38 protein-coding genes and 2 pseudogenes are annotated in these 42,298 nt (G+C 53.3%); 11 read left to right on the top strand and 29 right to left on the bottom strand.

Going from position 1 to position 42,298, the window contains the following annotated elements; all coding sequences use genetic code 11:
- From BLO51_RS24055 to BLO51_RS24030, 6 genes and pseudogenes are all read right to left on the bottom strand, one after another.
- Positions 1–134 (bottom strand): helix-turn-helix domain-containing protein (locus BLO51_RS24055; protein ID WP_167670310.1); only part of this gene is annotated, 134 nt, incomplete at its 3' end.
- 39 nt (positions 135–173) lie between these two features.
- A pseudogene (gene tnpA, locus BLO51_RS24050) lies at positions 174–382 on the bottom strand (IS200/IS605 family transposase); the annotation flags it as partial.
- Positions 383–522: 140 nt separating this feature from the next.
- A pseudogene (locus BLO51_RS24045) lies at positions 523–738 on the bottom strand (redoxin domain-containing protein); the annotation flags it as partial.
- Positions 739–964: 226 nt separating this feature from the next.
- On the bottom strand, positions 965–2,044 hold the full coding sequence (gene leuB / locus BLO51_RS24040; RefSeq protein ID WP_090675891.1) for a 3-isopropylmalate dehydrogenase: 1,080 nt from the start codon (positions 2,042–2,044) through the stop codon (positions 965–967).
- Positions 2,045–2,219: 175 nt separating this feature from the next.
- The gene (locus BLO51_RS24035; RefSeq protein WP_090675889.1) at positions 2,220–3,719 is read right to left on the bottom strand and encodes a PH domain-containing protein; all 1,500 of its coding nucleotides are present in this window, start codon (positions 3,717–3,719) and stop codon (positions 2,220–2,222) included.
- A complete protein-coding gene (locus BLO51_RS24030) occupies positions 3,716–4,210 on the bottom strand; it encodes a PH domain-containing protein (RefSeq protein ID WP_090675887.1) in 495 nt (164 codons plus the stop codon). The genes BLO51_RS24035 and BLO51_RS24030 overlap by 4 nt, the downstream gene beginning before the upstream one ends.
- Positions 4,211–4,542: 332 nt before the next feature.
- On the opposite strand from BLO51_RS24030, the gene BLO51_RS24025 reads away from it, so the two are divergent.
- Complete coding sequence (locus BLO51_RS24025; RefSeq protein ID WP_245719789.1) at positions 4,543–4,635, top strand: helix-turn-helix domain-containing protein; 93 nt, start codon at positions 4,543–4,545, stop codon at positions 4,633–4,635.
- A gap of 246 nt (positions 4,636–4,881) precedes the next feature.
- Here BLO51_RS24025 and BLO51_RS24020 read toward each other — a convergent pair whose 3' ends face one another.
- The 6 genes from BLO51_RS24020 to ilvB form a co-directional block, all read right to left on the bottom strand.
- Positions 4,882–5,781 (bottom strand): hypothetical protein, encoded by a 900-nt coding sequence (locus tag BLO51_RS24020; RefSeq protein WP_090675885.1) that lies wholly within the window; start codon positions 5,779–5,781, stop codon positions 4,882–4,884.
- Positions 5,782–5,911: 130 nt separating this feature from the next.
- Positions 5,912–6,736: an AraC family transcriptional regulator gene (locus tag BLO51_RS24015; RefSeq protein ID WP_090675884.1), complete on the bottom strand. Its 825-nt coding sequence runs from the start codon at positions 6,734–6,736 to the stop codon at positions 5,912–5,914.
- Positions 6,737–6,991: 255 nt separating this feature from the next.
- Entirely contained in the window at positions 6,992–8,539 is a 1,548-nt protein-coding gene (locus tag BLO51_RS24010; protein WP_090675882.1) for a 2-isopropylmalate synthase, read from the bottom strand.
- A gap of 161 nt (positions 8,540–8,700) precedes the next feature.
- Positions 8,701–9,693 (bottom strand): ketol-acid reductoisomerase, encoded by a 993-nt coding sequence (gene ilvC, locus BLO51_RS24005; protein WP_090675880.1) that lies wholly within the window; start codon positions 9,691–9,693, stop codon positions 8,701–8,703.
- Positions 9,694–9,846: 153 nt separating this feature from the next.
- Complete coding sequence (gene ilvN / locus BLO51_RS24000; RefSeq protein WP_090675879.1) at positions 9,847–10,335, bottom strand: acetolactate synthase small subunit; 489 nt, start codon at positions 10,333–10,335, stop codon at positions 9,847–9,849.
- Entirely contained in the window at positions 10,332–12,074 is a 1,743-nt protein-coding gene (gene ilvB / locus BLO51_RS23995) for a biosynthetic-type acetolactate synthase large subunit (RefSeq protein WP_090675877.1), read from the bottom strand. The genes ilvN and ilvB overlap by 4 nt, the downstream gene beginning before the upstream one ends.
- A 513-nt stretch (positions 12,075–12,587) precedes the next feature.
- On the opposite strand from ilvB, the gene BLO51_RS29910 reads away from it, so the two are divergent.
- Both BLO51_RS29910 and BLO51_RS23990 read left to right on the top strand, forming a co-directional pair.
- Complete coding sequence (locus BLO51_RS29910; RefSeq protein WP_217266779.1) at positions 12,588–12,749, top strand: hypothetical protein; 162 nt, start codon at positions 12,588–12,590, stop codon at positions 12,747–12,749.
- A gap of 281 nt (positions 12,750–13,030) precedes the next feature.
- Positions 13,031–14,209: a metallophosphoesterase family protein gene (locus tag BLO51_RS23990; protein WP_090675876.1), complete on the top strand. Its 1,179-nt coding sequence runs from the start codon at positions 13,031–13,033 to the stop codon at positions 14,207–14,209.
- A gap of 65 nt (positions 14,210–14,274) precedes the next feature.
- Here the strand turns inward: BLO51_RS23990 and BLO51_RS23985 are convergent, their stop codons facing one another.
- The 10 genes from BLO51_RS23985 to BLO51_RS29905 all read right to left on the bottom strand — a co-directional run bounded on the left by BLO51_RS23985 (position 14,275) and on the right by BLO51_RS29905 (position 23,913).
- Positions 14,275–14,664, bottom strand: coding sequence for a GtrA family protein (locus tag BLO51_RS23985; RefSeq protein WP_090675874.1), 390 nt, complete (start codon positions 14,662–14,664; stop codon positions 14,275–14,277).
- Entirely contained in the window at positions 14,661–15,647 is a 987-nt protein-coding gene (locus tag BLO51_RS23980; RefSeq protein WP_090675872.1) for a glycosyltransferase family 2 protein, read from the bottom strand. The genes BLO51_RS23985 and BLO51_RS23980 overlap by 4 nt, the downstream gene beginning before the upstream one ends.
- A complete protein-coding gene (locus BLO51_RS23975; RefSeq protein WP_090675870.1) occupies positions 15,623–17,248 on the bottom strand; it encodes an ArnT family glycosyltransferase in 1,626 nt (541 codons plus the stop codon). Before BLO51_RS23975 ends, BLO51_RS23980 begins: the two co-directional genes overlap by 25 nt.
- A 2-nt stretch (positions 17,249–17,250) precedes the next feature.
- A complete protein-coding gene (locus BLO51_RS23970) occupies positions 17,251–19,323 on the bottom strand; it encodes a cyclic di-GMP-binding domain-containing protein, MshE-related (protein WP_245719790.1) in 2,073 nt (690 codons plus the stop codon).
- Between the two features lie 38 nt (positions 19,324–19,361).
- Positions 19,362–20,666, bottom strand: a complete 1,305-nt coding sequence (locus BLO51_RS23965) for a sugar phosphate nucleotidyltransferase (RefSeq protein WP_090675867.1) — start codon at positions 20,664–20,666, stop codon at positions 19,362–19,364.
- A gap of 231 nt (positions 20,667–20,897) precedes the next feature.
- Positions 20,898–21,257: a 50S ribosomal protein L20 gene (gene rplT / locus BLO51_RS23960; RefSeq protein WP_036693795.1), complete on the bottom strand. Its 360-nt coding sequence runs from the start codon at positions 21,255–21,257 to the stop codon at positions 20,898–20,900.
- A gap of 52 nt (positions 21,258–21,309) precedes the next feature.
- Entirely contained in the window at positions 21,310–21,510 is a 201-nt protein-coding gene (rpmI, locus tag BLO51_RS23955) for a 50S ribosomal protein L35 (protein WP_090675865.1), read from the bottom strand.
- Positions 21,511–21,541: 31 nt separating this feature from the next.
- Positions 21,542–22,039 carry a translation initiation factor IF-3 gene (infC, locus tag BLO51_RS23950; protein ID WP_143006962.1) on the bottom strand — a complete coding sequence of 166 codons (498 nt, stop codon included), beginning with the start codon at positions 22,037–22,039 and terminating at the stop codon, positions 21,542–21,544.
- 264 nt (positions 22,040–22,303) lie between these two features.
- Complete coding sequence (locus tag BLO51_RS23945) at positions 22,304–23,539, bottom strand: glycosyltransferase family 2 protein (protein ID WP_090675862.1); 1,236 nt, start codon at positions 23,537–23,539, stop codon at positions 22,304–22,306.
- A 227-nt stretch (positions 23,540–23,766) separates the two neighbouring features.
- Positions 23,767–23,913 (bottom strand): hypothetical protein, encoded by a 147-nt coding sequence (locus BLO51_RS29905; protein WP_217266778.1) that lies wholly within the window; start codon positions 23,911–23,913, stop codon positions 23,767–23,769.
- 318 nt (positions 23,914–24,231) lie between these two features.
- Here BLO51_RS29905 and BLO51_RS23935 point away from each other — a divergent pair, with 318 nt between their 5' ends.
- Both BLO51_RS23935 and BLO51_RS23930 read left to right on the top strand, forming a co-directional pair.
- Positions 24,232–24,759, top strand: coding sequence for a phosphatase PAP2 family protein (locus tag BLO51_RS23935; RefSeq protein ID WP_090675858.1), 528 nt, complete (start codon positions 24,232–24,234; stop codon positions 24,757–24,759).
- 58 nt (positions 24,760–24,817) lie between these two features.
- Positions 24,818–25,936, top strand: coding sequence for an MGDG synthase family glycosyltransferase (locus BLO51_RS23930; RefSeq protein WP_090675856.1), 1,119 nt, complete (start codon positions 24,818–24,820; stop codon positions 25,934–25,936).
- A gap of 53 nt (positions 25,937–25,989) precedes the next feature.
- On the opposite strand, the gene trmB is transcribed toward BLO51_RS23930, so the two are convergent.
- Both trmB and BLO51_RS23920 read right to left on the bottom strand, forming a co-directional pair.
- Positions 25,990–26,730, bottom strand: coding sequence for a tRNA (guanosine(46)-N7)-methyltransferase TrmB (gene trmB / locus BLO51_RS23925; protein ID WP_090675854.1), 741 nt, complete (start codon positions 26,728–26,730; stop codon positions 25,990–25,992).
- Positions 26,731–26,885: 155 nt separating this feature from the next.
- The gene (locus BLO51_RS23920; RefSeq protein ID WP_090675852.1) at positions 26,886–27,377 is read right to left on the bottom strand and encodes a WGxxGxxG-CTERM domain-containing protein; all 492 of its coding nucleotides are present in this window, start codon (positions 27,375–27,377) and stop codon (positions 26,886–26,888) included.
- A gap of 230 nt (positions 27,378–27,607) precedes the next feature.
- Here BLO51_RS23920 and mnmL point away from each other — a divergent pair, with 230 nt between their 5' ends.
- The 4 genes from mnmL (at position 27,608) to BLO51_RS23900 (ending at position 31,275) form a co-directional block, all read left to right on the top strand.
- Positions 27,608–28,585, top strand: a complete 978-nt coding sequence (mnmL, locus tag BLO51_RS23915; RefSeq protein WP_090675850.1) for a tRNA modification radical SAM protein MnmL/YtqA — start codon at positions 27,608–27,610, stop codon at positions 28,583–28,585.
- Positions 28,586–28,658: 73 nt separating this feature from the next.
- Positions 28,659–29,294, top strand: coding sequence for a hypothetical protein (locus BLO51_RS23910; RefSeq protein WP_143006961.1), 636 nt, complete (start codon positions 28,659–28,661; stop codon positions 29,292–29,294).
- A 287-nt stretch (positions 29,295–29,581) separates the two neighbouring features.
- Positions 29,582–30,154, top strand: a complete 573-nt coding sequence (mnmM, locus tag BLO51_RS23905; protein ID WP_090675847.1) for a tRNA 5-(aminomethyl)-2-thiouridylate-methyltransferase MnmM — start codon at positions 29,582–29,584, stop codon at positions 30,152–30,154.
- Positions 30,155–30,309: 155 nt separating this feature from the next.
- Positions 30,310–31,275: a type I phosphomannose isomerase catalytic subunit gene (locus BLO51_RS23900; protein WP_090675846.1), complete on the top strand. Its 966-nt coding sequence runs from the start codon at positions 30,310–30,312 to the stop codon at positions 31,273–31,275.
- A gap of 78 nt (positions 31,276–31,353) precedes the next feature.
- Here BLO51_RS23900 and BLO51_RS23895 read toward each other — a convergent pair whose 3' ends face one another.
- From BLO51_RS23895 to BLO51_RS23880, 4 genes are all read right to left on the bottom strand, one after another.
- Positions 31,354–33,123, bottom strand: coding sequence for a B12-binding domain-containing radical SAM protein (locus BLO51_RS23895; protein WP_090675844.1), 1,770 nt, complete (start codon positions 33,121–33,123; stop codon positions 31,354–31,356).
- Positions 33,124–33,241: 118 nt separating this feature from the next.
- On the bottom strand, positions 33,242–33,469 hold the full coding sequence (locus tag BLO51_RS23890) for a hypothetical protein (protein WP_090675843.1): 228 nt from the start codon (positions 33,467–33,469) through the stop codon (positions 33,242–33,244).
- A gap of 231 nt (positions 33,470–33,700) precedes the next feature.
- A complete protein-coding gene (locus tag BLO51_RS23885) occupies positions 33,701–34,798 on the bottom strand; it encodes an ABC transporter permease (protein WP_090675841.1) in 1,098 nt (365 codons plus the stop codon).
- Positions 34,795–35,745 (bottom strand): ABC transporter ATP-binding protein, encoded by a 951-nt coding sequence (locus tag BLO51_RS23880; protein ID WP_090675893.1) that lies wholly within the window; start codon positions 35,743–35,745, stop codon positions 34,795–34,797. Before BLO51_RS23880 ends, BLO51_RS23885 begins: the two co-directional genes overlap by 4 nt.
- A 258-nt stretch (positions 35,746–36,003) precedes the next feature.
- On the opposite strand from BLO51_RS23880, the gene rlmD reads away from it, so the two are divergent.
- Together rlmD and BLO51_RS23870 are read left to right on the top strand one after the other, a co-directional pair.
- Complete coding sequence (gene rlmD / locus BLO51_RS23875) at positions 36,004–37,401, top strand: 23S rRNA (uracil(1939)-C(5))-methyltransferase RlmD (protein ID WP_425415832.1); 1,398 nt, start codon at positions 36,004–36,006, stop codon at positions 37,399–37,401.
- A 347-nt stretch (positions 37,402–37,748) separates the two neighbouring features.
- Complete coding sequence (locus BLO51_RS23870) at positions 37,749–41,909, top strand: NACHT domain-containing protein (RefSeq protein ID WP_090675838.1); 4,161 nt, start codon at positions 37,749–37,751, stop codon at positions 41,907–41,909.
- A gap of 70 nt (positions 41,910–41,979) precedes the next feature.
- Here BLO51_RS23870 and BLO51_RS23865 read toward each other — a convergent pair.
- A partial coding sequence (locus BLO51_RS23865) for an IS1595 family transposase (protein ID WP_143006960.1) occupies positions 41,980–42,298 on the bottom strand: 319 nt, incomplete at its 5' end.

Below are 42,298 nucleotides of genomic sequence, written 5' to 3'. Positions count from 1 at the left end.
AATTGCTCGTAGGTTTCCTTTCGTTCAGCCAACATTTTGTTGTAAACAAAACGAACGCAACCGAAGGTTTTTGCTAGCAGTTGTTCTTGTTGAGCCGTTGGGTACAAACGGAACTTATAGGCCTTGTTTGCTATGCCCTGTCACCTCACTTCTTCCCCTGATTTTCGGAGCTTGTTCGGGTGTGCTTTGAACAAAATATGCACATGGTCCATATCATGATTCCATTCGACTAAGGATATATTATAGTTTTCACCTCATCGAACAACATTTCTTTCACATAGTCAGATAGGGTATCATCCATCACTTTTCTACGATATTTCACAACCAAAACAAAATGATAATACAGCGATAACACCGAATGATTATTATTGTCTAATATAATTGATATAGCAGCCTTTCTTTTAATCTAAGACTGATTATATCTTATCATAGAAAATGTGGCAAGACAAAAAAGACTTTAGGCTTCGCCTACCGAAATTCATCTCCCACTTTCATCAAGCTTCGCAAGATTTAGAAGTGGGAGACTTCTTTCAGAAGGAAGTTAAATTGCGAAGCGGCCTCGCTTATTGCCGAAATTTCCGTCGGGCATACGAAAGTGAAGTCCAGCGGATAGAAGAACAATACGAGCCACTTGCCTTTATAGTCGGACAAAGAGACTTTGCCGAACTCTTGTCCGTTCCCAAGGACGGTATCCATTGTAAAATTGGGTGCTTGTTTGCCTACCAAGCGTTCTGCCATGTTCCAAAAATCCTCCCTTAAATTTGGTAATTGGTCACGGTTTTCACGATATGAATCGTATCATTTGGGGTCCACCCAAGTTAAGATTAAACTAATTATTTTTTTAGAATAATTCTAATCTACGAAAATCCATACACAAAACTGTAGAAAACAGAAAAAACTCTTAAGAAATCGGAATTTCTCAAGAGTTTTTTCTGCTATCCGGTCTTGCTATTCGGTTCGATCCTTATTTGCGGATGGCGCCAACGATCAGCTCGCCCATCGCGGTCGTGCCGAGCGCCTTGCTCTTGTCGACGGCAATGTCTCCGGTGCGGTGACCCGCGTCCAGCACTTCCTTCACGGCGCGCTCGATCGCTTCGGCGGCGTCATGGTAACCGAACGTCAGGCGGTACATCAGCGCTACGGACAAGATCGTTGCGATCGGATTCGCAATACCTTGGCCCGCAATATCCGGCGCGGAGCCGTGCACCGGCTCGTACAGGCCGAACGCCCCTTCGCCCAGGGAGGCGGAGGACAGCATGCCGATCGACCCCGTCAGCATCGCCGCTTCGTCGCTCAGAATGTCGCCGAACATGTTCTCCGTCACGATGACGTCGAAGCTGGACGGACGGCGCAGAAGCTGCATCGCGCAGTTGTCCACGAGCACGTGCTCCAGCTCGACGTCCGGATAATCCGGCGCGATCCGGTTGACCGTTTCTCTCCACAGGCGGGACGTTTCCAGCACGTTCGCTTTATCGACGGACGCCAGCTTCTTGCGGCGGGTACGGGCGATCTCGAACGCTTGGCGCACGATGCGCTCCACTTCCGTGACGTTGTATACGCACGTATCGACCGCCTCTTCTCCGTTCGCACCCTCGCGGCGGAATTTCTCTCCAAAATAAATCCCCCCGGTCAGCTCGCGGACGACGATCAGATCCGTGCCTTCAAGCACTTCCGGCTTCAGCGTGGAAGCTTCCTTCAAGCAATCGAATACGTTAGCCGGACGAATGTTGGAGAACAAACCGAGCGCCTTGCGGATGCCAAGCAGCCCCGTTTCCGGACGCAGCTCCTTCGGATTGTTGTCCCATTTCGGGCCGCCAACGGCTCCGAGCAGCACGGCGTCGGCTTTCTTACAAATTGCCAGCGTATCCTCCGGCAGCGGGGTTCCTTTTTCGTCAATCGCGATTCCGCCAAACAAGCCGTGCTCGAACTCAAAACGGTACCCGAACACGTCCTCGGTTTTTTTCATAACTTTAATCGCTTCCGCCACAACCTCGGGACCGATGCCGTCCCCGGCGATGACGGCAATTTTCTTCACGTCTGCCATTGGTTTCACTCCTAAATAAGTTCATTATCTCTTTTGTAGCACATTTTGCTGTCTTTACGCCAAGACATAAATCGAATAGATTTGATAGACAAAACCTATAACCAACGCCATATCACCAATCGCCCTTCCGGAGTGTACCCAAAGCCGGAAAACGGAACAAGCGCCAACTGCGCTTCTATTCCACTTTGATCTCCTTGCGGCGTCCCATATACCACTTGACAAACGACTCGGCCAGCTCGACCGGCGCATCGTCGATCCCGGCGTGACGTACCGGCTTGGCCCGGTTCATTGTCCCGATGGATGCAAGCCCCAGCCATTTTTGAACTACGCTGCGGGTGACTTTCACTTCAAGGATCTTCTCCCGCTTCGAAACGAATAGAGCCGTTGTCAGACTTCCCGTTTTGAATTGAATAAAGTTATCCTTCAAGACGTACCGCGTATTGGTGTAATCAAGCCATCTGGATACGAAGATCCAAATCAGCAAAACAACGGATAAAACCCACCAGGTCTGTTCGAATCCCAGCAACCGCGGCTTGAAATAAAATAGAGCAGCCGTCGATAAGATCCAAAGCCAGCTTGGCCTGAGCATGCGGACCCATAACGATTTCGCGGGAAGCCGCTTCATCTCGCGGGTCACTTCATAAGCCGGCAGTATTTCCGAGATCATCTCATAGGCGCGCTGAACAGGCAAAAAAGGATACAGCGTGCTGATTTCCAGCTCGTCTTCCCCGTCGCCAAGGCCTCCTGCGCTGATCAGCTTCACTTCGGCGAGTCCGAGCAAGCGTTTCAGCACGGACTGCGTAATTTCAACCGCCTGTACCCTTTGCTTGAGAATGGAAAATACCGTTTCGTCGATCAGCCCTTTTGTAATGTAGATGCGGTCGGAATCGGAAGAAATTTCGTATTTTCCATACTTCACAAAGGTTCTGGCGATTCCGAAAGCGACGGAGACCACAATGAGCACAACGAGCAGAATCGCGGCAATCCACCAGGACTCCTTAAGGATGGAGAACAAACCTTTCGCCTCTTGCTTCATAGGAAAGATTTCGTCGATTTTGGAATAAAAAGAGGCCAGCAAAGGAATCAGGACCAGAAAGCTTAAGGATGTAAAGGAAGCACGCACAACATCTTTTTTTGTCGGCTTAAAATGAACGATCCGCCGCGGATTCACCGCTTCTGCATACGACTCCGCGGCAGCTTCGCCGTCATGTGCCGTCGCTGGCTCATCCGGCACCGGGCTTGTCGCATGCTTTTCCATATTGTCGGCTTCCACTAAAGAAATGACCTCGAATTCGACGGCGGCCTCTTCACCGGTGAGCCCTGTTTCAAATCGGATGGAAGTCACGTTAAACAGCCGATGGAATAAGGTCCTGTGACGGTTGACGTTTTGAATTTTGGCGAAAGGAATCGTTCGTCCGGACTTGGTGAACACCCCTTCATAGAGATGAAACGAAGCATCGTCGAGCTTGTATTTATGCGTCATCCACTTTAATAGAATGACAAGAACGGAGACCCCGATCAATACAAAAAAAGCGATCCTCCCATAAATAAGGAAAGTCGAATCCGAACCGAATTTGATCACGAATAAGTACATGGCGATGACAAACGAGACCTTGACCAGCTTCCATAATTTCAAAACTATCGTCAGCGGATGATACCGTTTCGCTTCGGTCATGACTCCACTTCCTTTATTTTGGCGAAATGGGCGATCTGATCCCTTAACTCGATCGCGATCTCTTTAGGCAGAGCAGGTATGACATGCGTCGATCCCATCGTTTTGATCGAGACCGAGCAGAGGCCGTACTTTCGCAGAAGCGGTCCTTGCTTTGTAGCGACCGACTGGATTTTGGTCATCGGGACGAGTTGGTGCTCTTCGTTTAACGCGCCCGATTTCAGCTGCAAAAACTCTTCATTCATGTCGTAGCGCCAGTTTTTATAGAGCAATAACGGCCTGATGAAAGACCAGACCGCGAACGGCACGGAAATGACGACAATGCCGATAAGAATCCAGCCGATCCACTCTTTCCACGCGTAGCGATGGTCCAAATAGAGCAAAACCCCAAGCAGGACAAAGCCGATCACATTCGAAATCGTTTCACTGATCACCCATACTTTAACCGCATCCTTGGACAATCGTCTTTGAGGCGCGCCAATTGGAGAAAACATAGATTCACCCCTATAGCTCCAAGCTGCCATGTTCATGTTACTGATTTTAACCTTAACAGCTTTCATCGTCTTAATCAATTTCCACGGCGTGCATGCTTTTGTTCACGCTCTTGTTCCTATGGTTATGCGCAAGCTTCTGAACAATATTTATGAAGACAGTCTTTTCTCGTATGAGAACGTGTCGTTTCCAATGCGCAGATTTCGCTTTCCAACCTGTCCTATGTCGATACGATGATCGGTGGGATCGTGCCTGATCTCTTGGGCTTTAAAAATAGCGGTACATGCAGTGGAGGAAAATCATAAAACAATTTAACTGCGAAGTAGGCGATAAGATGATAAGAATCAAATTGGATGTTGTGATGGCGGAGCGCAAAATGTCGTTGAACCGGCTCTCCGAACTGGTCGGCATCACCCCGGCGATTTAATGGAATATATCGACGAGCCCGAAAATGGCCAAATGAGACGCCCACTTTCTCAACAAACTCTAGGAACCCCTTAAACGGGTTCCTTTTGTTTTAATAATAATCAATACCTAGTCTTAGACGGCATGATTCGTTCCAAAGACTGCAAAGCTACGGGGTCCGCCACCCGCCGTGCGGCGCCGCAACCGCAACGAGGCGTACCGGAAAGAGGCGGGTGGTGACTGTGTTACTTCCGCCGGGTATCCGACTTTATCGCAAATCCCGCAGCAGCCGCAAGTTCCCCAGCGTCAGCACGCCTTTCCACGCTTCTTTGGCAATCGGCCAAACGTCCTCGTACTGCCCCCAAGCCCACGCAGGCTCCCACGCTCCCTCCTCCGTCTGCCCCTGGACGATGAACTCCAGATTGGCCGGTATGCTATCCTTATACCGCTCGTAGTACGGGGACTGCCGTGTTGTCGCCACTTGAACCGGATGAAGCCCGTACCCGCTCCACTGTGACGGATCGACCGTGACACAGCGGCCGATCATTGTATCGAGCCGGTCGGCGATCCGCGCCCGCTGCTCGTCGGTGAGCCGCTCGGACAGACGCAAGTAGCACAACAGCTCATGGAATTCGTCCAGCGACGATTCCGAGTACAGCTTACCGATGGCAAGCTCCGTCAGCTTGTCCGCCCAGCCTTCCGCCTCCGGCCATTCCCGGAACTGAATAAAGTAGCCCGCGACTTCCGCGTTCGGGTTGCCCCAGTACGGATTCGCCTTTTCGAAATTCCACCACGGGGCCCGAGGGGACGACTCGACCTCCGGCGGCACCTTGTCCCAGCCTGCAATCGCAGGGTCGTACGTCTGCGTAAAGTAACGCAGCGCTTTTCTCGTCATCTCCCCGCCTGCCTCCCGGGGAAGCAGGGACAACGTTTGCAGCGCTACAGTCGTGGCGATTGCCGAGGACGCCTCGCAGCGAATATCCGGCTCCAGTCCATGCCCGAAGCCGCCGTCTTCGTTCTGGTAGGGCTCCAGTGCCCTGACCACGTCCTCCGCGTGTCCCCCCTCGAACTCATACTCATACATCGCCTTCTCCAGCGGCCGCGCTTTCGTTTTCAGGTAATGCTTGGCCCGATCTTCCGCCGCCGCAGCGGCTCTATTGACTTCCATCGCCCACACGCCTCCTTGATGCTTGATTTCCGTATACCAGTATAACCCGCCTTAGGCGGCTTGTATTGAACAAATCGGACATGCTAGCTCCGAACGGAACCCCTTGCATACATGGCGGCTGGACCACCTGCTAGGACATCATCAACGAAGAAGGAAGCTCGCCGTAAAAGCGCTTGAAGTCGCGAATAAAATGCGCCTGATCGCAGTATCCGTAAGCCCCGGCGATTTCCTGCCAGGAAAGCTTGGGATGCCTTTCCGCATCGCGCAATATATTTTGAAACCGGACAATACCGCAAAACGTTTTCGGTCCCAGCCCGATCCGGCCGTCGAACAGCCGCTGCAGCTGCCTTGCGCTAATATTCTCCGACCGGGCCAACTGCTGGACGCTAACCGCTCCCCTCGCTGCAAAAATACGCACCATCGCCTCATGCAATACCGCCGGCGCTTCCACTCTGCCGCTCTCCGCAGCCGCCAGTAGGCGTAGCAGCGCTGTTTCCACAAGGACGAGCCGTTCCGCGGTTCCTGCGGCAAGCCGCAGCTGTTCCCCGAGCTCCGCCGCCGCTTTCCCCCATACGTCCGTCCCCCGAAACAACGCATTTTTAAACTCGCCAAGCGGCACTCCAATAAAGGGGTAGGCTCCTCCCGGAAAAAACCGCACCGCAAACGTTTCCGACGCGTCCTTGCGCTTCGACTCCGGGCTAAAGGGCAGCTCAAACGTTCCGCAGAAGCGGATCGAAACGTCTCCCCCACCTGCAGCTGCCCATTCGAAAATCAGATCCGTACAGCCGTCTGGAACGACGGTAACCGCAGGTTCATTCCGCAATCCCGTTCCATCCGTCCGGGAGCTCCAATAGCACGATACATACGCCTTAAGCGCGGGGCAAGGCTTGAATTCCGCATAATGACCCGGGGTGCGCGTCCCCTGCGTCGGTTCGAACATCAGGTAAGATTCCACATCGTCCGGCCCCTTCCAACCCTGTGCTGATACGAATAGTTTACCACACCGGTCATCCGGACGCCTTGGCAGCAGTGAACGGCTGCTGGCAACGTGGTTTATGTTGAATTTTGGTGATAGTTATCATATCCCCCGGATAGAACTGCGGCGCGTTGAGCAAACGAAGGTAAATTCCGTTAAATAAATATAGGCGATAGCTTCCCCGGTACTCCGGGCTGCTATCGCCTATTTCACTTCCTAACCTTGTAGCAAGCGCTAAATCAACGTCACATTATCGCGGCTGCGGGCCGGGCTTTTGCGCTTCTCGATCAAGCGGTTGATCGCGTCCACGTACGCGCGGGCGCTCGCTTCGAGGATATCCGTGCTAAGCCCGCGGCCGAGCACGGAGTAATCGCCCTGCTTCAGCACCACATGCACTTCGCCAAGCGCATCCTTGCCGTGCGTCACCGATTGGATCGAATAGTCGTCGAGCTCGACTTCTTCCTTGGTCGCCTTGTCGATCGCATTGTAGATCGCATCGACGGAGCCGTTGCCGACCGCCGCTTCGTCCAGGTGCCCGCCGTCCAGCAGCTTGATCCGCACAGTTGCGGTCGGGGTCGATTGATTGCCGTACGATACTTGAATCGTCTCAAGCGAGAACACTTCGGGCGTCTCGATCAGCTTCTCTTCAAGCAGCGCGACGATGTCTTCATCCGTAACGTTCTTCTTCTTGTCGGCCAAGTCTTTGAACTTGGCGAACGCGGCATTCATCTGCTCGTCGTCAAGGTTGTAGCCGAGGTCGACCAGCTTCTCGCGGAACGCATGGCGTCCGGAGTGCTTGCCGAGCACCAGCTTGCTTTCCTTGAGCCCGATCGTCTCCGGCGACATAATCTCGTACGTCGTCTTTTCCTTCAGCATGCCGTCTTGATGGATGCCGGATTCGTGCGCGAACGCATTGGCTCCGACAATGGCCTTGTTGCCCGGCACGACCATACCGGTCAGTTTGCTGACCAAGCGGCTTGTACGGGCAATCTCGGACAGCGTGAGCGTCGTCTTCGCTTGGAAAAACTCCTGACGCGTCTCAAGCGCCATCGCCACTTCCTCGATCGACGTATTGCCGGCGCGTTCGCCGATGCCGTTGATCGTCCCTTCGATCTGGTCCGCTCCGTTCAGAATCGCCGCCAGCGCATTCGCCGTCGCCATCCCCAAGTCGTCGTGACAGTGCGCGCTGAGCTGAATTTTCTCGATGCCCGTCACGTTCTCTTTCAACGTCTTGAAAATGCTGCCGTATTCATAAGGCGTCAAGTATCCGACCGTATCCGGGATGTTCACGACCGTCGCCCCGGCGCGGATCGCCATCTCCGTCACTTCACACAGAAAATCAAGCTCGGTGCGGCCGGCATCCTCCGGCGAAAACTCGATTTTGCTGAAATATTTCTTCGCGTAACGGATCGCCGCTTCCGCCGTTTCGAGCACCTGATGCTTTTCCATCCGCAGCTTGTGCTGGCGGTGAATCGGTGAGGTAGCGAGGAACAAATGCAGACACGGGTCCTGCGCATCCTTCAGCGCTTCGCGAGCCGCCTCGATATCCTGCTCGCGGGAACGCGACAGGGCGATAACCGAAGCATTCTTTACGGCGCGGGCCACGGCGCTGACGCCCGCCAAGTCTCCGGGAGAGGCCGCCGGGAAGCCGGCTTCCATCCGGTCGACGCCGAGCTTCTCAAGCTGCAGCGCAATCTCGACTTTTTCCTGCATGTTCAGGTTGACGCCCGGCGACTGCTCGCCGTCACGAAGCGTCGTATCGAAAATATAAATTTTTCTCATGGGTCTTGGCTGCGCCTCCTTTGGAATGGACTTGCATTAAAGCAGAAAAAGGTGCGACCCGAAACGGGCAGGGATCGGATCTCTTGTTGTCCATTTCCCTGCGCCGCTTTCAAGCCGACCTTATGCCGCTTCTCCGTTATGCGTTGAGATCGTCTGCCGAATTACTTCTTGATCCAGTGCATCAATTCGCGCAGCTGGGAACCGACTTGCTCGAGCGGATGCTCGGCTTCCAAACGGCGGGTAGCTGTCAGGAATGCACGGCCCGATTGGTTCTCCAAAATAAAGTCGCGGGCGAATTTGCCTTGTTGGATGTCGGACAGGACGCGTTTCATTTCTTTCTTCGTTTCTTCCGTAATGATGCGAGGACCTGTAACATAGTCGCCATACTCCGCCGTGTTGGAGATGGAATGTCTCATCGACGCGAGACCGCCTTCGTACATCAGGTCAACGATCAGCTTCAGTTCGTGCAAGCACTCGAAGTAAGCCATTTCCGGCGCGTATCCTGCTTCCACCAACGTTTCGAAGCCTGCTTTGACAAGCTCGGAAGCGCCGCCGCACAGAACGGCTTGCTCGCCGAACAGGTCGGTTTCGGTTTCTTCGCGGAACGATGTTTCGATAACGCCCGCGCGGGTGCAGCCGATCCCTTTGGCATACGCCAAGCCGATGGCTTTCGCTTGACCGCTTGCATCTTGCTCAACCGCAATCAGGCCGGGAACCCCGAAGCCTTCGACGTAAACGCGGCGAACCATGTGGCCCGGCGATTTCGGAGCGACGAGGAACACGTCTTTATCCGCAGACGGTTGAATTTGGCCGAAGTGAACGTTGAAGCCGTGGGAGAACATGATCGCTGCGCCATGCTTCAGGTTCGGTTCGATTTCGCTTTTGTATACGCTCGCTTGGGTTTCGTCCGGCATCAGAAGCTGTACCACGTCGGCAAGCTTGGTCGCTTCCGCTACGGAGTAAACTTCGAAACCGTCGTTTTTCGCTTGCTCGAAGGAACGGCCTTGACGAAGTCCGATGATGACTTTCAAGCCGCTATCGCGCAGGTTTTGCGCTTGGGCATGGCCTTGGCTGCCATAGCCGATGATAGCGATCGTTTTCCCTTTCAATACGTTCAAATCAGCGTCTTTTTCATAGTACATCGTAACTGCCATGGATAATAGCTCCTCCTTTGAATTAAAACCCTGTGAACGGGTGCTCGAACGGACGACGGGGATAGGAAGCTCGGACCGGCGGCTTGGCCTGTCATCCGCATGAGCCCCCGCTCACAGGATCATCATGGTTTTAGTCGTAAAACGAAAAATGAATTATTTGTTCATACCGCGGATCATGGCCGTTACGCCGGTACGGGACAGCTCCTTGATGCCGTAAGGCTTGAGCAGCTCGGTCATGGCTTCGATTTTCTCGGAATCCCCGACCACCTGCACGATCAGCGAGCTTGGACCGATATCGACGATGGCTGCGCGGAACGTCTCAACGACGCCGAGAATTTCCGGCCGCATGCTTGGTTCGGCGTTGACTTTGATCAGCGCCAGCTCGCGCGCCACCATCGGATGGGCGCTCAGGTCGACGACCTTGATCACGTCGATCAGCTTATAGAGCTGCTTGGAAATCTGCTCCAGCGTCTTATCGTCTCCCGTCGTGACGATAACCATGCGGGAGAGCCCTTTTTCCTCGGACTCGCCCACCGTAATGCTCTCGATATTGAAGCCCCGGCGGCCGAACAGGCCGGATACGCGCTGCAGCACACCGGGCTGGTTGTTCACTAGAACGGATATGGTGTGTTTGCGTGTCATTCCGAATCCCCCATTAACATTTGGTCTATCGTCGAGCCCTGCGTTACCATCGGGAACACGTTCTCATGCTTCCGGACGACGAATTCGACGAGCACGGGACCCGGGGTATCGAGCGCTTCCTGCCAAGCGCTGCGGGCTTCGTCTTTATTCGTCGCGCGCAGCCCCTTCACGCCGTAAGCTTCCGCCAGCTTTACGAAATCCGGACTGCCGGCCAGATCGATATGACTATACCGGTTATCGTAAATGATCTCCTGCCACTGACGCACCATGCCGAGCACCCGGTTGTTGATGACGACGATTTTGACCGGAATTTGGTGAATCGCGCAAACCGCTAGCTCCTGGGAACACATCTGCATGCCGCCGTCGCCGTTGATCGAGACGACCAGCCGGTCCGGGTGCGCCTTCTGCGCGCCGATCGCCGACGGGAATCCGAAGCCCATCGTGCCCAAGCCGCCCGAGGTGATCCAGGAACGCGGATGATTGAATTTGTAATACTGCGCCGCCCACATCTGATGCTGGCCGACGTCCGTCGTTACGATCGCTTCGCCCTTGGTCGTCTCGTGGATCATCTCGATGACATACTGCGGCTTCAGCTCCGTATCGGAATCTTTGTAGCGCAGCGGGAAATTCCGTTTCGTCTCCTGCGCCCATTCGATCCATTTCTCGGATCGGGACGGCTTCGCCTTCAGGTTGGCAAGCTGCAGCACGGCCTTCACATCGCCGACGACCGGGATGGCCGTTTCGACGATTTTGCCGATTTCCGCAGGGTCCACGTCGATGTGGACGATTTTTTTCGCCTGCGGCGCAAAGCCGTCCACCTTCATCGTGACGCGGTCGTCGAACCGGGCGCCGATGCCGATCAGCAGATCGCAGTTTTGCAGCGCGTGGTTGGCGGTGTACGTTCCGTGCATCCCCGGCATGCCGAGCCACAGCTCGTGCGCGCTCGGGAACCCGCCCAAGCCGAGCAGCGTCGTGGTGACCGGAATCCGCGTTTTGTTGACGAACTCAAGCAACTGCTCCGCCGCGTCGGCGTAGACAACGCCGCCACCTGCGATGATCATCGGACGCTCGCTCTCGGCGATCGCCTCCAGCATCTTGTCGACTTGGAGCTTGTTCGGCTGCACCGTCGGATTGTAGCCGCGGATGTCCACCTTCTCCGGATAGTAGAACGGCGCCGTATCGTTCGAGACGTCCTTCGGAATATCGATCAGAACCGGGCCTCTGCGGCCGGTCGAAGCGATATGGAACGCTTCTTTGATAATGCGCGGCAAGTCTTGCACGTCGCGCACCAAATAGCTGTGCTTCGTAATCGGCATCGTGATGCCCGTAATGTCCGCCTCTTGGAAAGCGTCCGTACCGATCACCGATGTCGCAACGTTGCCCGTGATGACCACGAGCGGCACCGAGTCCATGTAAGCCGTCGCAATTCCGGTAACGAGGTTCGTTGCTCCCGGACCCGAGGTGGCGATACAGACGCCTACCTTGCCGGTCGAACGGGCGTACCCGTCGGCTGCGTGAATCGCGCCTTGTTCATGCCTCGTCAGCAAATGGTTGAAATCCGGATTGCCGTGCATGGCATCGTAAATATATAAGACCGCTCCGCCGGGATAACCGAAGACGCAATCCACGTCCTCCAGCAGCAGGCTGCGAAGCAGCATTTCCGAACCGGTAATGACGTCTGGCTTCAGCAGCTCTTCGCGAAGCTGCTCCTTTGACTTTTGTGTGGTTTGGACGATCATGAATATTGGCCTCCTCTCAGATAATCCGACAAACGACTAAAAAACCCCTCTCATCCCCAAACGCAGCATGTGCGTCTGACGGGACGAAAGGGGTTAATCTTCCGTGGTACCACCCAGAATTTGTTAGATGCCTCGCGGCAAATAACCTTAGCAGGTAATGCGCGCCGCAGCAATCCTCATCGGCTAGCACGATGACGACCCGTGAATTCGCGACTCTTACCTTCGGCACGGTAACGTGTGCCGATCCGATTTTCCCTAGTAACATTATCGCTTTCAAGCGGTAAAGCCTGATGATATGCGATAAAGCTTTCAGGAAAACAGCTCCGAGGTGAGCTCGTACATAAGGGGTTAAGGCATTGGTTTCAGCATCTCCACTGCTCTCTGAACATAAGAGCCCTTATAACTTCGTCCTCTTCATAGCCGATATATCTGATGTGTTTTTTTGTATTATATGCTGAATTGATTCTTTAGTCAAGCATCATTCCAGCCGAAAAAACGGACGCGAAAACACCCTTGATCCGGGACCCCCCGCTCAAGTCGGAAACGGCGCTTACGGTTTCTTTACACGAAGTCGGACCGGAGACTCTTTCGGAAAGCCCGCTCGCAAGCGCTCCTTCCCCGCAGCTGCCGATTGCCGTCGCATCGAATGAAGATATTGTGAATACCCCTCGTTAGTTTCACAAATCATTTTTGCCCGCTTGACGGCCCGCTAACAATCTTTGGTTATGTTAAAAGGAGCCCCGCGACAAAGGAACGGAGCACGGCCGACCGAAAATTGGATACACTGCAACTTTTACCAGCGGGAACTCGTCTTCAATCTTGCGACTTTGGGCCAATAATAGCCATGATGGAGAAAAGTTTACCGTATTGGGTCAAAATGGAGAAGCCGTACGCCGAAGTATATTAAGACCAAAAAAAAGTAAAAAAGCACGCAACGAAGAAAAAGGAGTGATTTCATGCGAGACACGCTGCAATCCGCCGTCCTGTCCATCACCTTGATCTCCGGCGCCCTTGCAACCGCCGCAGCCGCTCCTTTTGCCATGGGTTCCGAGCTGATGGCAACCGGCATGGGACAATCCATAAGCCAAGCTTCCACCGCATCCGGCCCGCTCCTGAGCGGCGAAGTCGTGTTGCCGGCCCAGCCGACGGTCCTCTCTGGCTCCGCTCCGCAAACGAAGCCACCGCTAGACGGGGGCGCCGGAAGCGTTCTGCCCCAAACCGAAGGGAGTCCGGTGCTGACCTTTCCCGTCATCAGCGATATCCACGTTCAATCGTGGGAGAATACGTCGCATGAGAAGCTCGTTCGCGTATTGAACGACCTGAACGAAATCAATCCGTCGGCCGACACGCTCGTGATCAACGGGGATTTAACCGAAGGCAGGCCCGAGGACTACGCCAAGCTCAAGGAGCTCATGCAAAGCGCGCCGCATCCGGAAAGCGTCTTGTACAATATCGGCAACCACGAGTTTTACAAAGCCTGGTACAGCAGCCGCGCCCGTTGGAATCCGGACGGCTTTCCGAACGGGGAAACGGACCAGGAGTCGATTTCCCGGTTCCTTGCGTTCTTCGGAAAGAACAAGGTCTACTACGAGAAGGCCATCAAGGGCTATCACTTTATCTTCCTTGGCTCGGAGCAATACCGGCAGTCTGACCCGGCTCATGCCGAGGACGCTTATTTGTCGCCCGAGCAATTGGAATGGCTGAAGCAGACGCTTAAAAAAGACGCCCGCTCGAACAAGCCGGTTTTCGTCTTCCTGCACCAGCCGCTGCCTGCCACAGTAGCGGGAACGCATTTTTGCTGCACGAATAGCCGGGCCGTCATTCAGCACGAGGAACTGAAGGCGATCTTGTCGCAGTATCCGCAGGTCATCTACTTCAGCGGCCATTCGCACTGGGAGCTGAATCAGCCGGATACGCTGGTGCGGGACGGCTTCACGATGGTCAACACCGCCTCGGTGTCCGAAACGTGGACGAGCGACGGCAAAGGCGCGGAAAAGCTGAAGGGCAAAAAAGAAAGCGAAGGGCTGTACGTCGAGGTGTACCCGGACCGGGTCCGGATCAAGGGCAGGGATTTTTACCGGAAGCAGTGGATTCCGGAAGCGCAGTTTACTGTACCGGTAGCTCAGAAGAAGTAAACGGCAGTCGGCAGACTATATTTCTAAGGTCCGGTGAATAAAAGAGCAGGCTGCTCGGCGGCTTCTTATTCACCGGACCTTTTTTCGCGAAACGTCCAGTAATAATTAAACAAAAAGTTCGAAAGCGGCACGGCGACGACAACGAGACATTGGCCGACGGCATAGTGCCAGTGCAGCCGGTCGACGGCCAAGTACATGAGACCGGTGTTGAGCAGCAGGCCCGTTACGGACACGACCGTATATTTGGCAAGCGTCTTCCAGCCGGATGCGGAAGCTTGAAACGTCCAGCGCCGGTTCAGTGCGTACGATACCAGCAGCACAAGCACGAATCCGAGCGCCGAGGCCGGCACCGGATGCAGCTTCGCCGCTTCGACGAGCACGAACAGCGCCGCAAAATGAAGCGCCGTTCCGAGCAGCCCGACGATGCCGTACCGAAAGAGCAGGCGCACCGTCATGATACCTCACCCATCCGGCGGCTATCCTCGCTTGCCCCTGCGGATATTTCGCTGAAGATGCGCTGACTGACCAAATACCGCGGCCTTCCCTTCACTTCGTTGTAAATGGAGGCGATGTACTCGCCAATGATGCCGAGCGAAATCATAATGACGCTGCCGATGATCAGCAGCAGCAGGATGACCGTCGTAAAACCGGTCACCGCATTGCCAACGATTTTCTGATACAGCGTCTGGACCCCGAGCACGGCGGCGCCGAGCAGGAACACGATCCCGAACAGACTGACAAACCGCAGCGGAATGGAAGAAAATGCAACCACGGCGTTCACCGCCAGCTTCATGAGGCCGAGAAAGCTCCATTGGCTGTGACCGTCCGCCCGCTCCGGCACCTCGAACGAAATCTGCGCCCGGTTGAAGCCGAGCCACGCCGTCATCCCGCGGAAAAACGTGTTCCGCTCCGGCATTTCCCGCCATGCCTGCACGACCTTCCGGTCCAGCAGCTTGAAATCCGACGCGCCGCGCAGATCGAAGCCGGACAGATGGTTGAGGATGCTGTAGAACAACGCGGAGCCGACCGCCTTGTCCAGCGACTCCTTGCCCCGGTCCTGCTTGACGCATTCCACGATTTCTTTGCCTTCCTCGCGCCACAGCCGGACCATCTCAGGAAGCAGCATCGGCGGATGCTGCAGGTCGGAGTCCATAATAATGACCGCCCGGCCCGACGCATGCTCCAGCCCGGCGCAGAGCGCCAGCTCCTTGCCGAAATTGCGGCTCAGCCGCAGCGCGGTAAGCCGGGGCGAACGCTGCCCGGACAAAATCAGCTGCTCCCATGTGCCGTCCCGCGAACCGTCGTCGATGACGATGATTTCGTATGAGGCTGTCAGCCGTTCCAGCTCTTCCTCAATATGCCGCAGTGAGCGGTAAATATGCACTTCCTCGTTATAAACCGGTATAATGACGGTCATCTCGGGCTCCGCGCGTTCCATGTTTCCCCGCCTCCCTCTTGCTGACGAATGACCTTGTACAATTTCCATTTGCCGCCGAATTCCTTATACAACTCGGTCCATTCCGTGCCCTTCTCGTAGAAATCTTTGTACGTCCGCGCCTCGGCGCTTAGCGCCGAACTCTTGTCCGGCTTCGCCGTAAGAATAAAATCGACGCCCCGGCCGACCGGATCTTTCAGCGAAGGCGTAAACTCGAAATCGCTGGTAATTAAAAATTTGTCGGAATGTCTGCTGTTCAGAATGACCGAATAAGCGGAATACGAATCCATCAAAATGTTGTAGCCCTTCAGCTCCGTATCCAAATAACGGGCGACCTCCTTCTCCACCTGCTGGGGAGCCGCATACTGCGACGCATGCAAATACTTGTTCTCATCCGACGCAATCTGCGGATTCGTCCAGGCGTATCCGAGCACGACGCAGGCTCCCAGCATCCCCGCCAGCACGATCCCGTAATTGACGAAGGACCGCTTCACCTGGGCAAGCTCGTACGGCAGCCAGGCCACCGTGATCGGAAACACGTACATGAAGTAACGGAACCAGCCGTAAGACGTTCCTTTCATGAGCATGAGGAACTGCAGCGCGACGATCGAGACGAACAGCATCAGCAGCACCAGCAGGTCCCACAGGAACCAGCGCCGGTTCCAGAGCCGCAGCAGCAGGGCTGCCGCCAGCGGAAGCGAATAATAGGTCGTTTTCTTGGCCACGAACACCAGACCGAGCAGCGGGTTGCCCATCATGTCCACAAAGGTCTGCTCGGCCGCCAGCCCTTGCGCCTGAGCCACGTTCGAGTATTCGGAACGCAGGAAATAAAGCGCGTCTCCCATGATGCTGTAGTTGAACCAAAGCCATAGCAGCCCGGAAAAGACGACCGGCGCCATGACCATCGACCACGTCCCCTCGATATGGAACAGCTTGTGCCGCAATCCGTACTGCCGCATCGGCAGATCAACCCGAGGATCCGTCGGCGGAATCCGCAGAACGATCAGGATGATAGCCAGAGCGACCGCCGCTCCCAGAGGCACCGCTTCGTATCGGGTCCAGAAAGCAAGCGCCAGCGCAAAGCTCACTTTGATCAGGCTGCCGACACGCCGCCCGTAAATCCAATGCGTCAGATGAATGACCGCGTACATGATGAAAAAAATAAACGGCGCATCGCTAAGTCCGTTCGCGCCGAACAAGAACATGAACGGATTGCAGCTGAAGCTCAGACTCAGCAGCACGGCGAAAGTGCGCGACAGCCCGAAATCGACCGCCGACCGCGCCAGCAGCACCGCCGTCATCCCGGCGAACACGCTGCTCATGAGCACCCCGGCCAGCGCCGACGAAGCGAGCTCCGGCAGCCAACGGTACGGCAGCAGAAACAGCAGCTCAACGAGGCTGGGCAGCGGGTTCCACACGAAGCCGATGGCGGCAAGGTGCGGGTCCCGGCTGTAGAGCACGTAGAAGGCGTTAGCCACCCGGCTCATCGCGTCCGAATGCACGTAGCCGATGACGTGGCTCACATAGTAACCGGCGGCGAATTCCAGCGAGAAAATGAGCAAAAACAAGCCCCAATTGACGCTTTTCGGCAAGCGGACTTCCATCGTCAGCCACCTCCCTGCGAAACGCCGCCGCCCGGGGCAGACGGATGATTTTGCTTCGCCAGACCGTGCGTCGTTTTTTCCCAATAAAACGGCTTCGTGATCAATTGCCAAGCCGCTTTAACGGCCGCAATGCTCATCAGCACCCAATAGATCGGCGTCAACAGCGCGTATTTGACGAGCCCGTAGGAGAACGTACGGTCTCCGCGCTTCTCAAGATCGTGAATGACCCAGTACACTCCCGCAACATTGCTGAAGACGAACAGGAAATTGCCGATCAAAAATTCCGCCGCCGCCAAATAATAAATAAGCCCGGGGAAAAACGGCGGAATCCATGCCATTTTCCAGCCATACCACAGCACCAGCATAACCCAGTAAAAAGGATTAAGCAGCGGCAGTAGCGGAGTGGCAAGCACCATCACCTGAAAGCCCAAAAATCCTTTCAGCCCGAGCTCGCGCCACAGCCGCACCGGATTGCGCATATGGACAAGCCATGTCTGCATATATCCCTTGATCCAGCGGGATCGCTGCCGTATCCAGTTGCCGACGCGGCTGTTGGCTTCTTCCCACGTCCGGGAATCGACAATCGCCGTGCTGTAGCCCGATTTGTAGAGCCGAATGCCGAGGTCCGCGTCCTCCGTCACGTTGTAAGGGTCCCAGGCATTGATCTCTTTGAGCACCGACATTTTAAAATGGTTCGACGTCCCGCCAAGCGGGATCGGAATATTAAGCTGCATGACGCCAGGCAGCAGCAGCTCGAACCACATGCTGTATTCGTGCGTAAACCAGCGGGTCAGCAGGTTCTGATCGCTATTGAAATAATTAAGCTTGGCTTGAATGCATGCCGTATTTTCCGGGCTTCTCATGAAGGCGGCGTGCACCTTTTTGAGCTGATCGGGATCGGGCCGGTCCTCGGCATCGTAGATGACAACATACTCGCCCCGCGCGCGGATCAATCCGTAGTTGCAGGCTTTAGGCTTCGTCTTCGGCAAGCTGTGCGGCACGACGATCGTCGTGTAATACGGCGGCAACTTCATGCCTCGCAAAATTTCCTGCGCCTCGATATCGTCCTGCTCGATCAGGAGCCGCACATCCAGCTTCGCCTTCGGGTAATCAAGCTGCTCGATATTATGCAGCAGGTGCGGGATGACCTCGCTCTCCTTGTACATCGGAACGAGAATCGTGTAGACGGGCAGCGTCCGCTCGTCGATGGCGTCGATCTCTTCCTGCTTGAAGCGGATTTGGGCGAAGTCGCGGGTTCCGTACATGATGATCATAAATTTGAACAGCGTCATTGCAAAATAAAACAGCTGCACGGCTACATTGAGGATGATCAGCGTATGCAGCCAATCGAGCCCCAAGCTGAGCAGGACGAGGAACGTGCAGATGCCGATGACCGTCAGTTGGGGCGTCGTAAACGTGATATGCGCGGAATTTTGCGGCTGCTCTTCGGCCAGCTTCCGGGTGCTCTCGCGCAGCAGTTCGGACGGGTACGCTTCCTTCCAGAAATATTCCATTTCCTCCCGCGTCGCCAGCACCTGCTGCACCGGCATTCCCAGCATGTTCTCCAGATCAACGACCGCTTCGTCCGTCAGCGGATGGCCGACGGCTACCAGGTAGCGGTTAGCGTCTTGGTGAATGACGACGGCATCGTACTGCCGGGCCATCGCTTCCGGCAGCTTGTTCACGCCCTCGAACATATATTCCGAACCGATTCGTCCGAGGTTGTATTGCGTAGCGATGTGACGGTACAGCTTCTCCGGCTCAATGAAGCGCATCGACATCAAAATGTCGCCGAGCAGCCCGCCGCTCTTGCGTTGAAACTCAAGCGCCCAGTCCAACTGTTCTTTGGTAATGGCGCCGGTTGCGACCAACATGTCGCCAAGAAGCCCCTTGCTTCCTTGCTGATGCAAAATAGGCGCAATGCGCTCACGCGGGGTAAAGCCAAGCTCCACAAGGATATCACCCAGACGTCCGCCAAGCTTCCGCTGCCGCTCCATCGCCGTTTCGAGCTGCTCGGGGGTCACCAGCCCCTTGGCTACCAATCGGTCGCCAAGACGCAGCGTGGGCTTGTCCATGGACACATCAGCCTTGTCTACTCTCACGAGTCTCCCCCTCATGCATGACATTCCATCATAATCTCGATGAGATCAAGCGGGTCCAGTGCTTTAAGCCTGGCGTTATCCTCCTCCCCAAGCACGACGCTTCTTCCGACGGCTGCCGGCAGCTCCCGGCCGTTTTGGAACAGACGGCACCTGCCATGCAGGACCGTCCAAGAGACGATGCGCCGCACATCGGCAGACGGGGTGACGAGCTCCTCTCCCGCTTCCAGATGAATACGGCGCGTCGTTACCGCGGTCCCGTCCGGGAAGGCGGAGCGGTCCAGCGTCTGTTCAGCAGGCGCCTTCTTGTCACTCGCTCCCGACCGCTCCATGCGATCGAGCGCTGCTTTCAACCGGGAACTGCTTTCCTTATGCGTCACCAAAATGCCCTCGGGGCTCGCTGAGACGACAACATCAGATAAACCGAGGACAACCGCCGGCATCTCAAGCTCGTTCACCACGTGAACGTTGTCACATTCCTCCCCGATATAACCGGGACCGACCAGCGGCCGATTCATTTCCTCCGTCAGCGCGCACCACGTGCCAAGGTCCTTCCACCGGCCTTCATACGCAAGCGCGACAATCCGCTCCTCCCGTTCCACGACGGCATAGTCGAAGCTTCGGCTTTCGATCCGATCGTACGACAGAAGCAGCTCCTCATACGCTTCCGGAAGCCCCATGGCTTTCAGCCGGTCCAACAAATATCCGGCGCGAAAACAAAACACGCCGCAGTTCCAAAGCGCCCCTTGTTCGATATAACGAACGGCATCCGTCTTCGAAGGCTTCTCATGAAAAGCGCGGATCGTCAATGCAGCATCTTCGCCGCCGTCCCGCACCGGGAGCATATATCCGTATTTCTGCGACGGAAAATCAGGTCGGACACCCATCAAAGCCAAGTTTGCGCCGGAGCTTGCCAACGTCTCGGGCAGCTGCAGCAGCCTGTCGTAGAACGAGTCCTCCGTCCGTCCATCCACGGGGAGGACGACGATCGGATCTTCACGGGAAACCCCGCGATGCGAACACAGGTAAGCAACCGAAAGCAGGATAGCGGCCAACGTATCGCGCTTCTCCGGCTCCAGCACCAGATCCGCTTCATATCCGAGCTGCTCCAGAATAGCCTCCCGTTGGTGAAGCGAAGTGGCGAGCACGGCCGATTGGTGAAGCCCTCTGTCGGCTAGCCTTCCCCATACCTGCTGCAGCATCGAGATCGGGCGCCCCGCTTCGTCATGAAACAACCGTATGAATTGCTTGGAGCGCCGCTCCGTTGAAAGCGGCCACAACCTCGTTCCCGAACCTCCGGACAGCAAAATAATGTTCATCCGTTCACCTGATTTCCGTGCGAAACGATTCGTTTCGTGTTTTATGAATACTTGTATGATAGCATAATCGTTTTAAAATTTTATTTGGTAAATATTAGCCGGAAGTCAAAATTTGATAAAAGCGGTCAAGTTGTTAGCCTGGCGCAGCGCAAAACAAACACCCCTTGCAAGGATACGGTTATACGTATCGTTACAAGGGGTGTTTGGGCAGGCCCGGTTAAAAACCGTGCCTTATGCATTCACCTTTTGCTTGGCAGTTTCTGCCAAAGAGTTGAACGCATTGATATCGTTAACGGCGAGATCCGCCAACATTTTGCGGTTCACTTCTACGCCAGCCAGTTTCAGGCCGTGCATCAGCTTGCTGTAGGACAAGCCGTTTTGACGTGCTGCCGCATTGATCCGCACGATCCACAACTTGCGGAAATCGCGTTTTTTCTGACGGCGGTCGCGGTATGCGTAAAACAAGGATTTCATGACTTGCTCTTTTGCCGTTTTAAACAGTCTATGTTTCGAGCCAAAGTAACCTTTAGCAAGCTTCAATATTTTTTTACGACGACGTGTACGGATAAATCCGCCCTTCACTCTTGCCATGACAATCTACCTCCAGAAATGTTGTAAGTATGCGAATTCGAGACGAACGAGATTACTTAATGTTAGCGAGCTGCTGCTTCAGGCGTTTAACATCGCCCGGATGCATAACCGGATTCGTGCCCAAAACGCGTTTTTGGCGAGCGGATTTACCGGACAGCAGGTGGTTTTTATACGCTTTGTAGCGTTTTACTTTGCCGGTACCTGTAATTTTAAAGCGGTCTTTCAAGCTGCTGTGAGTTTTCATTTTTGGCATGGGGTGTTCCTCCTTAAAGAATGAGATTTTACTATTGCTGCTTCGACGCCAGAATCATGATCATGCTCCGGCCCTCCAGCTTCGGCTTGCGCTCAACGATGCACAGCTCTTCCACTTCGGCTGCCATGCGCTCCAGAACGCGTTGACCGATGTTCGCATGAGCGATCTCACGGCCGCGAAAACGGACAGACAGCTTCACTTTATCGCCATCGTTCAGGAATTTCACAACGTTGCGCAGTTTCGTTTGAAAATCGTGCTCGTCAATCGTCGCGCTCAAACGAATTTCTTTCAGCTCGACGATCTTCTGGTTCTTACGGGCTTCTTTCTCTTTCTTCTGCGTTTCGTAGCGGAATTTGCCGTAGTCCATGATCCGGCAAACCGGCGGTTTCGCCGTAGGCGCCACATTCACCAAGTCCAGATTCTGATCGTGCGCAATTTGCAGCGCTTCGCGAATCGGCTTGATGCCGAGCTGTTCTCCGTTCGCATCAATCAAACGAACTTCTCTTACCCGAATTTCATCGTTAATCATGTGCTCTGTACTGATAACCTGCCACCTCCAAAAGATTTTGCAAAAAAAATACGTGGGCGATAAACGCCCACGTTTGGTTTTAGGTCCAATGGATTGACTGATCTGTTCAAGAACGGATCAATCAAACAAAGTCACTCTCAGTCATAACCAGCCAACCGAGGTCGGGCAGGTGAGAAGCGGGCGCTTCTTCTTTCGCACTAAACTAGTGTAGCATTCCCATTGACTATAGTCAACAGCGAAATCCGATTTTTTACGCGGCTTGCGCTAGCTGGCCTGCTTGCTCTTCATATCCTCGAGCCGGATAACCCGGGTATGCTCGGTATGGCTCCACTGCTTGTTGTTTTGCGTGAAGAACGCGTAGACCGTGATCGGCCACCAGGACAACAGGAAGAGCGGGAACGTAATCAAGTACTTATACGATTTCAAAGGCGCTTTCTCCATAATCAGCGCGATCATAAACAGGACGTAGGTTAACACCGTGAAGACCGCAAAGAAGCTTGGCGCAATCTTGAACAAGGAGCTAAATGCCGGGACGCCCGGAAGCGTCATATCGATCCACAGCACCACGGTAACGATCGAAGCGATGAACACGTTATAAACGTTGGCCGCGTACATGGCGTTATCGATCTTCGTCCAGCTGCCTTCCTTGATCCCTTTCCAGAGCAGCGGAAAGAAGTAGCGTCTGGCCACGATGAAATGGCCCTGCATCCAGCGGAGCCGCTGGCGCGCCGAAGCTTTGAACGTGATCGGCTTTTCGTCATACACTTTCGCGTAATAGTTGAACGTCGGTTTGACGCCGCGAGTCACGCAGCGCATCGTAAACTCCAGATCCTCGACGAGACTTGTCGCCCCCCAGCCGATTTCCTTCAGCAGATTCGATTCGAAGCACATTCCCGTGCCGCCCAAATAGTTGCCCAAACCAAGGTTGGCCCGCGGCAGCTGCCACAGCCGGTTAATGTACCAATAGGTCACCGCGTAGGAGGCGGTAACCCAAGAATCGTGCGGATTCTTCGTATCCAGATAAGCCTGAATAACCTTGGAGCCGTTGCACAGGTCGTTGTTCATATGCATCAGGTAATCCTTGCTGACGAGGTTGTCGGCGTCGAACATGACGACGGCATCGTACTGGCGCGGCATTTTCCACAGTTCTTTGAGCATCCACTCGATCGCGTAGCCTTTGCCTCTCAGCTTCGGATTGCTGCGCACGCATGCGAGCACGCCCATTTCTTGGGTGATTTGAGCCGTATTGTCGGTGCAGTTATCGCAAATCACGAATATATCATATAGTTCTTTCGGATAGTCCAAATTTTTCAAGTTCTCGATAAGCGCACCGACAACCTGCTCCTCATTGTGGGCCGCTACGAGAACGGCAAACGTTTTTTGAGGCGCATGCTCAATTTGATTTTTGCGACGGTACCAACCGAAAAACGTCAGAACCAACTGGTAGGCTCCAATCAAAGCCAAAGCAATCTGGAGGCCTAACAGAATACTGTCCAACATGAAACATCCCCCTTTTTTTGTATGTACCCCTTTGTCTGTTTCTGTTTCTCTTAGCGCCTTCAAAAACTTTTTCGATGATGTGGATTAGATTACGAGGGTCGCCGAATATGATTTTCCTCTCTTTGATCCGATTTGTCAAAACCGCCAAGTCGCTTCCTGCGGCCGGATCTTTGTTTTTTCGGGAAAAACGTCTGGAATTCCGGCAAGACTCTTTGCTATCCATCTTTTTACGTCTTATTTTCATCGATTTTCAAACTTTTTATAAGCGCCAGTTGGAAAAAACTTTCTGAAACCACAAACGGAAAAGCGGTCATTGGGAAAAGACAGCCTCCTGCTTCCGCAGTGTCTTTTCTCCGATGCCAACCTTCCGACATATAATATAACGAATGTGAACGGAGAAAGGTTTCAAGTCCGCACTACCGATTCCCGGATATCGAGATGGGTATGGCATGAGGCAACGACCCAGGTTGACCGGATTAGGGATAGCCATAAGGCACTCCGGATACAATAAGAAGGGAACGCTGCCAAGTCTTTCTATCCTCCACGGATCGGATTCGGCTGCGGATTGACTATTTCGGAAGATTAAATTGACCTTTTTATATTCTTTTTATATTCTTATAACATTTGCCCCCTACACTTATATATGAGCTGTCCAGACAGCTTATCCCACACTGCAAGGAGGCGTTGTTCCCTTGAGCCGTGTCGTTTCGTGGCTGCAAAAGCATGAGCACCGGATGTTTTTCTTCGTGAATCGACGTATTCAGCACGCTGCGCTGGATTACTTTTTTAATGCGATCACTCATTTGGGAGGCGCTACGGCTATGATTATCATTGCGCTCTGCGTCGCTCTGTTTACGGAGGGGGTATGGAGAATAGCCGGCATCCAAAGCTGTATCGCTCTGGCGGTCAGCCATGTGCCCGTCGCTATCATGAAGAAGAAATATCCGCGGCTTCGGCCCTATCTCGTGCTGAAAGGCACGCACACATGCAAAAAACCGTTAACGGACCATTCATTCCCGTCCGGCCATACGACGGCCGTATTCTCCGTAACTGTGCCGCTCATGCTCGTTCATTCGACGATCGCTATTATTTTGCTTCCTATTGCATTTCTCGTCGGTTTGTCGCGTATCTATTTAGGACTCCACTACCCGTCCGACTGTTTGGTCGGGCTGCTGATCGGAACCGTAACGGCCCTGTCGGCCGTTACAATTTGGGGCTGAAAGCATTAATGTTAACTTTGTGTAAATTCCATTTGCTACAAGGTTGGGTGAAGCGCCTATGCGTAAAAAGAGAGTCTTATTATTATCCGAAGGCTTCGGCGCCGGGCACACGCAGGCGGCTCACGCTCTGTCCGACAGTCTTCGCCTGCTCTCGCCTGAAGTCCAGACTCGCGTACTTGAGCTCGGCACATTTCTGCATCCGACGCTGGCTCCATGGATTCTCACCGCTTACCGCAAAACCTTGTCGACTCAACCCAAGCTTTACGGACTGATGTATCGTTCTCAATACAAAAAATCGTTAAACCGTTTTACCCGGCTTGCGCTTCATCGTATCTTTTACGCGCAGGCTGCCGAGGTGATCCGTCAGCTGCGTCCGGATACGATCGTATGCACGCATCCGTTCCCGAGTGCGGTGATCTCCCGCTTGAAGCGTTCGGGCTTGAACGTGCCGCTGTGCACCGTGATCACCGATTACGACGCTCACGGTACCTGGGTTAGCCCCGAAGTAAACACGTACTTGGTGTCAACCCCGAACGTCAAAGAAAAGCTGCTCAGCCGCGGGGTTCCGTCCGAAACGGTAAAGGTGACGGGCATTCCGATTCACCCGAACTTCTGGGAGCAGCACAATCGGGAAGAGCTTCGCAGCCGCTTCGGCCTGTCGCCCTTGCCTACGGTGCTCGTTATGGGCGGCGGCTGGGGATTGGTGAAGGACGAAAGATTCCTGCAGCACTTGACCAGTTGGCGCGATCGGATCCAGCTTGTCGTCTGTCTCGGAAACAACGAGAAAGCGCTGGCGGAGTTGGCCAAGGACGAGCGTTTCCGGCATCCGAACGTCCGTCTGCTCGGGTTCACCAAAGAAATCGACAAATGGATGGACGTCTCCGACCTGCTCATCACGAAACCGGGAGGCATGACCTGTACGGAGGGGCTTGCCAAAGGAATTCCGATGCTGTTCTACAAGCCGATCCCGGGGCAGGAAGAGGAAAACCTGCAGTACTTCACGCAGCACGGCTTAGGAGAGCCGATCAAATCGGCGGAGACGGTGGATCATTGGTTCCGGCTTCTAACCGACAAGGTGTTCGAGATGCGCAACGCCCGCGCCGGACTGGCGCGAAAAGAGGGCGCATACAATCCCGCCCAGTGCTCGCAAGCGATCATGGAAGTACTGGCCCGCTAAAAGACAAAAGCCTTGTGGCTCTGCATGAGCGCACAAGGCTTTTTTGTTGATTTCTATTCTTCCGCCGAGGCTTCTGCGTCCGCTTCGGGCTCCTGTCGTTCGGACAGCTGCTTCTGATGCGCCGCCAGCGCTTCTTGCCCGATCACGGCCTCCAATCGGTAAATCGGCATCCCCTGCTTGTAGAATTTCGTTTCGTATTCCGTCATGATCAAATCGGTCCGCGCTTCTTCCGCATGAAGATCAAGCGAAATATTGCGCATGCGAAGACCTAAATCGGCAAACGAGTTAAGCGAAAACTCAAACAGCGAACGGGAATCCGTTTTGAAATGAATTTCTCCCCGCTCATTCAAGATCGACTGATATTTATGAACAAAGTTCGCATGGGTCAGTCTGCGGCGAGCATGTTTTTTTTTCGGCCAAGGATCGCTGAAATTAAGATAGATCCGCTCCAGCTCGCCTGCGGCGAAAATATTTTCGATCAGCTCGATGTTGAAACGGGCGAGCCGCAGATTGGACAAGTCGCCGCCATGCTCCTTGCGGGAAGCATGCGCCTTCTCGCCGGCCCGGCGGACAAGCTCGTCGTACATGTCGACACCTATGTAATTGATGTGCGGATTGAGGGCGCTCAGCTCGCTAATAAATCGCCCCTTGCCCATCCCAAGCTCCACATGGATGGGACGGTCGTTGCCGAACAGCTTGGCCCACCGGCCCTTGAACGGTTCCGGCTCCAGCACGACCAGCTCCGGCTGCGCCTCCAGCGCTTCTCTGATTCCTTTACGTCCTCTTAACCGCATAGATCAATCTTCCTCCAACCGCTTGCGCATCGAACCGCGCGTTTTCGTCTTGATCGATTATACTCCAGAAGACCGGGAATGAAAAGACCGGCCCGTGCCGTAAGGGCGGATGGACCGGTCAAGCCTGTGGCAAGTGAAAAAACTCATTCCGCCCGTTATTTGCGGAATTCGCCCTCGTCGCGATTCCGGGTGCGCAGACCGGCCAAGCCCAGTAAACCGATCAAACCAAGCCAACCCCAGCCCGTTCCAGTATTCGCCGCTGCAGCGTTCGTACGGTACGAATTGGTGTTGTAATTGCCGCCGTAGCCGTAACCCGTACGATCGGTCGTGCCGGTGTACGTATTCATGCGGTCCAGCATGTTGTAGTTATAATTAGTCCCTGTTGTCGTACCCGTTGCAGGGCCAGTAGTCGTGCCTGTCGTCGTCCCCGTCGTGGTGCCCGTTGTCGTTCCTGTCGGCGCAACTGTCGTCGTACCGGCGGTTGTGCCTGTTGTCGTACCGGTACCTGTCGTTCCATAGGTCGAAGTGGTCCCATACGTAGACGAAGCTCCAGTTCCCGCAGCCGTCGTTTCCGCATAGGCTTGTCCCCCCGTACCAATAGCAGCCGTCAGAGCGAGTGCAAGCACCGTTTTCCCGAACTTGTTCATGGTATGAAAGATTCTCCCTTCTCAAGCTGGATTGGTTTTTAACGCCTTGCAACCTTAGCATAGGCCACGCGTTGTTTTCTTATCCCGTTCTCCGGCAGGAGGGTTTTGTCAAGGACTAAGTTCGCTTTTGAGGCCGATTTTCGGTACAATATATATTGTAATGCTCTGCGAAAGAGCCGATTCGAGTCTATTCGAGCTTTATCGATTTTTACAAAAGGAGTTTCGTCTTTATGAAGCAAGCTGAAATGATCCGACCACCATTATGGGGCGATAAACGTTTTCATACATGGAATTACGAAATGCGGCAGCAGTTCGGAGGCAAGGTATTCAAGGTCATGCTCGATGCCGGATTCACTTGTCCGAACCGCGACGGAACGATAGCCGCCGGAGGCTGCACGTTTTGCAGCGCGCGGGGCTCGGGCGATTTTGCCGGAAGCCGCCGGGACGATCTGGTGACGCAGTTCAACAAAATCCGCGATTTGCAGCATCAAAAATGGCCGGAAGCGCAGTATATCGGCTATTTCCAGGCCTATACCAATACGTATGCTCCGGTGGAGGAGCTCCGCGAATATTTTGAAGCGATTTTGCAGCAGCCCGGCGTGGTCGGCTTGTCGATCGCCACAAGGCCGGATTGTCTGCCGGACGATGTCGTCGATTATTTGGCCGAACTGAACGAACGCACGTACTTGTGGGTCGAAATGGGCCTCCAGACGATCCACGAACAGACATCGGAGCTGATCAACCGGGCACACGATACGCAGTGCTACTTGGATGCGGTCGCAAAGCTTCGGGCCAGAGGCATCCGGGTGTGCGCGCATATCATTTACGGTCTGCCACAGGAAACGCACGAGATGATGCTGGAAACCGGCCGCGCCGTCGCACGGATGGATGTGCAGGGAATCAAGATCCATCTGCTCCATCTGATGCGCAAAACGCCGATGGTCAAGCAGTATGAGGCCGGTTTGCTGCGGTTTCTGGAAAAGGACGAGTACGTGTCGCTCGTCGTCGATACGCTGGAATTTCTTCCGCCGGAGATGATCATTCACCGGCTGACCGGGGACGCGCCCCGGGATTTGCTGATCGGACCGATGTGGAGCTTGAAAAAGTGGGAGGTGCTCAACGCCTTCGACGAAGAGCTGCGCAGACGCGATACGTGGCAAGGAAAAAAGTGGCCGCACGGCGCACCAGGTTCCGGTTCGGGATTGTGATTGGCCTGAACCGGGGAGGCGTGAGGCTCGGGGACCGGTAAGATCGCCCGGCACCCGGCGGCCCGTGGGAGGAGTGAGGAACGATGAACGGCAAACGGAGAGTCGTTTGCTTCATGCTCGGGGCCGCGGCTTGTCTCGCGGCCGGCTGCACGGACGATCCGGCGACGCCGACGCCGCCGGTCAATGTGGCCCCCGCCCCGGCGGAGGACGGGGCGAAGGTACCGCCTGGGACGGCGGGGGCGAACGCCCCCGGCGGGGCGGTCGGCTCCGCCGTCCCAGGCGGCGCAGGCAGCGGCGAAGCCGGGGGCGGCAGCGAAGCCGCAGGAAGCGAAGCGCCGACACCGGCGGCCGGCACGGCGCCGAAGGCGGGTGCGGAACGCCCCGCGGCGAAGCCGAAGGCGCCGAGCGCGCCCGCGCTGCCGCCGGCGAAGCTGCCGAGCCTCGCGAAGCCGGGGGGAGCGGAGCCGGAAGGCGGCAAGGCGGTGACGGCGCCGAAGGGGCCGATCGAGCCGCCGAAGGCGAGCTCGGAGCCGGAGTCGTCAGGCCCGGCGGTGGCGAAGCCGGGGTTTCAGACGCCGCCGAGCCCGGCAGGCGCTGGGGATCTGGCGCCGCCGGGACGGGCAAGCAATTAGGAGAACGGCGAGGCCGGGTTCGGACATGCTTCAAGAGCTACATAGCTCAGCCTCAAACCTTTGTCCTGAACGAATAAGACATTTCCGGTGCGATATAGGACTATGTTTAGGCGGCCTAAACCAATAGAGGAACTCAAATGTGTTACTCGTGTCGAATTTAGGTTGCGTATCCTATTTTTGTCGTATTAAGGCACCATGCTTCCTTTATTTACCGCATTTCAGTTGAACTACGGCTTATAACGCACGGCTGTTCCTCTATTGAACATTACCCGAAGTTATGCATCCTTATTCGTATCTTCATACTCGTGAAGACCAACAGGCAGCTTAACCATTTCAATTATCAGTAACAGGAGGAGTCGCTCCTTTGGGCTTTATTTCCATACTCAGCTTTGCACAAAAATTAATTGAAGAACGGGTAGAGCCGGGAGAAACCGTTGTCGACGCTACGGCCGGCGGCGGAGTCGATACGGCGTTCCTCGCTCGGCTTGTCGGGCCTGCCGGGACCGTGCACGCCTTCGACATCCAACAGCAGGCGCTGGACCGCACAGCGTCGCGGCTTGAACAGGAATGCCCCGGCCGTGATGTCCGGCTTCACCTGCGCAGCCATGAAGCGATGTTGGAAGCTATCCCCGAAGAAAGCCATGGCCGTATCGGGGCCGTCATGTATAACCTTGGCTACTTACCCGGAGCCGATCATGAAACCGTGACCGTACCGGCGTCAACGCTGGCCGCCTTGGAAGCTTCCGCTCAGCTTATTCGACGCGGCGGCATTATTACGATCGTGCTGTACACCGGCCATCAGGGAGGCCAGGAGGAAGCAGCCGAGGTCGAGCGCTGGGCTTCCACCTTGCCGCAAAAGCATTTTCAGACGCTGCAGTACCGTTTTATGAATCAGATTAATCACCCGCCTTATCTTATCGCCATCGAAAAGAGATAGTGCGGCGCGGTAATTCCAAACCAATGCCTTCCTCGCTTTCAGTGCTTTTAGCTATAGCAAAACGCGGGGCGGATTGATATAATGCAAAATAGAAAAAAAGAAAGGCCGGTTTGCTCCGGTAAACGCGGCCGACTAGGATAAGGAAGTGGAGACTAATGAAGCCGTATCCGTTGCAATGCAAGCCCGAATTTAAAGAAAGAGTATGGGGCGGACGTGCGCTCGAACAGTTTGGACTCGAGCTGCCGGAGGGCAAGATTGGCGAAGGCTGGATGATCGGCGATCATCCGAATGGAACGACGACCGTCGCAAACGGCGAGTTGGCCGGCATGGGACTCGATCAAATCCGCGAGCAATACGGGAGCGAGTTTTTCGGCAGCAAGGGCTTTTCGGAGAAAAACGGCCGGTTCCCGCTGCTCATCAAGCTGCTGGATTGCCAAGACGACCTGTCCGTACAGGTGCACCCGAACGATCATTACGAGCGACTGCCGCAAGGCGAGCTGGGTAAAACCGAAATGTGGTACATTCTGGACGCCAAGCCGGGCGCCAAAATCATTTACGGGCTGAAAGACGGCGTTACCCGCGAGCAGTTGGCTGAAGCTATCGAGCAGAACCGCATTTTGGACTGCTTGAACGAAGTTACCGCGGAGGCGGGCGATTCCTTCTATATCCCTGCAGGCACCGTGCATGCGCTCGGAGCCGGCGTACTGGTTGCCGAAATTCAACAAAATTCGGACAGCACTTATCGGCTGTACGATTACGACCGTCTCGGTCTGGACGGCAAGCCGCGCGAGCTGCACATTGAAGATTCCTTGAACGTCATCGCCTACGAAAACTCGGGCGCTACGTATATGAAAACGAACCTGAACGCCTCCGGCGAATGGTTGACCCTGGCCCGCTCCCCGTTCTTCGTGACGGAAAAAGGCCGTGTCGAAGGCCAATGGCCGCTGCAAACGTCGCCGGAAAGCTTCGTGATCCACATTATCTGCGAAGGCACAGGATCGATCCGTTGGGCCGACGGCGAGCTAAGCGTGAAACCGGGCGAATGTTACCTGCTGCCGGCCAGCCTTGGCAGCTATTCGCTTGAGGGCAGCATGACGGTCCTGCGCAGCTACCTGCCGTAGACCTTAGCGGACATAAAAGCAAAGAACACCTCGTCTTGTTCGTCAAGACGGGGTGTTCTTTCATTATGACCTGCGCATTCAGGCACTCGTCGGCTCCAGCGCCAGCGTAAACGGCTGCGGCTTGGCCGAAGCGTCTGGCGGGAAGTACACGATGAGCAGCTGCTCGCTCGTCCGGTCCAGCTCTCCGCTCTGCAAGTAACGGTCCAGCCGGAACGGCAGCTTTTCGATCATGACATGCTTATGCAGCTCCTTCTCTCCGATGCCCAACGCGGCGAACGAACCGGATACCGCTTCAGGCTGCTCGGCAAGCAGCCGCAAATAATCGGACTGCCGGGGCTTGTCCAAGGTGAAGTCCCACCAAATTTTGCGCGGCTTGTACTTGTGGTTCAGGAAATAATCGAGCTTCATCAAGCCTTCGATGACGTCGAGCTTGGCGGTGCCGCGATGCTTCAGGAATGCATGCAGCCGGGTGAACAAATCCTCAAGCTGGTGCCCGATTTTTTGCCAGCCCCGCTCCTCCCAATAATCGCCGAACTCTTGGAAGAAGTCGAAGGCCGATGTAAATTCGCGTTCGATCAAATACCGGACCGTATGGTCCATCCGGTGAGCGTTCCAGTATTTTTCCAGCACGTCCTCCACCCGCTTGATCCGCACCAAGTCCGAGAACGGCAAAATGTTGTTGCCGAGAATTTCATATGGCGCGTAGTCCATGTAGAGGTAGCCGTATTTCTCCGCGTCGTGGCGCATCCCGGTGCCGCGGAGCATTTTCAGAAACCCGAGCTGCAATTCCTCGGGACCGAGGGCGAAGACGTCGTTGAACGTTTTACGGAAGCTGTTGTAATCTTCCTCAGGCAACCCGGCAATCAGATCAAGATGCTGGTCGATTTTGCCGCTTTCCTTCACCTTTGTCACCGTACGGGTCAGCTTGGTGAAGTTTTGGCGGCGCTTGACGAGGTTGTTGGTCAAATCGTTCGTCGACTGAACCCCGATCTCGAAGCGGAATATGCCGGGCGGCGCGTTCTCCGCCAAATAATCGAGCACTTCCGGCCGCATAATGTCCGCCGTAATCTCGAACTGGAACACGCAGCCGTTATGGTTTTGGATCAGAAATTCGAACATTTCCATGGCGTAATCGCGCTTAATGTTGAACGTCCGGTCCACGAACTTGATCAGCTTCGCGCCGGAGCGGATCAGATAAAGCAGGTCGCTCTTGGTCCGTTCCATATCGAAATAACGCACGCCTACTTCAATGGAAGACAGACAAAATTGACAGCTGAACGGACAGCCGCGGCTCGTCTCGAAATACACGACCCGATTCGCCAGGCTCGGGACATCTTCCGCAAAGCGATGCGGCGTCGGAATGTCGTCCAAGGCCAGCTTCGGACGAGGCGGGTTGATGACGACCCGTCCTTCTTTGTTGCGGTAGGCGAGGCCGAAGACGCTGTACAAGGCGCGGTCTCCTTCCAGCTCGGTCAGCAGGTGATGGAGCGTCTCCTCCCCTTCTCCGACGACGATGAAGTTGACTTCCGGCAGCCGGTTCATCCAATACTCCGTATCGTAGGAAACCTCCGGACCGCCCAAAACGACGATCAGCTCAGGCATGATCTTCTTGAGCATGCTGACCACAACGATCGTTTCTTCAATGTTCCAGATATAGCAGGAGAAGCCGACAACCTCGGGCTTGCGCTGGTAAATGTCGGACACGATGTTCATCGCCGGGTCCTTGATCGTGTATTCGGCAATCTGGATGCCGGGAAAATCGTTCTGGCTGAACGACTTCAAATACCGGAGCGCGAGTGAAGTGTGAATATATTTGGCGTTTAACGTCGATAAGACAATATTTTTCATGGGAATTCCGTACCTCTTTACTTATCCATTTTCGTATTGAACAGTATCCCTATTCTACCGCGAAACGGAACCGAACACAAAAAAAGAAAATGGAACGTGACGTCCCATTTTCCCAAAACTAATACAAAGATTCGTTGACTGGCACGCTGTCCGGCTCGGGGGCCAGCGCAGCAAGCATAAATTCGTCCTGCCCCTCTTCCTTCCACATGTTGGCCTGGGTCAACAGTTGCTCCTCCACCTGCTCCTTTTGCGTTACTAATGCTTCGATATTGCCCTCGGAACGCTCGATGTTATGCTGCAGTCGATTGCGCTCCGCCAGTCTTTTGGCCAATTGGTACAGTATCATGATCTAGAAATCGTCCCTTCGCATCGAATATTATTGTCTTCATGTTACCGGGTAAACATTAAGACAACATTAGGAGAATATAAACAAAACGTTAAAATTTCTCCTTTTCTCTATATATGCAGCAAGATGAGCATAGTATTTCCCATTTTTAAGAAAAAAATGTGGAATTTTCGAGCGGAAGGGCCGGCGCCGTCTGTAAAAGCTGCGGCCTGGACCGGAGTCCCGGCCGGCTTATTCCCACCGGAACGTAAAGCTGGCCACGATAAACGCGACGAGGAGCCAACCGCCGAGCAGCGCCGCTTCCGTCCAGACGACGGAAAATCCTGCTCCTACGTTCATCACCTGGCGCAGCGCCGTCGTCAAATGGGAGATCGGCAGAAGCTTGACGACGGGCTGAAGGAACTCCGGCATGTTCTTGATCGGGAAGAAGACGCCGCCCAGGAACAGCATCGGGAACGAGACGAAGCCGGCGATTGGCCCGGCGCTCTCCGGCGTTTTGGCCAGACCGGCAATGATAAAACCGATCGACATGAATGCCAGCGTCCCGAGCACGATAAAGCTGAGCAGCAGCAGCCAGGAGCCGTTCACCTGCGTGCCGAAAAAGAGCGAGCCGACGACCAGCACGATGACGGCCTGCAAGCCGTTCAGCAGCAGCCGCACTGTAATCTGCGAAGCGATAAACGTCGATGCTTTCAGCGTCGTGCTTTGCATCCGCCGCAGGATGCCCCGTTCCCGCCACGAAGCGATCTGCCCCGCCACCCCGTTCAGGTTGTTGGACATAATCATCATGGCGACAATGCCCGGCACCAGGAAGTCAATATAGCTGAGCTTCAGCGACTGTACGCCTTCCGGCCGGATCGTAATTTTCGGCGTATAGCCGGACAGCTTCTTGTCGATCCCGTCGATGACCGGAGCCAGCACCTGCAGCCCAATTTGCGAGGTTGCGGCATTCGTTTCGTCGTAATACACTTTGATCGCCGCGGCCGTCCCTGTGTTCCCCGGCTTCGTTTGTTCCTCGTAGCCCTTCGGAATGACGAGCACAAGCTGGTAATCGCCGCGTTTCAGCGTCTCCAGCTCGGGATTTAATTCGGATGCTCCGCTCAGCCGCAGGACCGGGTTATCCTGCAGCGCCTTCACCAGCACTTCGGAAGCGGCCGTCCGGTCCTCATCGACGATGGCGCCGGTGACAGAGACCGGATTGCCCTTGCCAAGGAACGAGCCCAGCATGACCATGAAGAAGATCGGAAAAAGCAGCGTCCAGAACAGCACCTGCCGGTTGCGGGCGAACAGCCGCAGTTGGGCAAGCGTCAGATGAATGTAAGCGTTCATGCTTCTCTCAAGCTCCTTCCCGTCATGTGGATGAATACGTCCTCCAGCGTGGCCGTCCGGGTCTGCAGCTCCTGCACGCGCCATCCCTGCGCTTCCGCCCGGCCGATCAGATCGACGAGCGAGGTTTGCAAATGGTCGGTATACAGCACGAAAATGTCTTTGCGCTGATCCACCTGCTTCACCTCGCTCACTTCCCGCAGCGCTTCCGTTACAGCTGTTTGCCGCTCCTCACTCCAAGCGTCGGCGCCTTCCAACCGGAATTCGATGGCGCTGTCGGATTGCAGGTTGCGGACCAGATTCCGGGGCGTATCGAGTGCAATGACCTGTCCGCTGTCCATCAAGCAGATGCGGTCGCACAAAGCATGGGCTTCTTCCATGTAATGCGTGCTGAGCACGATCGTTTTGTCGCGTTCCTTGAGCCTTAGCACGATGTCCCACAGCGTCCGCCTGGCCTGCGGGTCCAGACCTGTCGTCGGTTCGTCCAAGAAGACCACCTGCGGATCGTTCACAAGCGCCAGCGCAATCGCCAGACGCTGTTTTTGCCCGCCGGAGAGGTTTTTGACGCGGTCGTTGCGTTTTTCCTGCAAAATCATATCTTCCAGCAGCGGCTCGATCGGGACGGAGCTCGGGTAAAAGCTGGCGTACATGCGGACGATCTCGTGCACTTTCAACAGATCGAACAGCGAGGTGGATTGCAGTTGGACGCCGATCACCTGCTTGACCTGATTCAGCTGCGTCCGGGTATTAAAGCCGGCCACAACCGCATGCCCTTCATCCGGCTTCCGGAGCCCTTCGATCATTTCCATCGTGGTCGTCTTGCCCGCGCCGTTCGGTCCGAGCAGCCCGAACACCTCGCCTTGATATACTTCGAAATGGACGCCCTTGACGGCCGTAAAATCCCCGTACCGTTTGACTAAACCGTCCGCCTTAATCATCGTTTCCGCCATCGGCAATATCTTCAGCTCCTTTGGAGGCGTTTTTGGAAAAAGCTACAGCTAGAGTATACCATCCGGCCGACGGGGATGCCTAATTTTAAGCATGAAGCCCGTTTCGCCAATCCGGTCCGGTCATGGTATAGTAAGAACAGCGATTTGACAAGAAACGGAGAGAACGGCATGAGCACGGAATGGAAAAAGAACCGCGATTCTTCGCGTCCACAGGGAAAAAGATCGGAAGCCGCACGTAAGCCTGGTGGAAAGAAGCCCGTGGCAAGTCGGCCCGCGACGGCAGAGGATCTGAGAGCGGGCGATCGGATCGTAGTCACGATCAAGCGGATCGGCATTAACGGCGAGGGCGTCGGCTATTACAAGCGCAAGGCGGTGTTCATCGACGGGACGCTGCCGGAGGAAGTCGTGAAAGCGACGGTGACGAAGGTCGAACCCAGCTATATCACGGCCAAGCTGGACGAGGTGGAAAAGGCTTCGCCGCACCGTCAAAAGCCGCCCTGTTCGGTATACGACAGCTGCGGCGGCTGTCAGCTTCAGCATATGACGTATGAGGCTCAGCTGCGCGCTAAGGAGGAGCTGGTACGGGAAGCGTTCCGGCGGTACGCGGGAATGGAGTCGGCCCCGATCCGGCCGATTCTCGGCATGGACAACCCTTGGAGCTACCGGAACAAGGCGCAGCTGCAGCTCGGCCGCGCAGGCGCAGGCGAGCAGGTCGTCGCGGGCTTGTACTCCCCCGGCACGCATAAGCTCGTCGACATTACCGGCTGCGCGATACACGATCCGGCGATCAACCGGGTCACGGAGACGGTTGCCAAGCTGCTTGGTGAGCTGGACATCCCCGTCTATAACGAACGGACTCGCCAAGGCGTCGTCCGCACCATCGTAGCCCGGGTAGGCCGGCAAACCGGCGAGATCCAGCTCACGCTGATCACCGCGGCGGACCGTATTCCGGACCGCGAACGGCTCGTCCGCCGCATCCGCGACGAGCTGCCGCAGGTGACGACCATCGCGCAAAATTTGAATCGAGAAGCGTCACCGCTCATTTTCGGCGCGAAAACGACCGTACTATGGGGCAAGGAGCGGCTGGACGAGACGCTCGGCGACGTCCGCTTCTCCCTCTCCCCCCGCGCCTTCTTCCAGCTGAACCCGGAGCAAACGGTCAAGCTGTATGACGCGGTCCGGGAAGCCGCCGCGCTGACCAGCGAAGAGCTAGTCGTCGACGCCTACTGCGGCACCGGCACGATCGGGCTCTGGCTCGCCCCGCACGCCCGCGAGGTGCGCGGCATCGAGCTCATCCCCGAGGCGGTCGACGACGCCCGGGACAATGCCCGGGCGAGCGGCGCGGCAAACGCCCGCTTCTTCGTTGGGCGCGCCGAGCAGTTGCTGCCCGAATGGGTGCAGCGCGGCATCCGCCCTGACGTCGTCGTGGTCGACCCGCCGCGCACCGGCTGCGAGCGCCCGCTGCTGCTCGCGCTCGCCGAGGCGAAGCCGGCACGACTCGTCTACGTGTCGTGCAATCCGTCCACTCTGGCGAAGGACTGCCAGGTGCTGCTTGAGCAAGGCTACCGGCTGGACTGGATCCAGCCAGTGGACATGTTCCCGCAGACGGCGCATGTGGAGTGCGTGGTAAGGATATATCGGGAAGATAAGCATTGATACAGATCGGATGGAGATCAATGGCAGTATGTTCCCGCATACAATAAATTAAGCAGGGATCGAGTGCGGGAATATATATTCCTTTCATGCATAATGCATGTGGAGGGCCATGTGTTACTGATGAGGGAGTAAGAGTCCCATTTACCTTATTATTTAAAACAAATATGTTATGACGCTCAAGTGAACCTTGCTTGAGCTTTTAATTTGTTCGGGTATTTCAGTTTATTTAGTTTATTCTTGAAAAGGAAGTTGAGCGTTTTCGTAGAAAAATGTAGGTGAACAGTTGATATATCTTTCTTAATTTAATTGAGTACAAGACCAGCATCATAATTCGGAGGTGCATATCTTTGAACGATATAATTTTTTCTTGGAAAAGATTCTGGTGCCCTCGAACAGGTACACTAAATTTATCTGATGGCGGATATCTTTACGATCCTGAATCTGAGTATGGTTATATGTTTAACAAACATGTTGTTTCTTTTGACAAAATATCAGAAGTTCCTTGTCTAATTTTATTAGGTGAGCCAGGCATCGGTAAAACGGAAGCTTTGAGAAAGATAGCTATCCTTGAAGATAAGCAAAAATCGCTTCGGATTGATCTCCGTTCGTACGGAAAGGAAGAACGTTTGATTCGAGATATCTTTGAAAATCCATTGTTTAGGGCTTGTCTCGAAGGAGAATATTCTCTACATCTTTTTTTGGATAGTTTGGATGAATGTCTACTGCGGATAGATTATGTGGCGGTTTTGTTGGCAGAAGAATTTAAAAAATATAGTTCTAACCAAAACTTTAAAAATCTTTATCTAAGACTTGCCTGCCGAACCGCTGACTGGCCGAGTCTACTTGAACGTGAGCTAACGGAATTATGGGGAAAGAATATTCAGATTATGGAACTAGCACCATTAAGACAAATGGATGTTTATAACGCAGCTGTTGAGCTAAGAATCGATGCTGATAAATTCATGAACGAGATATGGGAGAAAGAGGTAGTTCCACTTGCAATTAAGCCGATCACCTTAAAGTTTCTTCTCAATCTTTATACGCGGCATGGTAACTTCCCATCTACACAAAAGGAATTGTATTTGCAAGGATGTGAACTGCTCTGTGAAGAAACAAATGAGAGTAGGATCACGTCTCGGAATGTAGGTAATTTTAGAGCTATGGATCGTTTGAAAGTAGCCTCACGGATTGCAGCTTTAATGGTTTTCTCAAATAAATACGCTGTGTGGCGTGACATTAATTTCGGTAATGTACCTGATGAAGATATCACCATTCGAGATATTTCAGGTGAGTATTCCCTACAGAATGAAACATCATTAATAATTTCAGAATCAGAAATTGAAGAAACACTTTCTACAGGTTTATTTACCTCAAGAGGCGCTAATCGTTTTGGATGGGCTCACCAAACATATGCAGAATTTTTAGCGGCCTTTTATATTACCCAAAATGAGCTATCTTCTATGCAAGTCTTGAGCTTGATTGAACATCCCCTGAACCCAGTACGAATGTTAGTTCCGCAACTACACGAGGTCTCAGCTTGGATAGCAACAATGAATGTTGAATTGTTTCGCCAAATAATCAAGCGCGATCCGCAGATACTATTACGAAGTGATGTGGCAAATGTAGATGCTGAAGATAAGAAGTTACTAGTTGATACACTTTTTGAGTTATTTAATGCAGAAGAAATTAGAGACTGGGACTTTGATGAATACTTTTACAAATTAAATAATCCTTCTCTCGAACAACAGATTAGACCGTATATTTTAGACAAGGAACGTTGTTATGTGGCACGGCGTGCTGCCATCCGAATAGCAAGAGCCTGCAAACTGAGAACTTTCCAGAATGACTTGCTAACAATTGTATTAAATCGGCATGAGGATTATCAAATTCGAATTCAAGCAGGTTATGCACTTTCTGAGTTAGCAGAAGAAAGAGTGAAGATTCAGTTATCACCACTAGCTAAGTCGCTAGAAGAAGATGTTGATGATCAATTGAAAGGCATAGCACTTTATGTATTGTGGCCTGAGTATATATCCGGTGAAGATTTATTTTCATTACTCACAATTCCAAAGCACAGAAATTTTACTGGACAATATATAATGTTTTTGAACTATGAAATTCTCAAAAAACTACAAGTTCAAGATTTACATGCTGCACTAGCATTTGTTCAAAAATATGCAGTTAATGAGCATTTCGATCATCAACTTGATGATTTAATCTACGGAATAATGAACAAAGCAGGCGGATACTTAGATGACCCGGATATTCTTAGAGCTTTTATTAATGTTTTACGAGAAAGATTAGTGCATTATGATAATTTTAATTATATTAACGATTTGATTCAGAATCAGAATGTACGCCGAACGATCCTTTCTTCATTAGCAGTCTCATTAGATGAAAAAAAGTTTATTCCAGTTGAATTGTATAGTTTTATTAAAACAGAAGATTTCCCATGGATGCTTCAAAAATTAACAAAAGAAACAAATCTGGAGTTTAAACAAAAATGGGCAGAGTTGGTATCAAGATCATTCAATTCATCAGACCCACAGCAAGTTGAGTTACTTTATAGTGCTATTCAAACCAGTGAAATATTAGCAGAAAAATGCCAAGGCTTTTTTCTTAGTATTCCACTAGATTCTGACGAAGCTCGTGAGCAAAGAGATAGACAAATACGTAATAAGAGGTTAAGAGATGCCCAATCTCCCCGTATACAACCAACTGTCAATGAAAGAATCAGTCTGCGTTTAAATGAATTCGAAGCCGGAAATTTAGATGCTTGGTGGTGGTTAAATTGGGATTTGGGGATTAAAGAAGACAACAGGCGCGTTGAAGAAATGGAGCCAAATATAAAAGCACTACCAGGTTGGAAAAAGGTTGACGCCCATGCTGAAGAACGTATTTTATCCGCTGCGCAAAAATACCTGGTTGAGAAAAAAACAGATGCTACGAAATGGTTTGGAACAAACACTTTTCATCGACCGGATATGGCTGGATATAGGGCACTTAGATTAATTTACGAACAGGATTATGAATTTCTGCGATCGCTAACTTCATTTCAGTGGGAAAATTGGTCTCCAGTTATATTGACTCAGTGGGTATCATCATCAAGAGGTGACGAGGAGAAAATACGAGACAAGTTAATAAAGCTGGCTTATAACAATGCTCCTGATCGAGTTATTTCCGAGTTATTGCATCTTATTGATAAAGAGAATGAACAACATTCTAATGTATTTATTATCAGATCCATCAAAGAATGTTGGGATGCTCGAATTGGTGAAGCAGTTTTGTCTAAGTTAAGAACCCAGAGTCTAAAGCCTGAATCTATTAGGAGCTTACTTAATGAGCTATTGAGATATCAAATTAACGGTGCAGAAGAATATGCCAAGTCTTTACTTCTACCAAAATTACTAGATGATATTGACACACGCACGCAAGCTATTATTTCTTTTGCTACGCTTTTGCAGAATTCCAAGGGATGGGAAGATACCATATGGCCACTTAAAGAATCCAATCCGGATTTTTTTAGTGAGGCTATTCTTTCTTATTCAAGTAGAAGCTTTAAAAGACATGAACTGATTCAAAACCTATCAGAAATGGCACTTGCTGACTTGTATATTTGGTTAGTACAAAGATTTCCTCATAAGGAAGACCCGAACCATGAAGAAGATGAAATGCATTTCGTAGGGCCGCGTGAAGAGGTGGCCGACTTAAGGGATAGTATATTACGATATTTATCAAACAAAGGAACCTTAGAATCCTGTGATCAAATTACTCGAATAGTTTCGGAACTTCCGGAGCTTTCATGGTTAAAGTGGTCACTTCTAGAAGCAAAAGAAATCACACGGCGCAATACTTGGTCCCCTCCACTTCCCGCAGAAATACTCAGTTTAGTGGCAAATAAGCATAGCAGGCTTGTTAACAGTGAAGAACAGTTATTGGACGTGTTAATTGAATCCCTTAATAGGCTTGAGGAAAAGCTACATGGAATTACACCAGAAGTAATATGGCTCTGGAATCAAATAGATATTCGAAAATACCGTCCAAGATCAGAAAATGAATTTTCCGACTATGTAAAACAACACTTAGAACGTGATCTTCTAGGTAGGGGAATTGTAATTAATCGTGAAGTAGAGATACGAAGAAGTGCTGGATCTTTACCGGGAGAGCGCACGGATCTTCATGTTAATGCAATACTTTCAGGAAATACAGTGAGAGCAAATGAAATCATAACAGTTATTATTGAGGTAAAAGGGAATTGGCATCAAGAACTTTTCCAAGCTATGGAAACACAATTGATCAACAGATATTTAAAAGAGGGCAAGTGTAAGTATGGGCTATACTTGATTGGTTGGTTTGAAGGATTAAACTGGGATACTAACGATAAGCGTAAATCTGCAATTCCATCTTGTGGACTAGATCAAACAAGGGATATTTTGAACGAACAAGCTAAAGCACTATCCAAACATGGTATAGAGGTTAGATCATTTGTGATTAATGCTTTTTTGTAAGCTGAGTTGTGAAAAACATTACCTGTCGTGATAATTATTCAATTTGAATATCAAGTTAGCTCCGCTTGGCTTATGCGGTCAAATCGCCGTAGGTGACGGTATCGGTGGAAACACAAGCAGCCAGCAGGCGATTAAACATCTGACCTTCAAACTGCCGACGATTGGTGCGAAAGCAGAATTCGTTCAAATAGGATTGCAGATGCTTGGAATCTAAACCGTGAAACGTACCGGCGATAAAGGCTTTCGCGTTGGAAATCATCGTATGCAGCCATTTCAAATGATCAGGATTGTCCTTTACATTGAACCTGATCGGTTGGTGGTTATATTCTTTAGCGAGTGCATGGTACGAACGATACGCGTCGCTACTGATCGTCGAACCTGGTTCGATG

Origin of the sequence: Paenibacillus tianmuensis, assembly GCF_900100345.1 — a bacterium.
In the GTDB taxonomy this organism is placed as follows: Bacteria; Bacillota; Bacilli; order Paenibacillales; family NBRC-103111; genus Paenibacillus_G; species Paenibacillus_G tianmuensis.
The sequence above is the reverse complement of the archived record's forward strand: the minus strand, read 5'-3'. Positions and strand labels throughout refer to the sequence as shown.

Excerpts from the sequence above, each read along its gene's own strand:
- BLO51_RS23930 (WP_090675856.1), top strand. The coding sequence starts at position 24,818 with ATGCGTAAAAAGAGAGTCTTATTATTATCCGAAGGCTTCGGCGCCGGG.
- ilvN (WP_090675879.1), bottom strand. The coding sequence starts at position 10,335 with ATGACACGCAAACACACCATATCCGTTCTAGTGAACAACCAGCCCGGT.
- BLO51_RS23885 (WP_090675841.1), bottom strand. The coding sequence starts at position 34,798 with ATGAACGCTTACATTCATCTGACGCTTGCCCAACTGCGGCTGTTCGCC.
- trmB (WP_090675854.1), bottom strand. The coding sequence starts at position 26,730 with ATGCGGTTAAGAGGACGTAAAGGAATCAGAGAAGCGCTGGAGGCGCAG.
- rplT (WP_036693795.1), bottom strand. The coding sequence starts at position 21,257 with ATGGCAAGAGTGAAGGGCGGATTTATCCGTACACGTCGTCGTAAAAAA.
- ilvB (WP_090675877.1), bottom strand. The coding sequence starts at position 12,074 with ATGATCGTCCAAACCACACAAAAGTCAAAGGAGCAGCTTCGCGAAGAG.
- BLO51_RS23985 (WP_090675874.1), bottom strand. The coding sequence starts at position 14,664 with ATGACGGTGCGCCTGCTCTTTCGGTACGGCATCGTCGGGCTGCTCGGA.
- mnmL (WP_090675850.1), top strand. The coding sequence starts at position 27,608 with ATGAAGCAAGCTGAAATGATCCGACCACCATTATGGGGCGATAAACGT.
- BLO51_RS24020 (WP_090675885.1), bottom strand. The coding sequence starts at position 5,781 with ATGGAAGTCAATAGAGCCGCTGCGGCGGCGGAAGATCGGGCCAAGCAT.
- BLO51_RS23965 (WP_090675867.1), bottom strand. The coding sequence starts at position 20,666 with ATGAACATTATTTTGCTGTCCGGAGGTTCGGGAACGAGGTTGTGGCCG.
- infC (WP_143006962.1), bottom strand. The coding sequence starts at position 22,039 with ATGATTAACGATGAAATTCGGGTAAGAGAAGTTCGTTTGATTGATGCG.
- BLO51_RS29905 (WP_217266778.1), bottom strand. The coding sequence starts at position 23,913 with ATGTCGGAAGGTTGGCATCGGAGAAAAGACACTGCGGAAGCAGGAGGC.
- BLO51_RS24025 (WP_245719789.1), top strand. The coding sequence starts at position 4,543 with ATGATAAGAATCAAATTGGATGTTGTGATGGCGGAGCGCAAAATGTCG.
- BLO51_RS23970 (WP_245719790.1), bottom strand. The coding sequence starts at position 19,323 with ATGGACAAGCCCACGCTGCGTCTTGGCGACCGATTGGTAGCCAAGGGG.
- BLO51_RS24010 (WP_090675882.1), bottom strand. The coding sequence starts at position 8,539 with ATGAGAAAAATTTATATTTTCGATACGACGCTTCGTGACGGCGAGCAG.
- BLO51_RS23880 (WP_090675893.1), bottom strand. The coding sequence starts at position 35,745 with ATGGCGGAAACGATGATTAAGGCGGACGGTTTAGTCAAACGGTACGGG.
- leuB (WP_090675891.1), bottom strand. The coding sequence starts at position 2,044 with ATGGCAGACGTGAAGAAAATTGCCGTCATCGCCGGGGACGGCATCGGT.
- BLO51_RS23980 (WP_090675872.1), bottom strand. The coding sequence starts at position 15,647 with ATGGAACGCGCGGAGCCCGAGATGACCGTCATTATACCGGTTTATAAC.
- BLO51_RS23895 (WP_090675844.1), bottom strand. The coding sequence starts at position 33,123 with ATGAAAAATATTGTCTTATCGACGTTAAACGCCAAATATATTCACACT.
- rpmI (WP_090675865.1), bottom strand. The coding sequence starts at position 21,510 with ATGCCAAAAATGAAAACTCACAGCAGCTTGAAAGACCGCTTTAAAATT.
- BLO51_RS23945 (WP_090675862.1), bottom strand. The coding sequence starts at position 23,539 with ATGTTGGACAGTATTCTGTTAGGCCTCCAGATTGCTTTGGCTTTGATT.
- BLO51_RS23920 (WP_090675852.1), bottom strand. The coding sequence starts at position 27,377 with ATGAACAAGTTCGGGAAAACGGTGCTTGCACTCGCTCTGACGGCTGCT.
- BLO51_RS23975 (WP_090675870.1), bottom strand. The coding sequence starts at position 17,248 with ATGGAAGTCCGCTTGCCGAAAAGCGTCAATTGGGGCTTGTTTTTGCTC.
- BLO51_RS24035 (WP_090675889.1), bottom strand. The coding sequence starts at position 3,719 with ATGACCGAAGCGAAACGGTATCATCCGCTGACGATAGTTTTGAAATTA.
- BLO51_RS23990 (WP_090675876.1), top strand. The coding sequence starts at position 13,031 with ATGCGAGACACGCTGCAATCCGCCGTCCTGTCCATCACCTTGATCTCC.
- BLO51_RS24030 (WP_090675887.1), bottom strand. The coding sequence starts at position 4,210 with ATGTTTTCTCCAATTGGCGCGCCTCAAAGACGATTGTCCAAGGATGCG.
- BLO51_RS23890 (WP_090675843.1), bottom strand. The coding sequence starts at position 33,469 with ATGATACTGTACCAATTGGCCAAAAGACTGGCGGAGCGCAATCGACTG.
- ilvC (WP_090675880.1), bottom strand. The coding sequence starts at position 9,693 with ATGGCAGTTACGATGTACTATGAAAAAGACGCTGATTTGAACGTATTG.
- BLO51_RS23900 (WP_090675846.1), top strand. The coding sequence starts at position 30,310 with ATGAAGCCGTATCCGTTGCAATGCAAGCCCGAATTTAAAGAAAGAGTA.